This is a genomic window from Achromobacter sp. RT286_PF (assembly GCF_059760425.1).
The window spans coordinates 1-48,212 of sequence record NZ_JCBAMR010000039.1 but is presented as its reverse complement, the minus strand read 5'-3'; the positions used below and the strand labels follow the sequence as shown (position 1 = coordinate 48,212).

Here is a 48,212-nt window from a genome sequence, read left to right as displayed (position 1 = left end):
TCGCAGCACACAGGCTGCGATGGGGTTTTTGTTTACAGCATCGCCATCCGGCTGTTGACCAGATCGGTCACCAGCATGTGCCCCGGCGCGTGCGTGATGCAGAACTCCGGACGCACCGACGACACCACCGATTGCGGCGTGACGCCGCAGGCCCAGAACACGGGCATTTCGCCCGGCCGGATTTCGACCGCGTCGCCGTAGTCGGGCTGGTTGATGTCGGCAATGCCGATCAGCGCCGGGTCGCCAATATGCACGGGTGCGCCGTGCACCGACGGAAAGCGCGACGTGACCTGAATGGCGCGGATGGCATCCGCCGCCTTCAAGGGGCGCATGGACACCACCAGAGGCCCGCTGAAGGCGCCAGCCGGATGCGTCGGGATGTTGGTGCGGTACATCGGCACGTTGCAGCCTTGCTCGATATGACGCACCGGCAAGCCGTTATCCAGCATGGCCTCTTCGAACGAAAACGAGCATCCAATCAGGAACGACACCAGATCGTCACGCCAGATATCGCGCACGTCGGTGGGTTCGGCCACCAGCTCGCCGTTCTTCCAGACGCGGTAGCGCGGGATGTCGGTGCGGATATCGATGTCTGCACCCAGTTCCGGCAGCGCCGGGTTACCGGGTTCGGACATGGCCAGCAACGGGCAAGGCTTGGGGTTGCGTTGGCAGAAATGCAGGAAGTCCGCTGCCAGCGCGCGCGGCAGGATGGCCAGGTTGGCCTGGACGTGGCCCGGCGCCAGATTGGCCGTGGGGCCGGTCAGGCGCCCGCTGCGCGCGTCCAGACGCGCCTGGCGGGCCAGTTGGACACTATTGCGTACGACGTCGACGGGCGACATGAAAAATCCTCTTGATGCAGTTGTGAAGCACCGGGCGATCAGTGCCCGGCAAGCAGCGCCTCGATGGCCAGGCCGACGGCCAGGATGCGGCGGTCGGCACCGTTGCTGCCGGCGATCATCAAGCCCACGGGGGCCGTATCCGGCCCATGGCAAGGCAGCGACAGCGCGCAGCCATCCAGGAAGTTGATCAGCGTGGGGTTGCGCAGAATCAGGCCATTGGCCGCGTAATAGGCTTCGTCGGAAGCGACCAGGTCGGCCACCGCCGGCGCCACGATAGGCGTGGTCGGCATGATGAGCGCGTCGTAGCCGGCAATGCGGTGATCCACCGCCGCCACCCACGCTTCGCGCGCATCCAGCAAATCGATGTAATCCGCGGCGCTCATGTCCTGGCCACGCATGATGCGCGAGACCACGCGCGGGTCGTAGCGCTTGCCGGCGCGCGCGATCAGGTCGCGGTGCCAGGCCCAGGCTTCGGCCGCCGTGAAGCCGCCCTTGCTGTTGATGCCGCCAACTTCGGCGAACTCGGGAATGGCGATTTCGTCGACCAGCGCGCCGGCTTCCTTCAGCCGGGCCACGGCCGCGGCGAAACTGTCCGCCACGTGCTTGTCCATGGCGTCCAGCGCCAGCGTGGTGGGCACGGCCAGGCGCAGGCCGCGCAGCGCCATGGCCTCGGGCACGGGGCCGCCGTCGCCTGACAGAATGGCGTCCAGCTCGGCGCAGCAACGCACGCTGGCGGCGATGGGGCCGATGGAATCCAGGTTGGCCGACAAGGGCAGCACGCCCTGCATCGACACGCGCCAGGCGCTGGGCTTGAAGCCCGTCAGGCCGCACAGCGCGGCCGGAATGCGCACCGAGCCGCCGGTGTCGGAACCAATGCCGGCCACGGCCATGCCGTCGGCCACGGACACCGCCGCGCCCGAGGACGAGCCGCCCGGAATGCGGCCGGTGGCGCGGTCGTACGGGTTCAGCGGCGTGCCGTAGTGCGGGTTGATGCCCAGGCCCGAATACGCGAATTCGGTCATGTTGGTGCGGCCGATGATGACGGCGCCGGCCGCGATCAGGCGCTGCACGACGTCGGCGTTGGCGTCAGCCGCCGGCTCGCCTTCGCGCGCGACCGAGCCGGCCATGGTGGTTTCGCCTTCGATGTCGAACAGGTCCTTGATGCTGATCGGCAGCCCTTCCACCGCCGAACGAACGATGCCCGCCGCCCGCAGGGTGTCAGAGGCGCGCGCCTGCGCCAATGCCGACTCGGCATACAGCTTGGTGAAAACACGGGCGCCCTCGCCCGCCGCATCCTGCGCGCGCGCCAGCGCCAGTTCGGTCAGCGCGACCGAGCTGGTACGGCCCTCGTTCAGGGCCAAGGTCAGATCATTCAAGGTCGAAACCATCATTGTCCTCGTGCCGCCTAGCGGCGTAAAAGTGCCGACAGGCGCAACCTGGATAGGCGCGCCCGGCGTTCAATGCCATGCAGAAACGGAATCAGGCCACCACGGGCAGCGATTCGACATGATAGCGATGGCTGATCGTGCGTTGGCGGCGCGGATCGAACAATTCCATGGTGAAGTCGGCCGCGGCGCGGATGCCGCCGATGGCGCCCACGGTGCCGCAGGTCATGCCCGCGCCTTGCGGCAGCACGGCAGCGCCGCCGGTGTAGCCGGCAATCAGGTCCTGCGGGGTGCGCAGCGTGGACAGCGGGCCTTCCTGGTACAGCACCTTTTCACCGTTTTCGACGATGTACGAGCGGATGACCAATTCGTCCCAGTAGTCGGCCACGTCGGCCAGGCGCCAGGCTTCGCTTGCCACCGGCTTCACGCAGACCTGCTTGGACATGGCGACGCTGACGGTTTCCAGCTTGCGGTCGGTATGGTCCGACGCGATGCTGACGTACATCTCGCCGTCCACGGCGAACACGAACGTTTCGACTTCGCCCGACGAATCCTCGCCCACGGCCTGCACTTGCGTGGCCTGGGTCAGCTGGTTGTCGGCAATGCGGTAGTACAGCGGCACGCTGGTCGGGCGCGGCACGCCGATGGCGGCGAGCTCTTCGATGTGGTGCTCGATGGCGGCCATGTCGCGTCCGGCCCAGCCGGCCACGATCAGGGTGTTGAAGTCCACTTCCACCTGGCGGGGATTGGCGTCGTCGATCTTGAATACGGCTTTCATATCAGTCCTGCGGAAATAACGGGTGGGAAACGGTGCGGCCGCGGTGGGCCGCACCCGGTTCAAACAAAAAGTCTTTTCAGTCGATCAATCAATCGATCAATCAATCAATCAATCAATTGATCAATCCATCAACCGAACGCGCGCGGCAACCACAGCGCGATGTCGGGCCAGAACGCCAGCAACCCCAGCATCACGAACATGGCGGCCACGAACGGCAGGCTGCCGATGATGACGGCGCTCATCGAGCCGTTCTTGCGCAGGCTTTGCACCACGAACAGGTTCAGGCCCACCGGCGGCGTGATCAACGCGGCTTCAACCAGGATGATGATGACGATGCCCAGCCAGATCGGGTCGTAGCCCAGCGCGATCATGATGGGCGCCACGATGGGAATCGTCGTGATCATCATGGACAGCGTTTCCATGAAGCAGCCCAGCACCAGGTAGAAGATCACCACGATCAGCAGCATCCACCCCGGCGACAAGCCCAGGCCGGTGATCGACTTGGTCAGCGCATCCGTCAGGCCCGTGGCCGACATGATGAAGTTCAGAAAGCTGGCCGCGATGACGATCAGCATGATCATCGCCGTGGACCGCATCGTGCCTTCCATCACTTCGCGCAGCATCTTCCAGGACAGCCGGCGGAACCAGGCGGCCAGGATGAAGGCGCCCAGCACGCCCAGCGCGGCGGCTTCCGTCGGCGTGGCAAGGCCCGCGTAGATGGAACCGACCACCAGGAAGAAGATGCCCATGGGCGGCGCCAGGTGCACCAGGCTGGCAAGACGCTGGCCCCAGGTTGCATGGATCTTCTTGCCGCCCCAGGACGGCTTGGCCACGCAAGCCACGACCACCGTCAGCATGAACAACGCGGCCATCGCGAAGCCGGGGATGATGCCGGCCAGGTACAGCTTGGGCACGGACGAATTCGTCAGCACGCCATAGATGACCAGGTTGATGGACGGCGGAATCAGGATGCCCAACGTACCGCCCGCGGCCAGGCTGCCCAGGAACAGCGGCTCGTTGTAGCCATACTTGCGGATCTGCGGAATGGCCACGGTGCCGACGGTGGCGGCGGTTGCCACGCTGGAACCCGAGGTTGCCGAGAACAAGGTGGACGCGCCGATGTTGGCGTGCATCAAGCCGCCCGGCAACCACGACAGCCACAGGCTCATCGCGCTGTACATGCGTTCGGCAAAGCCCGCGCGCAGCAGCACCTCGCCCAGCATGATGAACAGCGGAATCGCCACCAGCAGGAACTCGTTGTTCGAGCTCCAGGAAATTTCACCGATGGCGCGCGTCAGCGGCAACATCGAAAAGAGCGGGTCCAGGATCAGACCCAACACGCCAAGCGCCGCGCCCACGGGAATGGACAGCCCGATCAGCACCAGCAACAACGTCAATGCGGTGGAAATCATGCTGCGTCTCCCTTGACCATGCGCTCGCCGGCAGCGGCTTCTTCTTCAGCTTCTTCTTGCGCGGAACGCACGCCGCAGATCTGCTTGACCAGTTCGATGTCGCCCGTGACCAGCGCGGCGGAGGCGCGCGCCAGCATCAAGGCCACCGTGATGCACATCCAGGCCAGGCCCAACAGCCACAAACCTTGGGGCACCCACAGCGGCGTGGCCAGCGGGGTGTTGGCGGCGGACTTCTGGGCCCATGAGGTCTGCACCACGTCGTAGGCGTAGTACGTCAGGAACACCATGAAGACGGCCAGCGACACCATGGAAATCCAGTCGAGCACGGCCGACAGGCGCACCGGCAGGTATTGATAAAGCACGTCGACACGCACGTTGGCGCGTTGCAACGTGGCGAACGCCAGCGCCCAGGACGTGCTGATGGCAAACGCGTAGCTGGACAACTCGTCGGCGCCACCGGTGGTGAAACCCAGGAATTTGCGGGCCAGCACGTCGAACGAGATCAGCAGCACGCTGGCCACCGTCAACGCGCCGCCGGCCCATACGGCCACGCGCGAAAAACTCTCGGCGCGCCGCAACAGGCCGCCCAGCAGGCGGAAGTGTTCGGTTTGGGTCATGGATAGAACCTCTGCGGGCAAGCGCCCGGTATGACTTGCGGAAAAGCGCGCCGCCGCGCGATGCGGCGGCGCTGTCCAGCGCTTACTTGCTGGCGGTCAGGCCCAGCGTCTTGCCGATAGTGGCGTTGAAGTCCTTCACGCACTGTGCCGAGCAACGGGCGGCCCACTTGGGCAACACGGCTTCTTGCGCAACCTTCTTGAGCAGCGCGCGGTCGGCATCCGACGGTTGCACCAGAACCATCTTGCCCTTGACCGGGAACGGGCAAGCGGCGGCGCCGGTGTTGCAGTCATAGCCTTCCTGCGTCTGGCGGGCAGCGGCTTCCCAGATGTTGTCCACCAGCGTCTTCACATTGGCTTGCAGGAACGTGCGCACGGCGGGGTCCAGCTTGTCCCAGGCCTTTTGGTTGACGGCGTGGATCTGCTGGTTCCAGTTGATCGGCAGCGCAACCAGGTGGGTGGACACTTCGTACCACTTGGCCGAGTAGCCCGACAACGAACCGGTGATGGCGCAATCGACCACCTTGTTTTGCAGCGCCGGCACCACTTCACCGAAGGCCATCGTCACGCTGGAACCGCCCAGCGCTTCAACGAATTCGGCCGTGGTGCGGCTGCTGGTGCGAACCTTCTTGCCCTTGATGTCGGCCAGGCCCTTGATGTCCGCGTTGCAGAACAGCACCTGGGCGGGATAGGTCGAGATGCCCAGCAGCTTGACGTTGTTGCCTTCGCCGTAGAGCTTGGCGTAGACGGGCTCGAACGCGTCAGTCACGGCGCGCGCGGTCTTGACGTCGGGCGCCAGGCCGGCCAGGTCGATGGCTTCGTTGATGGGGTTGTCGCTGGCGAAGTACGACAGCGTGGCGGTGCCGAATTCAATCACGCCTTGCGACATCAGGCGCAGCAACTCGGGGCCCTTCAGGCCCATTTCGTTGAAGCCCTTGATTTCCGCCGTGACCTGGCCCTTGGACAGTTCGGGAATGGTCTTCGTCCAGAACGGCTTTTCGTAGTCGTTATAGGCGGTCAGGTTGGACAGGCCTCCCACGACCTTCAACTGGGTTTTGGGCAGGTCCTGTGCGTGGACGGCGCCGGCAAGCATGCTGGCGGCGACGGCTGCAAAAACAAGAGACTTCTTCATGGACAAAACTCCTGGCTGGCGGGATGGTCTGTCGCGCGCGGGATCCCGTTACCCGTGTCGCGCGCGGTTTGGTTCAGGTAATCAGGCGCGAAGATCGCGTGCGAGGCGCGGCCGAGGGCTGGGCGCCAAGGTCCGGAATAGGCTCGAAAGATGGTTCATGCTTTTCCCCCGCACTGTGTATCCAGGCGTTGCATTTTTGCTGTTTCGCCATTGCATCGTCCGGGGCGGCAAGCGTCCAATCGTATGTTGCGATGTGGGGGTATAAATATTTCTTGGGTCTCGCCGGATCGTTGTCGGGCCGTTTACGCAAACGACGGGCTGGCGCGGCTTTTCAGGCGGTTGGGCAGGCAAGGATGGGTGTCCGACTGCCCGGAACGCGGGATGGCTCCGCGCCCGCTCTGGGGGAAAACACCTAGGCGGGAATGCCGTCTCCGGCCTGCGCCGCGACCTTTTGCGCCATCTGTGCAATCACCCTGACCGCGTGGCTATCCGGCCCTTGCACCCAGGTTGCGGTAAAGCTCAGTTCAGGCAAAGGGTCGGCCTGCACACGCAGGATGCGCAGTTCGCCCCGCGCCAGTTCCTTGCCCAGGAACACCGGCGCGATCACGCTGGTGCCGATGCCGTCCTGCGTCATTCGGACCACCATGGACATGGACGCGCTGCCATACATACGCGGCGAGACCACGCCCGCGCGCGTCAGCATGTCGCGCACGACGCGGTACGGCGAGCTGTTGGATGGATACGTGATGATGGGCAGCTTGCCGATGCGTTCCAGCGTCAGCGGCTCGGGGCCGAGGTCCAGCGTGGGGCTGGCCACCCAGGCCAGCGGGTAGCTGCACAGCGGCAGGTTTTCGACACGGGCCTCAAGCACCGGCCCCATCAGGAACGCCAGGTCGATCTGGCGCGACATCAGGTGCGGGCGCAACACGTGGGTGGTATCCACCTCGATCTCGAGCACCAGCGCGGGATAGGTGGAATGGATCAGTTCAATCAGCGTGGGCAGCCACGTCTGCACGATGGTTTCCGCCACGCCGATGCGCACCGTGCCGGTCATGACGTTCTGCTCGCGCGCCGCCTCGAACATATCTCGCCGCACCTGCAGCATGCGTTCGGCGTGCGACAGCAGTTCGTGGCCCTTGGCGGTCAGCTTGACGCCGCGCGCGTCGCGCTCGAACAGCCGCACACCCAGGTCTGCTTCCAGCGAGGCGATGCGCTGCGACACGGCAGGTTGCGTGGTGTTGAGCTTGTCGGACGCGGCGCGAAAGCTGCCCAGCGTGGCGACCCAAAAAAAAGTTTCGACGTTACGTAGTTCGATCATTGGCCTGTTCCCCCGGCGCGATGAGCGTATCATGGCAGCCGCCCATTTCCCCATCAGGAGCCCGTCCATGCCCCCGGCCGATCCAGGTCGCCCGCAAGCCCCCGCGCCCGCCTCGCGCGGCCCGCTCGTCGGGATCTTGCTGCTGGTGCTATCGATGTGGACGCTGTCCTGTCTGGACGCCAGCGGAAAGTGGGTCATGAACGCGGGCGTGCCGCTGCTGGTGCTGTCATGGTTCCGCTACGTGGTGCACCTGATCCTGGTGCTGGCGCTGGTGTTGCCGGCGCGCGGGCTGCGTGTGCTGCGCAGCAACAAGCCGCGCGAACAACTGATACGCGGCGGCTCCATGTTCCTGGCCACGCTGATGTTCTTCACGACGCTCAGCTACATTCCGCAGGCCGAGGCCACGGCCATCAACTTCCTGGCGCCCCTGCTGGTGCTGTCCCTGGCACCCTGGATCCTGAAAGAGCCCGCCCGCCTGTCGCGCTTCGTGGCGGCGGGCATCGCGTTTATCGGCGTCATCATCGTGATCCGCCCCGGCGGCGGGCTGCATCCCATCGGCACCATTTTTGGCCTGCTGACCGCGTGCTGCTTTGCCGCGCAGTTCATCGCCACGCGGCGCGTGGCGGGCGATGACCCGTTCACGTCCTTGATCTGGAGCGGCGCGGTGGGCACCGCCTGCCTCACGCTGACCCTGCCTTTCGTGTTGCCGGCTGCCCTGCCCGTTCTGCAATCACTATCCACATTCGATTGGTTCTTGCTGATCTCGACCGGCCTGACGGGCGGGGTTGGACATCTATTCCAGATTGCCGCCTACCGCCGCGCCCCGGCATCCACGCTTGCGCCCTTCATCTACCTGCAAATCATCAGCGCCACGTCGGTGGGTTGGCTGGTCTGGGGACACTTTCCCGACCCGCTTACGTGGTTGGGTATCGCGATCATCTGCGCCAGCGGCATCGGCATCGGCCTGATCGAATGGCGGCGCGGCATGGCGATCAGCGCCGCGGCGGCCCGCGCGGGCGCCCGCTAAGCGCGGGCCTTTCCTGCCCACCCGCCCCGCCCGCCAGCGCGCGCGAAGCCGCTCCCGTACAATGCTCGACGCTTTTTGCGCTTTGGCGCATCGGCTTTCCCGGCATCCGGCATTTCCCCGAACGAGGTCTTCATGATCATCAAGCCCCGCGTGCGCGGCTTTATCTGCGTTACCACCCACCCCGTTGGCTGCGAGGCCAACGTCAACAAGCAGATCGACTACGTCCGGGCGCAAGGACCCATCGCCGGGGGCCCCAAGCGCGTGCTGGTGCTGGGCGCGTCCACCGGCTATGGACTGGCGGCGCGCATCAGCGCGGCCTTCGGCTGTGGCGCGGAAACGCTGGGCGTTTTTTTCGAACGCCCGGCAGACGCCGCCAAGGCCGGCACGCCGGGCTGGTACAACACCGCCGCTTTCCACAAGGCGGCCCAGGCGCACGGCCTGGCGGCGCAAAGCATCAATGGCGACGCGTTCTCGGACGAGATCAAGCAAAAGACCATTGCCGCCATCAAGGCAGGCATGGGCCAGGTTGACCAGGTGATCTACAGCCTGGCCGCCCCGCGCCGCACCCACCCCAAGACGGGCCAGGTGTTCAACTCCACGCTCAAACCCATCGGCCACGCCGTGAACCTGCGCGGCCTGGACACCGACCGCGAAGTGGTCAAGGAGTCCGTGCTGGAGCCGGCCACGCAGGCCGAGATCGACGCCACCGTGGCCGTGATGGGCGGTGAAGACTGGCAGATGTGGATCGACGCACTGCTTGAAGCGGGCGTGCTGGCCGAAGGGGCCACGACCACCGCGTTCACCTACCTGGGCGAAAAGATCACCCACGACATCTATTGGAACGGCTCGATCGGCGCCGCCAAGAAAGACCTGGACGACAAGGTGCTGGATATCCGCGCCAAGCTGGCCGCGCGCGGCGGCGACGCCCGGGTGTCGGTGCTGAAAGCGGTGGTCACGCAGGCCAGCTCTGCCATCCCGATGATGCCGCTGTACCTATCGCTGTTGTTCAAGACCATGAAAGAGCAAGGCACGCACGAAGGCTGCATCGAACAGGTGTATGGCCTGTACCGCGACAGCCTGTGCAGCGACACGCCGATCCTGGACGCCCAGGGCCGCCTGCGCGCCGACTACAAGGAACTTGATCCGAAGGTTCAAGAAGCCGTGCAGGCGCTTTGGCACCAGGTCACCAGCGACAACATCTATCAGCTGACCGACTTTGCCGGCTACAAGCAGGAATTCCTGCGCCTGTTCGGTTTTGAGATCGATGGCGTGGACTACGAGGCCGACGTTGACCCCGCCGTGGAAATACGCGGCCTGATCTGATCAGGGGCGTTCAGTGCGCGCGCCGGCCGTGCAACGGCCGCGCGCATCGCATCATAGATACTCCAGCGTGACCAGCCGGTGCGGCACATCGCGCGCACCGCCCCTGCCAGGCAAGGGCTGCAATGCCTTCGTGCTGACCTTGACGACGCTGTCGGTCGCGGTGGCCGGGCGGCCGGCGGCAGGCGCACAGATGATGCGCGGCGTGGTCCGCGCAACCTCGCGCGACGGGCTGGCCTGGCAACGGGTGGGTTCGACAATCATGCCGGAGAACCGGATGATGCCCCCCGCGGCGCTGACCGCCATGGGGGCAAGCATGGCGGCGACAAACACAACAAACGCTGAACAACGAATCATCATGGCGGCTCCAGGGCGTTGGCAACGTCTGGCAAGCGCGTTTGCCCGCCAGAGGGCACTCCCCAGACATCACCTTGGTATCCCCTTGGCATCGCGGCGCGTATCGCAATGCGCCGTTTTCAATTCCATGTCTCGGTTGTCAATCAGACTACTCTGAAGATTTTTTCGTATCAATTTGGATTAAGTCTAAAAACGCCGCTTACTTCGCCTTTTTCGTCAGGATCTCTAATAAGCGGTCCAATCCGCCCTCGTCGATGGCCACATTGACGACCTGGCGCACGGCGGGCTTGGCCCGATAACCGACGGACAGCCCGGCGGCGCGCATCATCGGCAGGTCATTCGCGCCGTCTCCCACCGCGATCGCGCGATCCAGCCCTACCCCGCGCTGCCCGCGCGCACGTCGTCCAACCCCAGCCGGGCGCGCAGCCGGTCGGTGAAACAGGTGAAGTCGCCGGTGACCGGGACCGCTGGGGCGCGTCAGTCGCCCTGCACCATCCGGCCCGCCGCCAACACCAGCTGGCGTGCGCAGCGCGCGGCCAATTGCGGGTCGTGCGTGACGAGCACCAGCGTGGTGCCGTGTTCGCGGTGCAGGTCAAACATCAAATCGATGACGGTGACGCCCGTGGCGGCGTCCAGGCTGCCGGTGGGCTCGTCGGCAAACAGCAGGTCGGGCTCGACCACGAAGGCGCGCGCCAGCGACACGCGCTGTTGCTCGCCGCCCGACAGCGTGCGCGGGTAATGGTGCAAGCGCGCACCCAGGCCCACGCGTTCCAGCATGGCCTGGGCCGGTTCGCGCGCGGGTTGGCCGGCCAACTCCAGCGGCAGCATCACGTTTTCCAGCGCCGTCAGGTTGGGCAACAGCTGGAATGACTGAAAGACAAAGCCCACATGGTTCGCCCGCAAGCGCGCGCGGCCGTCTTCGTCTAGCGCGAACAGGTCCTGGCCGGCCAGATGGACGCTGCCCACGCTGGGAACATCCAGCCCGGCCAACAGTCCCAGCAACGTAGACTTGCCCGAGCCGGAACTTCCGGTGATCGCCACGGCGCTGCCCGCCTGGACCGTAAAATCAATGCCTTCCAGGATAGAAAGCGTCCCGCCGGCATCGGCGACCCGCTTGCCCAGCCCTTTCACCTCGATCGAATTCTTGCTATCCATGCGCCTATTTTCCCTTCTGCGTCTTACGTCCGCCCTGAGTCTCGCCGTCATGGCGCTTCCCGCCCACGCTCAGACCGCCGTGTCGGCCCCGGGTTCCGCGCCTCGCACGGTACTGGTGGTGGGCGACAGCCTGGCTGCCGAATACGGTATCAAGCGCGGCACGGGCTGGGTGCCGCTGCTGGCGGCGCGGGTTTCCGAACAATACCCTAAGTACCAGGTCGTCAATGCCAGCATCAGCGGCGACACCACCAGCGGTGGCGTGGCGCGCTTGCCGGCACTGCTGCGCCAGCATGCGCCGGCCGTCGTGGTGCTGGAACTGGGGTCGAACGATGCGCTGCGTGGTTTGTCGCTGACGATGACTGAACAAAACCTGCGCACCATGGCGCAGGCTGCCAAGCAAGCCGAGGCCAAGGTCGTGATCGTGGGCATGCAGATCCCGCCGAACTACGGCCGGGACTACTCGCAACGCTTTGCGCAGTTGTTTTCCACGGTTGCCAAAAATGAAAACGCCCGGCTGGTGCCATTCCTGATGGAGGGAATGGCAACAAACCGGGCGATGTTCCAGGCTGACGGCATCCACCCTAACGAGGATGCCCAGGCCCAATTGCTGGACAACGTGTGGCCGACGTTACAGCCACTCTTGAACTAAAAACCTAAGGGCCGGGGCCTTACCGACAAGGCCCCGGGTGCTGACGGATCAGCCCGCCGCCTGCGGCTGATCGCCGCGAATGACGTCGGCGGCGCTGGGCAGCACCTGCACCTTGTACTGTTCGCGCAGCATCTTGAGCAGCGCTTCGATTTCGGCCTGACCCAGGCCGCCCGACAACTGCTGCGCCAGACGGTCCTTGGCGGTAGCGTCGACCGAACCGGCTTCAACCTTTTCCAGGCGAACCACCGTGTAGTCAGCGCCCGATTGCACACCGGTGTAACCCGGCAGCGGCGTGGACGGCAGACGCATCGCGGCATCCACCACCGGCTGCGGCAAGTCCTTGGGGTCCTGACGCGAAATTGTCACGGCGGGCGAGAAGCCTTCCGGCGCGGCGGCCGGGTTGGCCTTGTCGGCCGCCAGCGCGGCTTCGCCGGCTTTCTTGGCGGCTTCGGCCGAACGCTCTTGCAGCAGGCGGGCGCGGATGGAATCGCTGACCTTGTCCAACACAGGCACGTGGGCCGGTTCGATGTTGGCCACGCGCACCGCCATCATGACGGCGGGCGACAGTTCGATCACACCCGAGTTCTGCTTTTCACGCAGCACTTCGGCCGAGAACAGCGCTTGGCGAACGCGCGGGTTGTCCAGCAGCTCGGCATCCGGGCTGTCCGCGGCGGAACCGGGGCCGGCCTTGTCGGCGGGCAGCAGGCCTTCGCGGGTGACGCCCGAGGCGGTGCGCAGCTTCAGGCCCACCGCGTCGGCGGCCGGTTGCAGGCTGTCGCGCTGGTCGTAGACCTGCTTGTTCAGCTGGCTGGCCATTTCCGAAAAGTGCACGGCGGCCAGTTGCTTGCGCACTTCGCCGGTGATCTGGTCCTTGACCTCGGCCAGCGGCTTGATGGCGGCGGGCTGGATCTCGGTGACCTTGACGATGTGCAGGCCGGCCGGGCTTTCAACCACGCCGGACACCTGGTCCTTGGTTTGGCTGAAAATGGCCTTTTCCAGCGGGCCGGACAACATGCCCGGCGCCAACCAGCCCAGGTCGCCGCCCTTGGCGGCAGAGCCCGCATCCTGCGAATTCTTGGTGGCCAGTTCGGCGAACTTGGCCGGATCGGCGGCGGCTTGCTTGGCCAGATCTTCGGCCTTGGCGCGCGCAGCCTTGCGAGCATCTTCCGAGGCGCCAGGAGCCAGCTCGATCATGATGTGGCTGGCGCGACGGCGTTCCGGCTGGCCGAAGCGGTTCTTGTTTTGCTCGTAATAGGCCGTCAGGTCTTCGTCCTTGACCTGGATGCCCTGCGTGGCGGCGGCTTCGTCCAGCACCAGATATTGCACCTGGACCTGTTCCGGAATTTGCAGCTGCTGCTTGTTGGCGTCGTACCAGGCCTGGATATCGGCCGGCGTCACGGTCACTTGCGAGCGATAGTCTTCGGCGGCGAAGCGGCGCAATTGCACGGTGCGCTGTTGCGTCAACGCCGATTCCAACGAGGCGACCACTTCGGCGGGAGCGCGGGCCGATTGGCCCACCGGGTCCAGCACGCGGCCCACGGCCAGATCGCGGCGCAGACCGGCTTCGAACGAGGTCGGCGACATGCCCTGCGCGGCCAGCACCTGACGATAACGCTCGGGCGAGAAGCGGCCGTTGTCCTGGACTTCGGGAATCGCGGCGATGGTGTTGCGCAGCGTTTCGTCCGACACGTTAAAGCGGTTGTCCACGGCAACGTTGGCCAGCAAACGCTGATTGATCAGCTGGTTCAGCAGGCCTTCGCGCAAAGCGGGCGTGTCGGAGACGGCCGGGTCAAAGCGGGCGCCCTGACGCTGACGCATCTGCTCAAGCTGGTTGCGGTGCGCCTGATCAAACTCGGCGCGAGAAATCGGCTGGCCAGCGACCGTGGCAAGCTCCGGCTCTTTGCGCATGAAGCTGTCATAGCCTTGAATTCCGACCAGGAAGAAGGACGGCACAATCAGAAGCAGCAGGATGAGCTGCATCCAGCGCCGATGGCTGCGAATAAATTCGAACATGGAATCCCTGTTGCCGCGCTTCGGGGGTGTCCACCCAAAGCCGCACGAAAACGCAAAAGAAAACGCAAAAAAAAGGGCGAACTTGATTCGCCCTATTCCCATACCGGTTATTACCGGATCAGCGGGCGGATTTTAGCATTTCTCACTTACATCGGGCCTTTAGATTCTCTTCAGGTTTATCCCGGCAGGGCGTGGACCGGCCGCTTCCCACCGAAGCGCCGCACCGTCAACCCGGGAAATTCCCGTTTCCGCCCCCCGTGGCCACCCGTATCTTGCCCCGTGGGGCCGGCCGATCACCGTGACGCGCCCCGACGCCGGCCGTTCGCCGACGCCCTTTCCTGTGCAACTTTATAAAGGGTTCCATCAATGCCGCTTACCTCTTTCCGCCAGCACGTCCTGCCCGCCTGCCTGGCTCTCGCCTTCCTGGGCGGGGCGCACGGGGCGCTGGCCGCGCCGGTGGCCGCCGTGCACGACGCTGCCAAAGCCCAGCAACAAGCCATGCTGGACACCATGCGCGACCTGGTCAACATTGAATCGGGCAGCAAGGACGTGGAAGGCGTCGAACGCATCGCCGAATTGATCCGCGACCGCCTGAAGGCGCTGGGCGGCACGGTAGAGATCATTCCCGCCACCGATGTGTTCCGCCTGGACGACACGCCGGAAAAGGTCGGCCCGATGGTGCATGCCGAGTTCAAGGGCAGCGGCACCAAGAAGATCATGCTGATCGCCCACATGGACACCGTCTACCGAAACGGCATGCTGAAAGACCAGCCGTTCCGCGTTGACGGCGACAAGGCCTACGGGCTGGGCATTGCCGACGACAAGCACGGCGTGGCGACGATCATCCACACGCTGACGATGCTGCAAAAGCTGGGATTTAAAGATTTCGGCACGCTGACCGTGCTGATCAACGGCGACGAAGAGATCAGCTCGCCGGGCGCGCGCAGCACCATCACGCGGCTGGGCGCCGACCAGGACGCAGTGTTTTCGTTTGAAGGCGGGGGCACCGAACCCCGCCTGACCCTGGCCACCAGTGGTATCGGCGCGGCATACCTGACGGTGCAAGGCAAGACCTCGCACGCGGGCGCGCGGCCCGAGGGCGGCGTCAACGCGCTCTATGAACTGGCGCACCAACTGCTGCAACTGGACAAGCTGTCCAAACCCGAAGAAGGCTTGAAGCTGAATTGGACGGTGGCGCAGGCCGGCACCAATCGCAATGTGATCCCGGGCCAGGCCACCGCGCAGGCCGATGCGCGCGCCTTGCGCGTGTCCGACTTTGACGCCCTGGCGAAAACGCTGGAAGAACGCGTACAGAAAAAACTGCTGCCCGAATCGAAGGTCAGCGTGAAGTTCGAAGTACGCCGCCCGCCGCTGGAAGCCACCGACGCATCGCGCGCTTTGGCTCAGCATGGCGTCAAGGTCTATCAGGAACTGGACCTGCCTTTGAAGGTGGTGGACCGGGCCAGCGGCGGCGGCACGGACGCGGCGTTCGCGGCGTTGAAGGCGCGCGGCCCCGTCGTTGAAGGCATGGGCTTGAGCGGCTTCGGTGCGCACTCGAATGACGCGGAATACATTCAGATCAACAGCATCGTGCCGCGCCTGTACCTGGCCAGCCGGATGATCATGGATGTGTCCCAGGGCAAAGTGGCGCCCAAGTAAAAAGGGGCCGCCCCGCCGCAGCGCCTGGCTGGCGCCCAGCGGCGGGGCCCAGCGCCGAATCACCCCCCAAGAAGGAGTATCCTTGCAACCCTGTCCCCAAGAACCCCAAGCATCACCAACATGACCGCAAATCTACCCTCCTGGCCCTATTCCCGTTACATCGCGCATCGCGGCGGCGGTCGTCTGGCGCCGGAGAACACCTTGGCCGCCATGCGCGTGGGCGCCGAGCACGGTTTCACGATGTTCGAATACGACGTCAAACTGAGCCGCGACAACGTGCTGGTGCTGATGCACGACGACGACGTCGACCGCACCTCGAACGGCACCGGCCCGGCCGCCGCCAAGACCTACAGCGAACTGGCGCAACTGGATTTCGGCAGCTGGCACTCGGCCGCTTACGCGGGCGAGCCCCTGCCCACCTTCGCCGCCGTGGCCCGCTACACCGTGGCCAACGGCATTGCCAGCAACGTTGAAATCAAACCCTGCCCGGGTCGCGAAGCCGAAACAGGCGCCGCCGTGGCACGGGCCTGCAAGCAGCTGTGGCAAGGCGCAAGCGTGCCCCCGCTGCTGTCTTCGTTTGCCGAAGAAGCCTTGCAAGCGGCGCTGGAAGCCGCCCCCGAACTGCCGCGCGCCCTGCTGGTGGAAAAGGTGCCCGCCGACTGGCGCGAACGCCTTGCCAAATACAAGTGCGTTGCGCTGAACATCAACCAAAAAGACGCAACCCGCGAATTGATCGACGCCGTGCACGCCGCCGGCTATCGAATCGCGGCCTGGACCGTCAATGACCCCGAACGCGCCCGCTTGCTGCTGGACTGGGGCATCGACGGCATTTTCACCGACGAGCTGGCCGCGATCCGGCCGGCCGACTGAGGCAGAACGCCCCGTGTTCAGTTATCGCCACGCCTTTCACGCCGGCAACCACGCCGACGTGCTCAAGCACGCCATCCTGGTCCACACCCTGGACTACTTCAACAAAAAAGACGCGCCCTACTGGGTCGTGGACACCCACGCCGGCGCCGGCCTGTACAACCTGGAAAGCGACTGGGCAAACAAGACCTCGGAATTCGAGGAAGGCATTGGCCGCCTGTGGGAAGCCAAGGACCTGCCGCCGCTGCTGGCCGACTACGTCGCCCGCATTCGCGACTACAACACCAATGGCCGCTTGAAGCGCTATCCCGGCTCGCCGTGGCTGGCGCTGGATGTGATGCGCCCGTCCGACCGCCTGCGCCTGTTTGAAATGCACCCGACCGAAATCGACACGCTGGTCGTCAACCTGGAACACCAGGGCCGCACGGCGCAACGCCAGACCACGATTTATGGCGATGACGGCTTCGAAGGCGTGAAGGCCTTGCTGCCCCCGCCCACGCGGCGCGGCATGGTGCTGATCGACCCGTCGTACGAAGACAAGCACGACTATCGCCGCACCCTGATCACCGTGAAGGAATGCATCAAGCGCTTCGCCACCGGCACCATCGCTGTCTGGTACCCGCTGGTGCAGCGTCGCGAAGCCAGCGAAATGGCGCGTCACTTTGAAAACCTGAAGGTCAAGAGCTGGCTGCATGCCACGTTGACGGTCAAGAAGGCCACCATCGACGGCTATGGCCTGCATGGCAGCGGCATGTTCCTGATCAACCCGCCGTGGACGCTGCACGAAGGTCTGAAGCAAGCCATGCCCTACCTTGCCCGCGAACTGGGCCAGGACGAACGCGCGGGCTTCACCTTGCAGTACCGCGAAAACCCGTTCCCGGTGCCGAAGAAGCAATCGGACGACTAAGTCGACCAAGGCGACCAAGACCTAGTCGGCTACGTCGACCCGGTCTTTGGCGACCTGAAAAAAAAGGCCCGATCCTGATGGATCGGGCCTTTCTCATTCAGGGGCCGCCGCCCCTGCTTCGCACAGTCAAACCGTTTCTTGTTCCTGCGTTTCGCTGCACACGGACTCACGGGCGGCAGCCAGCTTGGCGGCCGCGTCGCGCAGCGCAGTGCGCAGGCCCTCTTCAATGACGGGGTGGTAGAACGGCATTTCCAGCATGCGCGCCACCGTCAATTCCTGCTGCACCGCCCAGGCAAGCAGGTGGCCAATGTGCTCGGCGCTGGGGCCGACCATTTCAGCGCCCAGGAAACGGCCCGTGGCGATGTCGGCGTACACGTGCAGCAGGCCCCTGTTCTTGAGCATGACGCGCGAACGGCCCTGGTCGCTGAAGTCCACCTCGCCGACCACGAACGTGCCGGGGATAAGACGGCCATAACCCTGCCCCGCCAACGCGATCTGCGGGTCCGAGAACACCACCGCCAGCGGCGCGCGGCGCAGCCCGTTTTGCAGATCGGGGAAGCGCGCGGCGTTTTCGCCGGCAATGCGGCCTTCGTCCGCGGCTTCGTGCAGCAACGGCGCGTCGGCGTTGGCGTCGCCCGCGATGAAGATGGCGGAATCACCTGCCTGCATCGTTTCGCGGTTGAACACCGGCACGCCGTGCACGTTCAGTTCCAGCGACGTGTTCTCCAGGCCCAGACCGTCCACGTTGGCGCGGCGGCCGGTAGCGACAAGCGCGTAGTCAAAGCGTTCGATGCGTTCGGCGTTATCCAGCGTGACGTAGCGCACTTCCACTTCGTCGCCCACCCGCGTGGTCTCCAGCACCCGGGCATCCGGGTCCAGATAGAACTCGCGTTGGAAGATCTTGCGGGCGCTTTGGCGGACCTGCGGATCGCTGATGCCACCCAGGCTGCCGCTGACACCGAACACGCGTACATCGACACCCAGCCGCGCCAGCGCCTGGCCCAGTTCCAGCCCGATCACGCCGGGGCCAAACACCGCCACGCGGCGCGGCAGGTCGTCCCACGCAAAGACGTCGTCGTTCACCACCAGGCGGTCGCCCAGCGCGCGGAAAGGCGGCGGAACCGACGGCCGCGAACCCGTGGCGATCACCACGCGGGATGCATGCACCTCGGTGTGATCGTCGATCCGCAGCACGGTATCCGAGACAAAGCGGGCATAGCCACGCAGCTTGTCTTCAGCAGGAATGTTCTCGACGCCATCCAGCACAAAGCCCACGAAGCGGCCCCGTTCGCGTTTGACGCGATCCATGACTTCCGCGCCGTCCACCGTGATTTCACCGCCCACGTGCACGCCAAAGGCGTCGGTGTGCGCGGCGTCGTGCGCCGCTTCCGCGGCGGCGATCAACAGCTTGGAAGGCATGCAGCCCACGCGGGCGCAAGTCGTGCCGTAGGGGCCGCCTTCGATAAGCAGGGCGCGCTTGCCCGCCGCCTTTGCGGCGCGATAAGCGGCCAGACCAGCCGTGCCGGCCCCAATGATGGCGATATCGGTATGCAGAGTTTTCATGACTGTGGTTCCCCTGTTGCGGGTAGCAAGGTTTCTAAAGGCGAGTTCCGCCTTGTTGCGCATCCTTGGGACGAACACCGTCCGGCGACGCCGCTTCGGGGTCGCAAAAGGAATGCAGTAAGGGTGCGTAAAAAGGGAAGCTCGGGCCGGTGCGGGCCAGGCGGTCTTTCGGCTACCGCCTGCCCTCACCGGCCGGGCACGGGGCGCTGCCCCTGCCCGGCTGCTTTGGGCGGTTGCCCGAAGCCCTTAGGCGAAGTGCGCCTTCAGGTCTTCCAGGCCGCCGATCAGCGTGCCGTTGATGAACACCTGGGGCGCGGTGCCCTTGCCCGACACGGCGCCGATCACACGACCGCGCACCTTGTTTTCCAGCGGGATTTCGATCGGGGCGTAGCCCTTTTCGTCCAGCAGTGCCTTGGCTTCCACGCAGAACGGGCAGCCCGGCTTGGAGAACACGACCACCTGGTCAGGCTTCTTGGCAGTCGGTGCAACGTGCGCCAGCATGGTGTCGGCGTCCGACACTTCAAACGGGTCGCCTTCCTTTTCCGGTTCGATGAACATCTTTTGCACGACGCCGTCCTTGACCAGCATCGAATAGCGCCAGCTGCGCTTGCCGAAGCCCAGGTCGCTCTTGTCGACCAGCATGCCCATGCCTTCGGTGAAAGCGCCGTTGCCGTCAGGCAGCAAGGTGATGTTGGCCGATTCCTGGTCCTTGGCCCATTCGTTCATCACGAAGGTGTCGTTGACCGACACGCACACAATGCTGTCGACGCCGGCGTTGAAGAACGCGGGGGCCAGTTCGTTGTAGCGCGGCAAGTGGGTGGACGAGCAGGTCGGCGTGAAAGCGCCGGGAAGCGAGAAGACGACAACCGTCTTGTTCTTGAACAGATCGTCGGTCGTGACCTTCTTCCACGTGTTGTCCTCGCGGACGGGGAACGTTACGTTCGGGACACGTTGGCCTTCGCGGTTTTGCAGCATTCAAAACTCTCCTTGGGTAGCGGTAGCGGGGTTTGTTTAACCACCATGGAAAGAATGATAAATGCCGGCTATCAATTAATCAAATTTAATAAACTTAATTGATCGATAGTTTTCTGCAATCAAGAATTTAGAATTGAAAAGCGGTTCCTATCATAACCGCCCTTCGTTGGCTCAGTGGCTTAGACCCGGGCAGGCTCGTAGCCGGCGTCGCGGATGGCGGCTTCTACCTTGTCGGCCTCGTCCGTGCCGGACACCGTGACGCGGTGCGTCGGCAGGTCGACGGTAACGGTGGCCCCAGGTGCCGCTTGCGTCACCGCGCCGGTGATCGTCTTGACGCAGTGGCCGCAGGTCATATCCGGGACTTGGAATTCGATGCTCATGGTGGTTCTCCGTAAAGTCAGGGGCGGCGCGCAACAGATTTCGCACGCCATGCTTCGCAGCTTAAACATTCCCATCATGGCAAGGTCAAGCGTAAAATCCGCCTTGACCTTCCCACCATGGGAAGGATGAAACTGCAAGCTCCCCTCCCATCAGAGAACAGCCATGAGCGTTGCCAGCCCCTCCTCCACTCAGTTGGAACTTGCCATTGAAGGCATGACCTGCGCGTCGTGCGTCAAACGCGTGGAAAAGGCCCTGACCCAGGTGCCCGGCGTGGCCCAGGCGCAGGTCAACCTGGCCACCGAGCGCGCGCTGGTGTCGTTTGATGCCAATGCCGCGCAGCCGCAGGCGTTGGTGGATGCCGTTGTGAAGATGGGCTACGAAGCCCGGCCCATCGCCGCGCAGGACGACCATACCGAACGCCAATCGCAAGCGCGCGATGCCGAAGCCCAGCGTCTGCAACGGGCATTCACCGTGGCGCTGGTGCTGACGTTGCCCGTCTTCCTGCTGGAAATGGGATCGCACCTGATTCCGGCCATGCACCATTGGGTGCTGGGCACGATCGGCCAGCAAAATAGCTGGCTGTTGCAGTTTGCGTTGACGACCGCCGTGCTGGTCTGGCCCGGCCGTCACTTCTTCACCAAGGGCTTTACGGCGCTGTGGCGGCGGGCGCCCGAGATGAATTCGCTGGTGGCGTTGGGCGCCGGCGCCGCGTGGGGCTATTCCGTGGTGGCAACGTTCGCGCCCGGCTGGCTGCCCGAGGCGGCACGCAACGTCTATTTCGAAGCGGCGGCGGTCATCGTCACGCTGATTCTGCTGGGCCGCATGCTGGAAGCGCGCGCCAAGGGCAAGACCGGCGCGGCCATCAAGCGCTTGATCGGCTTGCAGCCGCGCACGGCGCGGGTCATGCGTGACGGGCAGGCCTTTGATGTCGAGATCGAAAAGGTCAAGACGGGCGACGTCGTCATTGTGCGCCCCGGCGAAAAGATCCCGCTGGACGGCGACATCATCGAAGGCAATTCGTATGTGGATGAATCGATGCTGACGGGTGAGCCCGTCCCGGTCGAAAAGCAGCCAGGCATGCAAGCCACCGGCGGCACGTTGAACACGTCGGGCAGCTTCACGCTGCGCGTGACGCATACCGGCGCCGACACGATGCTGGCCCGCATCATCCGCATGGTTGAAGCCGCCCAGGGCGCGCGTCTGCCCATCCAGGCGTTGGTTGACCAGGTCACCGCGTGGTTCGTGCCGGCCGTGATGGCGGCCGCCCTGCTCACCTTCCTGACCTGGTTCTTCCTTGGCCCCACGCCCGCGCTGTCGCACGCGCTGGTCAACGCGGTGGCGGTGCTGATCATCGCCTGCCCCTGCGCGATGGGGCTGGCCACGCCCACGTCCATCATGGTGGGCACCGGGCGCGCGGCCGACATGGGCGTGCTGTTCCGCCAGGGCGACGCCTTGCAGACCCTGCGCGACGTCAACGTGGTGGCGTTTGACAAGACCGGCACGCTGACGCTGGGCAAGCCGACGATGACCGAATTGACGCCGGCCGCCGGATACGCCGAACACGACGTCCTGCAATGGGTGGCGTCGGTGCAGGCGCGTTCCGAGCATCCCATCGCGCTGGCCATTGTGGCGGCCGCCAAGGATCGCAAGATGGCGCTGCTGCCCGCCGATGGCTTTGCCGCCATTACCGGAGCAGGCGTGGAAGCTGCCGTGGCGGGCCACAAGATTTTGGCGGGCGCGGCGCGGCTGATGGCCGAACGCGGCGTGGATGTCAGCGTATTTGGCGCGCAGGCCGCCGATTGGGGTAACGAAGGCAAGACCCCGATCTACGTGGCGGTCGACGGCAAGGCCGCAGCCATGATGGCCGTGACCGACCCGATCAAGCCGTCCGCCGTGTCAGCCATTGCCGCGCTGCATGCGCAGGGCTTGAAGACCGCAATGATCACCGGCGACAACCGCTACACCGCGGCCGCCGTTGCGCGTCAACTGGGCATTGATGAGGTGCGCGCCGAAGTGCTGCCGGACGGCAAGGTGCAGGCCATTGAAACGCTGCGCGAAGGCGGCCGCAAGGTAGCCTTCGTGGGCGACGGCATCAACGACGCACCGGCCCTTGCCGCCGCAGATACCGGCATTGCCATCGGCACGGGCACGGACGTGGCCATCGAGGCGGCCTCGGTCGTGTTGATGGCCGACGACCTGCACGGCGTGCCCAACGCCATCGCGCTCAGCCGCGCCACGCTGGCCAATATCCGGCAGAACCTGTTCTGGGCGTTTGCGTACAACGCCGCGCTGATTCCGCTGGCTGCCGGCGCCTTGTACCCCGCCTTCGGCCTGTCGCTGTCGCCCATCTTTGCCGCCGGTGCCATGGCCCTGTCCAGCGTCTTCGTGCTGGGCAACGCGTTGCGCTTGAAAGCGTTCCGGCCGCGCACCGCTCACGTTTGATACCAGGAGCCTGACCATGAATATCGGCGAAGCCGCAAAAAGCTCGGGCATCTCGGCCAAGATGATCCGGTACTACGAAAGCATCGGGTTGATCGGGCCGGCGGTGCGCACGGATTCCGGCTACCGGGTCTACAGCGACCACGACCTGCACACGCTGCGCTTTGTGCGCCGCGCGCGTGACCTTGGCTTCTCTGTTGAGCAAATGAACGAGTTGCTGGCGCTATGGAAGGACCGCAGCCGCGCCAGCGCGGACGTCAAGCGCATTGCGCTGGAGCATGTGCAGGAACTTGAGCGCAAGGCCGAAGCCCTGCACGACATGGCCGCCACGCTCAAGCATCTGGCGCAGAACTGCCACGGAGACGACCGGCCCGATTGCCCCATTCTGGAAACGCTGGGGCGCTCGCACTAGCAGCGCCGCCCCTGCCCGCACTGGCGCCTATCAGTCTTTTACTGGCGCGACGGGTTCCGCGACGGTGTCGGCGTCGGCTTGCGCAACGTCGGCTTCGGAGGCTTGGCCGACAACGCCCGCTTCGGCAGCCTCGGCGGCAACGCGCGCGTGGTAGGCATCGGTTGCCGCTTGCTTGGCGGCCGCTTTTTCAGCGGCGGCAAGCGCCTTGGCCTCTTCTGCCGCGATGGCGTCGGCTTCGGCCTGGATGGCGCGCTGGCGTGCGCGTTCCTTGACTTCGGCCACGCCCTCGGCGTCCAACGATTCGAACACCGCAATCGATTCCACATGGCCCGTGTGCGGGAACATGTTGATGACGCCGGCGCTCTTCAATTCATAGCCCCCTTCGTGCACCAGAATGGCCGCGTCGCGCGCCAACGTGGCCGGGTTACAGGACACGTAGACGATGCGGCGCGGGCGCTCTTGTACGGACAATTCCGCCAGCGCCTGCGACACCGCGTGCGCGCCTTCGCGCGGCGGGTCGATCAGCATGCGGTCGAAATAGCCCAGGCTGCGCAGCCAGTGGGCGTCGACCTCGAACAGGTTCAAGGTGGCAAAGCTGGTGCGTTCGGCCAGGCCATGGCGCGCCGCCGCGTCAAATGCGCGGTCAGTCAGCGCCTTGCTGCCTTCCACGCCCACGGCTTCGCGGCCCTGGGTTGCCAGCGGCAAGGTGAAATTGCCCAGGCCACAGAACAGGTCGGCGACGCGGTCGGTGGGCTGCACGTCCAGCAGCTTGAGCGCACGCGAGACCATCGCGCGATTGATGGCGTGGTTGACCTGCGTGAAATCGGTGGGCCGATACGGCATGCGCAGCCCGAATTCGGGCATGGTGTACGACAGCGTGTCGGCATGCTCGCGCTCTAGCGGGTGCACCGTTTCCGGGCCCTTGGCCTGCAACCACCACTGCACGTCGTGTTTGGCGGCAAACGCGCGCAGGATGGCGATATCGCCGTCGGTCAGGGGCAGCAGATGGCGCAGCACCAGCGCCGTCACGCCTTCACCCAACGACACCTCGATTTGCGGCATGCGGTCAGGCGCCGACATTGAGCCGATCATCTCGCGCAGCGGCAACAGCAGGTCGCTGACGTGGCGCGGCAGCACATGGCATTCGCGCATGTCGGCCACATAGCTGCTTTTACGTTCGTGAAAGCCCACCAGCACCCCGCCCTTCTTGGGCACGACGCGCACCGACAGGCGCGCACGGTAGCGATAGCCCCAGGTGGGGCCTTGCAGCGGCGGCAGGATAAGCGCGGGGCGCAGCTTGCCGACGTGCCAGAAGGTATCTTCCAGCGACCGTTGCTTGATGGCCACTTGCGTGCTGGGTTCCAGATGCTGCATCGCGCAGCCGCCACAGACCCCGAAGTGCGGGCAGCGCGGCTGGACGCGTTGCGACGACGGGCGCATGACCTCGTCCACGCGGGCGATTTCGTAGGATGGCTTGCGGCGCAGCGTCACGGTGGTGACCCGTTCACCCGGCAGCGCGCCTTCCACGAACACGACTTTGCCGTCGCGGCGGGCGATTCCCCTGGCTTCCAGATCCAGGGACTCAATACTCAAAACGTCTGACATCTCACGCAGTCCAGAATTACACGCAACCCATGATTGTAGAAGGACTGCGCCCATTCCCGGAAATGGTCTTTGACGGGGCCGGAAGGCCGGGGCGGACGGCCCAGTGCACCAAGGTGCGCCGTCAAGCCGTCCGCGTGATGTCGGCGCAAGTCGATTGCCACCACAACGCCGTCATGGCGGCCAATGCTGCCGCGGCTCCCGCCAGCGGCAACACGGGCAGTCCTGCCCAGGCGATGGTCAGGCTGCCCAGCCCGCCGCCCACAGCGGTGCCCAGGTTGAAAGAGGCGATGTTCAAGCCCGCCGCCACCGCCGTGAACGCCGGCACGTAATGCTGGGCCTGTTTGAGCAGTCGCAGCGTCAGCACGGTCACGATGCAAAAGAACACCAAGCCCAGCCCCCCCGCCAGCGCCAGCACGGCCCAAGACGAGGCGCGGAACTGGAACAGGGCCAGCATGGTTGCCACCAGGGCCGCCAACGCCAGCATGGCGGCGCGGTCGGGGTCCATGCGGTCCGCGAGATACCCGCCCAGCAGATTGCCGCCGATGGAAAACAGGCCGAACAGCAGCATGGCCGTGCTAAGTTGCCGCACGCCGGCCCCGGTGACCTGCAACAGGTAGGGCGACACGTAGGTGAAAAAGCAGAACGTCGCCACGCTGACCAGCGCACCGACGCCGGCCGTCATCAACATGCGCGGGTGGGCAATGGCGCGCAAGCCTGCGGCCATGCCGGAGCCGGCTTGGGGTCGCGGCGGGACGCTGCCCCGTCGGCTTGGCCCCTGGCCTGCCAATTGCCCCGGCTGTGAGCCCGACTTTGAGCCCGACTTTGAGCCCGACTGTGAGCCCGACTGTGCATCCGGCTGCGGCGCAGTCGACCGACCCGGCATGCAACACAGCAGCCCGCCCAGCCCAACCAAGGCCAACACACCAATCGCCAGGAACACCAGGCGCCAGGACCACAGGCTGCCCAGGAACGTGCCCAACGGCACGCCAAGCGCCAGCGCCACGGTCAGGCCGATCCACACGACGGCGACGGCGCGGCCCGCGCGTGCCGGCTCCACCAGCCGCGTCGCCGCATCGGACGCCACGGCCATGAAGACGCCATGCGCCAAGCCGACGGCGAAACGCACGCCCAGCAAGACGGGCAGCGTCGCTGACACGCTCATCAAGCCGCTGCCCACTGCCAATATCGCCATCGCGCAGGCCAAAATGCGGCGGTCTCGCCAGTGCGCCACCCACGCAGTCAGGAGCGGTGCGCCGATAGCAGCGCCAAAAGCGTAGGCCGCGATCGCCGTGCCCACCGCTTCAATGCGGGCGTGCAGGCTATCGGCCATCGCAGACACCAAGCCCGCGACAACAAACTCCGACAGGCCAAAAGCGAAGGTGCAACCAGAGAAGAGATAGACGGCGATGGGCATGAGGCTTCCGGGCTCGACAATGACAGTTGCCGAGCTTAGGGCGCCGCCCACTATTCGTAAAATATCTTATTCATGCACGAATAAGACTGTGTACGTCTTACCGATTTACTCGCGCTGCGCGTCTTGCGTCACTGAGCGGACAACGTCCAGCAGGCGATCCCGCACCGGAGAATCCCGCGCGGGATTCCACGCCATCAACAGTTCTACCTCCAACAAGGCAGCCGGCGCATCGGTCGCCAGTGGCCGGAACACCACGTCGGCGCGCCCCGCCTGAGCCACCGATGTGGGCAGCAACGCCACCCCGAAACCCGCCGCGACCAGCGCCGCCACGGTCTGCAACTGGCGCGCTTCCTGCGCCACCCGGGGAACAAAGCCGGCCGTCTGGCAAAGCTGGATCAACTGATCGTGAAATCCTTGGCCCAGCCGTCGGGGCGACGCCACAAAGTCCTCGTCTTTCAATGCAGCCAGCTCGACCACCGCGCGCGCTTGCAGGGGATGCCCGGCGGGCAAGGCCACTTGGATGGGTTCTTGCAGCAGCGATTCAAATCGCAGGCTGGGCGTCGTGGTACCGGGCGGCCGCATAAAGCCGATATCGGCGTGGCCGGCCTCAAGCGCCAGCACCTGCTCTTGCGTGGTGGCCTCTTGCAGCGTGAAGGCCACGGCGGGATGCGCGCCACGGAAGTCCCGCAACGCGCGCAATAACGCGGGATACGGCGCAATGTTGATGAACGTCAGCGTCAGGTGGCCGTCCATGCCTTGGGCGACGCGCCGCGTGTGGGCGACGCCGCCGTCCAGCGCGTCCAGAATGCTGCGTGCCGATTGCAGGAACGCCGCGCCGGCCGGGGTCAGCGCCACGCTGCGATTGGTACGTACAAACAGCGCCGCGCCGATCTCCGCTTCCAACCTGCGGATAGCCTGACTGAGCGGCGGCTGCGCCATGTGCAGGCGCTGCGCCGCGCGATTGAAGTGCAGGGTTTCCGCCACGGCGACAAATTGCCGCAACAAACGGGTTTCGATCATCAAGACGCCCAGGATATTGTTCTGACGCCGTGAGTATATTTTTATCCTGGGCGCGGATCAGTCCAGCTCGGCGCGAGAAAACAGATCTTGAATCAGCTTTTTGTCTTCGCACGCAGCCTTGAACGCCAGGGCGAAGGCCTTAAGCGCTTCGCTATCGGACGAATAAGCGCAGAACGTATCGGCTTCCGGATCGAAATCGATCGACTCATCCAGGTCCGGCTGTTTCTCGGTCAGAAAAACGACCGCCAGCGAGGTCCAGTCGTAGCCCGTCCCCAGGAAACCCTCTACCCGTCTGCGGCGGAAAACTTCTTCCTTGTATTCCCCGACATTCAGGCTTACCGAGAAGTTGCCTTCGTATTCCATCCAGGAAAAAGGCTTGATTGCTTCTTCGAAATCGATAGTCACTGCGCTCAAAGCTCCTTGAATCGCCGGCCGCCAACAATAGCGGCCGGGCTGATGCGCGGAACGTGCCCGCCGCATCTTGTGCGCGCCCATTAGAGGCAATTATTGCGATGTGTGCAACGCGCCCGATTTTTGCCCCGACCTGGGGCGCGCGTGCCGGCCCGCCTGACAGCCCCGCTGCAACCGCTCAAAAGCGCGCAGGCCAATGATAAAAAAAGGGGGAATTGAAGGGGACTGCCCCATCAGGCAGTCTCCATCAATCCCCCCAAACGCCGGCGCCCATCAAAGCGCCGCCACGGATTACCGCTCAGAACGTACGTGCCACCGAGAACACCGCACCCAGTCGGCCGGACGGGTGGCCGTACTTGGTAGGCAGCCAGTTGTCCTTGGTGGCGCCCACGGCCGCCAGCCCCAGCACCCAACCCTTGATGTCCTTGGTGACGCCCAGCTTGTAGTCCACGTAGTGGCCGATGGAATCGCCGTCCATGTTTGTTTGGTTCTTCAGCTTTTGATAGCCCAGGTGTCCCAGCAGGCCCCAGCCATCGCCCAGGTCGAACGTGGCGGTGCCGTCCAGGTACCACGTACCCTTGCTGTCGGGCGTGCTGAAAAAGTCGCTGGGCGTGTAGGAATACTTCAGCGAGTAGTTGCCGTAGGACGCGCCCAGGTAGAGGTCGGTGTTGTTGTAGTTACCGCCCTTGGGCGAGCTGGAACCGGGGTAGTAGTAATGCAGCACGCCGGCGTCCAGCGTGAAGCCGCCGCCCACGTCGCCCTTCCAGCCGCCGTAGAAATCCATTTCCAGGTTGCCGTCGGTAAACACGAAGTCGGAGACGTTGGAGTTCCAGTTGCCCAGATAAAAGCCCGAACTATGGGTCAGGTCGATGCCAACTTGCACGGCGGGCCGAAAGTCGGTCTGGGAATAGCCGCGGAAGCGATAGTCGCTGGCGATGGTGGCGTTACCGCTAAGAGAAAAACCGCCTCCAAGATCGGTGGGTTCGGCCTGGGCCGTCGAGGCGAAACAAGCGGCAAGCGCAAAAGGCAAGGCTAGCAACGTCTTCTTCATGGTGCGGAGTCCTGATCGGATTTAACGAGGAGGAGGACGGCCGTTGGCGCATCCGTCTGGCCGGCTTTGCTGCGGTAGGTGCCGGCTCTATTCCCTTCAAGCAATGTCCATGCCAGGTTTCATTCGGGTGACAAACCGCTGGCTGCAAGCTGATAGACAGGCTGGTGCGCCCGCCCGGGGCGTCCTGCACCGGCCGTCATGGTTCAAGATGGCGCGCTGCGTGCACTACAAGCGGGCAAGCGCCGACATGCCAACGGCGCGCATGCATCAAGTTGGGGCGCGGGACGTAGCGTCGAAGTCAAGCAGCGTCGAAATCAAGCAGCGTCGAAATCAAGCAGAGTCGAATCAAGCAGAGCCGAAATCAGCAGGGTTGAATCCTGGCAGAGTCGAATCCAAGCCCAATAAAAAACCCCGGCGCGCCGCGTGGCGTGTCGGGGTTGGTCTTGCCCGCGTCCACCCCACAAAGGCGGCGGACGGGACTGGCTTAGTTAGCCGAGGGCGCGGGCGGCGGAGGTGCATCCGCACCGGCCGCAGGAGGCGGCGGCATACCCGGCTTGCCCTTGCCGTGGCGCCCTTCCATCTTGGCGTGACGTTCCTGCATCTTGGCTTCGCGGTCCTTGACCATCTTAGTCACCTGGCCGCGCTGCGTGTCGTTCAGGCTGTCCCACACCGCCAGCCATTGGTCACGCACCTGCTTGGCTTGCGGGCCGAACGCGTCGTGCGACTGCTCGGACTGCGCCGCCAGCGCGCGCGGGTCCAGCTTGCCGCTGTCCAATTGAGACTTCAGCAGATCGTGGCGCTTGGCGCCGGCGGCGCGCATCGCCTCGTGCAGGCTGCGCTGGCCGTCCTGCGCGGTCTTGAACAGCGCTTGTTGCTTGTCATCCAACTTCAGCTGGTCGACCTGCGCCTTGGAAACCGGACCCAGGCCCGGAATGAACAATCCGTCGCGCATGCCCTTGTGAAACTCGCCACCACGCGGGCCTTGGTGATGCATGGCGGCCGGGCCACCGTCGGCCGGAGCCGGGGGTGCAGCCATGGCGGAGCCAGCCACCAAACCGCCCGTCGCGGCGACAAAAGCAAGAGCGGCCAAATTGGAGCGAATAGCGAATCGGGACATGTGTGTCTCCTGAAAGTGAAGAAAGCGAGGCCATTGTGCTGTCGGCCCGGTTTCAACCGGGTTTCGCGGTCGCGTTCCATGTTTCAGTCGATTGCGTGCGTGCCAGACGTGAAAACGGAGCCTTGGAAGGCCCCGTTCTGATCCTGATCCACCACGCCGAAGCTCGCCTCGGGGCGGCGCCGGGTGGCGTCAGGTAGCGTCCCACGCCGCCATGTATTCCTTCCAGTGCGGCGCGTCGCTGGCGGACAGCGTATCGCGCACCAGGGCGATCTCGGCGTCATACGCCGTGCGGTCCAGCTCGCCACGCAGGAAGCGAAAGCGGCAGTACACCAGCCAGGTATTGACGACGTCGGTTTCGCAATAGGCGCGGACCTCGTCGGCGCGGCCGGTGTGCCATGCTTCCCAGACCTTGCTGCCGTCCATGCCCAGCTTGCCGGGAAAGCCGCACAGCTTGGCCAGGTCGTCCAGCGGCGCGTTGGCACGGCCGTTGTATTTGGCCAGCACGTCCATCAAATCCAGATGCCGCGTGTGATAACGGGCAATGTAGTTGTTGAACTTGAAATCGCGGTCTTCTTCGCCCATGTCCCAATAGCGGGGCGCGGGCACGCCCAGGATCAGGCTGCGGTAGTGCAGCACGGGCAGGTCGAAACCAGAGCCATTCCAGCTGATGAGCTTGGGCGTATAGCGTTCGATCGTCTTGAAGAAACCGGCCAGCAAGGCGGCTTCAGGGTCGTCCGCCTGGCCCAGCGTCTTGACGCGAAAGCCTTGGTCGTCGCGGAACACACAGCCCACCACCGCAACCTTGTGCAGATGCAGCGGCAGGAAATCGTGCCCGACGGCTTCGCGCCGCGCGGCCAGCGCGCGTTCCACCACTTCCAGGTCCGAGACCTCTTGGCCCCAGCCGTTGAGCTTGCGCAGCCCATCGGCATCGGGGATGGTTTCAAGGTCGAATACCAGGGTGGGCGTCATCGCGTGGGCAGGTACTGCATCGGGTCGACCGGCGTGCCTTGGCGACGGATTTCAAAGTGCAGGCGCGGCGACGTGGTGTCGCTTTGGCCAAGTTCGGCGATCTTGGCGCCGCGCTTGACGTTCTGGCCCGTCTTCACGAGCAGCGCGCGGTTGTGGGCGTAAGCGGTAATGAAGCCGTTCTGGTGTTCAACGATGATCAGGTTGCCCAAGCCGCGCACGCCGTTGCCGCTGTACTTGACCAGGCCATCCGCCGCGGCGGTGATCGGGTCGCCCAGCGCGCCGGAAATGTCGATGCCCTTGCTGCTGGCGTTGAAGGTCTGCACGATGGCGCCGCTGGCCGGCCATGCCCAGTTGATGACGCTGGCGTCCGCCGCGCGCGGGGCGGGCTTGACGTCGACCGGCGCGGGCGCGGGCGTTGCATCGGGCGGCGGCGTGGTCGTCGTGGCAGCGGGGGTTTCCGGCTGGTCAAGCGGACGCGGTTGCGGCTTGACGCTGGCGATCGGTGCGGGCTGCGCGCCCGTGCTGGAGCCGCCGGACATCTTCAGCACCTGGCCGACCGAGATCTGGTTGGGGTCGCTGAGGTTATTCCAGCGCTTGACGCTTTCGATATCCACGTTGTTGGCGCGGGCGATCTTGTAAAGCGTGTCGCCCGGCTTGACCACATAGCTGCCACCGGGCTGAGCCGTTGACGCTGGCTGTCCAGCGGTCATGTCGACCACCGGAGCGCGAGTTCCTTTTGATGCGCAGCCGGCCAAAATAGCCAGGCTGAGTGCCCCCACGATAAAGAGCGGGCGGCGCAGGCGCGTCATGGACGCGCCCATAGTCATATCGGTCAGTTGCGACTGCCCGTTGAGCATACGTTTCTCCTGTTTGCTCAAGATTGTATTCCGGCGCGTAGCGGCACAAAGCGCACGGCCTCTAATTCAGTGCGTTTCCAGCTGGCCGCGCCGGTGCGTTCGATCAGCACCAAGCGCTGGTTCGTGCCCCCTTCGGGGGCGATCAGGCGTCCGCCCGGCGCCAGCTGCGTAAGCAGCGCTTGCGGAATGGCCAGGCCAGCGGCAGCCACAACGATAGCATCGAACGGCGCCACGCCGGGCAGGCCCAGCGTGCCGTCGCCGTAGATCAAGCGGATGCGCGTCGTCAGCCGCAAGGCGCGTAAATGCTCGCGCGCAAGCTCGTAAAGACCACGGATGCGTTCAATGGAATGGACCTCGCGCACGAACTGCGCGAGCACTGCCGCTTGATAGCCGCAACCCGCGCCCACTTCCAACACGCGGGTCGGCGCGCGGTCTTCGCAAGCCGCCGCGATCATGCGCGCAACCACCCACGGTTGCGAGATGGTTTGTGAATGGCCGATGGGCAACGCGGCGTCTTCGTATGCGCGGCTGGCCAGTGCTTCGTCGACAAACAGATGACGCGGCACGGCGGCCATGGCGTTCAAGACGCGCTCGTCGGTGATGCCCTGGCCCCGCAAGCGCTGCACCATCGCCTGGCGCAGTCGGTCCGAATTCAAGCCAAGATTGTTTCCCGCCGCTGGCGCCGGCGCCTGGGTCTGGCGGGGCAGCGTGGCGGCTGAAATACGGGTGTTGCTGTTGGTGGCCGTGACGCCGGGGCTGAGGCGACCCGAGTCGTAGCGGGCCGGGCTGGGCCGGCCGGGCACGGCCTGCGAGACATCGGGTTGGCTTACGCGTTTGCGCATAACGGCTCCGCCCAGGTTCTGATTTCGTCCAGCTGGCTGTGCTGGGTCAGGTCCAGCCGCAAGGGCGTGACCGATACCGTGCCCTGCTCCACCGCATGGAAATCGGTGCCGGGCGTGGCGTCGGCCGCCAAGCCGACCGGGCCGATCCAGTACACCGTGTCGCCATAAGGCGTGGTGGTGCGAACGACGGGCTGCGAGGGATGCCGCTTGCCCAAACGCGTAACCGCGAAGCCGTGCAGGTCTTCAAAGCGGCGGTTCGGGATATTCACATTTAGCAGCACGGGCGCGGCCAGCGGTTGGGCCAGATGGCGTTCCACCACCTGGCGGGCCGCGCGCGCGGCTGACTCGATGTGTTCCCAGCCCTTTTCCGCCAACGAAAACGCAATGGCGGGAATGCCGAACAGATAGCCTTCGCTGGCGGCGGCCACCGTGCCGGAATACAGGGTGTCGTCGCCCATGTTGGCGCCGTTATTGATGCCGGACACGACCAAGTCGGGCCGGGTATCCATCAAGCCGGTCAGCGCCACGTGCACGCAATCGGACGGCGTGCCATTGACGGCGATGAAGCCGTTCGAGGCCGTGCGTACGGACAAGGGGCGGTTTAACGTCAGGGAATTGGAAGCGCCGCTGTGGTTGGTCTCGGGCGCAACGACGGTGAGATCGCCCAGGCCTTGCAGCGCCGCTACCAGCGCTTCGAGCCCAGGGGCCGAATAACCATCATCGTTCGAAACCAGAATTCGCATTGTGCATCCGAAAGAAAATAAAACGCGGAAGGACGTGTCGGATTGTACCGTCCGCCGTCCCGCCCTGTATGACTGCGTGCAACCACGGGGCTTGGACGCCACGCTCGATAACCCGTAGCCAGGGGTGGCGCGCGGCGCGGTAGAATCCGCGCCATTGCGACAACAACGGACTCCCTTTCCATGGCGATTACCGAACCCTCCCTGGCGTTCACCGCCGCGCTCATCCTGCTGGCCTACCTGATCGGCTCCGTGCCGTTCGCCGTGGTCGTCAGCAAGCTGATGGGGCTGCAGGACCCTCGCAGCTACGGGTCCAAGAACCCGGGCGCGACCAATGTGCTGCGTACCGGCAACAAGACGGCCGCCGCGCTGACCTTGCTGGGCGACGCGGCCAAGGGTTGGTTCGCCATCTGGCTGGCCGAAAGACTGGCCCCCGGCATCGCGCCGGCCGGTCTGGCGCTGGTGGCGCTGGCCGCTTTCGTGGGCCACCTGTACCCGGTTTTTCTCGGTTTCAAGGGCGGCAAGGGCGTGGCAACGGCGCTGGGTGTGCTGGTCGCGATCCAGCCCTGGCTGGCGGTGGCCACCGCCGCCACCTGGCTGATCGTTGCCGTGTTCTTCCGGTATTCGTCGCTGGCTTCGCTGGTGGCGGCATTCTTCGCGCCGGTCTACTACGTGTTCGGGTCGGGCCTGGCCTGGCATGCGCAGCCGGCCATGGGCGTGGCGCTGGCGGTGATCGGCGTGCTTCTGTTCTATCGTCACCGCGCCAACATCACGCGCCTGGTCCAGGGCACCGAAAGCAAGATCGGCGGCAAGAAAAAGCCCGGTTGATCAGGCAATATCGGCAAGATCCCAGCGGGGTTTGACCGTGAAGCTGTGCGCATCGGCGTCCAGTTTCACCAGCCCCGCCTTGACCCTTTCAGCCGCCGCAAAGGCGATCATTGCGCCGTTATCGGTGCACAGCTCCAAGGGCGGAAAATACGCCTGTGCCCGCAAGGGCTTGAGCGCCGCAGCCAATTTGGCCCGCAACAACTGGTTGGCCCCCACGCCGCCGGCCACCACCAGACGGCGCAATCCCGTCTGCTTCAACGCCTTGATTGCCTTGGCGGCCAATACGTCCACGATCGCGCCTTGGGTAGCCGCCGCCAGGTCGGCCCGCGTCTGCTCGTCCAGCCCGCCCGCCTTTTCCGCCGCCTTCACGCGGGTCAGCACGGCGGTTTTCAAGCCGCTGAAACTGAAGTCCAGGTCACCGCTGTGCAACATGGGGCGCGGCAGGTCGAAACGGCTGGCATCGCCCTGCCCCGCCAGCTTTGCCAGCGCCGGGCCGCCGGGATAGCCCAGGCCCATCAGCTTGGCCGATTTGTCGAAGGCTTCGCCCGCGGCGTCGTCCAGCGTTTCGCCCAGCAGTTCGTAGCGTCCCACACCGTCCACCCGCATCAGCTGCGTATGGCCGCCGGACACCAGCAACGCCACAAAAGGAAAGTCGGGGCGCGGATCGGCCAACATGGGCGACAGCAGGTGGCCTTCCAGGTGATGGATGCCGATGGCCGGCAAATGCCGTGACCACGCGAAGGACTGCGCCACGCTGGCGCCTACCAGCAAGGCGCCGGCCAAGCCCGGCCCGGCCGTATAGGCCACCGCACCGATATCCGACATTTGCAGGCCCGCGTCTTGCAGCACCTGACGAGTCAAGGGAACCACGCGCCGGATATGGTCGCGCGAGGCAAGTTCGGGCACCACGCCACCGTATTCCTGGTGCATGGCGATCTGGGTATGCAGCGCGTGCGCCAGCAGACCGCGTTCCGTACAGACGGCTGCGACACCGGTTTCGTCGCAGGAGCTTTCAAAGCCGAGGATAATCATGGCGGCAGAGTTTACAACTGATGCGAAAATACGCGAGTTTTGAAATGGTGCGGCACCTGTGGGGCGCCGCCTACAACAACCGACAAGCCTGCAAACACACTGGGGACTGGAATGCTGGAGAAGTTATTCAAGCTGCGTGAACACGGCACGAACGCGCGCACCGAGATCGTGGCCGGTCTGACGACGTTCCTGACGATGTCCTACATCATCTTCGTCAATCCGGACATCCTGTCGTCCACCGGCATGGACCGCGATGCTGTCTTCGTGGCCACCTGCCTGGCGGCCGCGCTGGGTTCGCTGGTGATGGCATTGATCGCCAACTGGCCAATCGGCATGGCGCCCGGCATGGGCCTGAACGCCTTCTTCGCGTTCACCGTCGTCAAGACCATGGGCTACACCTGGGAACAAGCGCTGGGCGCCGTGTTCATTTCGGGCGTGATCTTCTTGATCCTGACGATATCGGGCATCCGCGTCTGGCTGGTCAAAGGCATTCCGCATTCCCTGCGCAGCGCGATTGCGGCGGGCATCGGGCTGTTTTTGGCAATTATCGCGCTGTCCAGCGCCGGCATCGTGGTTGCCCACCCGGCCACCAAGGTTTCCCTGGGTAACTTGACCACCCACGGCCCGCTGTTCGCCATCCTGGGCTTTTTCATCATTGCGTCGCTGGATGCGTTGCGCGTGCGCGGCGCCATCCTGATCGGCATCATCGTAGTCACCGTGCTGTCGATGGCGCTGGGCTACAACGAATTCAAAGGCATCTTTTCGGCCCCGCCCAGCCTGGCACCCACCTTCCTGAAACTGGACGTCATGGGCGCGCTGCACAGCGGTTTCGTGCACGTGATCCTGGTGTTCGTGCTGGTTGAAGTGTTCGACGCCACCGGCACGCTGGTGGGCGTGGCCAAGCGCGCCGGCCTGGTCCCCGAAGGCCGGCCCAACCGCCTGGGCCGCGCTCTGTTCGCGGACAGCACCGCCATCGTCGCCGGCTCGGCCCTGGGCACCAGCAGCACCACGGCTTTCGTGGAAAGCGCATCGGGCGTGCAGGCCGGCGGCCGTACCGGCATGACCGCACTGGTCGTGGCGCTGCTGTTCCTGGCCGCCCTGTTCATCTCGCCGCTGGCCGGCGCCGTCCCCGCCTACGCCACCGCGCCCGCCCTGCTCTACGTGGCCGGCCTGATGATGCGCGAACTGATCGATATCGACTGGAACGAAGTCACCGAAGCCACCCCGGCCGCGCTGACCGCACTGGTCATGCCGTTCACGTACTCGATCGCCAACGGCATCGCCTTCGGCTTCATCAGCTATGTGGTCCTCAAAACCGCCACGGGCAAGGTCCGCGACGTGCACCCGGCCACGTGGCTGGTGGCCGTGCTGTTCGTGATCCGGTACGCGTTCTTTCCGGAATAGCGTGGTGCAATGGCGGGCATAGCGCCCGCCAATACAACCCGCCCGGCCGCAAGGTTGCTGCCTGCTTCGGTTGAATTCGTCGATACACTCCCCATGTATCTCGTATGGAGTTCACCTTGCGCCCTACCCGCTTTGTCCCCGTGTTGCCGTCCTGTCGTGCCGTTGCCTTGAACCAGGAGACGTCCGCATGAGCGCCCTTGCCCGCATCCCGTTTTCGGTCCTGGATTTGGCCCCGATAGTTCAGGGCCGCGATGCCGCGGACGCGTTTCGCAACACCGTGGCGGTGGCCCAGCACGTTGAGAAGCTGGGATACAACCGCTTCTGGCTGGCCGAGCACCACAACATCAACGGCATCGCTTCCAGCGCGACGGCCGTGCTGATCGGCCATGTGGCCGGACACACGAGCACGCTGCGCGTTGGCTCCGGCGGCATCATGTTGCCCAACCACGCGCCGTTGATCATTGCCGAGCAGTTCGGCACCCTTGAAACGCTTTACCCCGGCCGCATTGACCTGGGCCTGGGCCGCGCGCCCGGTAGCGATGGCGCCACGCAGCACGCGCTGCGCCGTGGCCCCCGCAGCGGCCTGGAATTTCCGGCGCTGGTGGAAGAATTGCGCGGCTTCCTGGCGGCTTCCCGCCCTGGGCAGCCCGTGCGCGCCATTCCCGGCGAAGGGCTGGACATTCCGATCTGGCTGCTGGGTTCCAGCGATTTCAGTGCCCGCCTGGCTGCCGAGCTGGGCCTGCCGTTTTCGTTTGCGGGGCATTTCTCGCCCGAAGGCATGGCGGCCATGCGCCTGTACCGGCACCTGTTCAAGCCGTCGGCCACGCTGTCGCGTCCTTACGCGATGATCGGCGTGCCGGTCGTGGCGGCTGAAACCGATGAAGCCGCCCGGCGCCAGGCGACCACGCAGCAGCTTAAATTCCTGTCTTTGGTACGCGGCCACCGCCTGCAATTGCAGCCGCCGGTCGACAACATGGATGGTTTGTGGAACGAATGGGAGCGTGAGGCGGTCAATCAAAGATTGGGCGCTTCCATCGTGGGCGGGCCGGACACCGTCAAGCGGCGGCTGGAGGCCCTGGTGGCCGAAACCGAGGCCGACGAAGTCATGATCGTGTCCGACTTCTTCGATATCGCGGATCGCCTGCGCTCTTTCGAGATCGTCGCGTCGTTGAAGAACGATGCCGGCGTCTCTACAAAAACCGCGGTCTAAGCACCGCTGACTGCGCTCTCCACAGCGCCAACCATTGCGACGCTGCCATCGCCGGCTCTACTATTACGCCAGAGCGCGTAGCACATAAAGCGTCGCCGAATCAGGCCGGGGCGGGCACACCCCGGATCTCGACACCGACTTTTTGCGCCGCGCTCCGCGGCAAGGATCCAAAATGAGTATTGTTGAACTCACCAAAGAAAGCTTCCAGGACGCCATCACGCCGGACGGTACCCTGATCGTCGACTTCTGGGCTCCGTGGTGCGGCCCGTGCCGTGGCTTTGCTCCTGTTTTTGAGCAGGCCGCGACCGAGCACACCGATGTCACGTTCGCCAAGGTGAACACCGACGTCGAGCAGGAACTGGCTGGCGCCCTGGGAATCCGCTCGATTCCCACGCTGATGGTCTTCCGTGAGAAAGTCCTGCTGTTCTCGCAACCCGGCGCCTTGTCGGGCGGGCAGCTCAACGAGCTGCTGGGCAAGATCAAGGAGGTGGACATGGAAAAGGTCCACCAGGAAATCGCCGCGGCGCAAGACAGCCAGAACGCGTAAATGACAAAGGGGCCCCACAGCGGGCCCCTTTCCATTGTGGTGCGCGGTCTATTCGGCGGCTCAGGACACGAGCTCCCACGCCGAGCGTCCGCGCGTGATGTTGGCGACAGTGACTTCCAGGTCACCCAGCGTGCTGCGCGGCACGACGAAGCACAGCGACACGCCGTCCTGGTTGAAGTCTTCCTGTTGCACCAGCGCCCCGGCTTGCGCCAGGCGCGACTTCAACAACGCCAATTCCGCGAAACCGCAGGTGCATGTCACCGTGGCCAGGTCCACGATTTCGGTACGCTGCCCCAGGCGCAGGCAATTGGAGGCGCAACCGCCATAGGCCCGCACCAGCCCGCCCGCGCCCAGCTTGATGCCGCCATACCAGCGCACCACCAGCACCGCCACGCGGTCCATGTCCTGCCCTTCAATGGCTTGCAGGATGGGGCGGCCGGCCGTGCCGCCGGGCTCGCCATCGTCGTTGAACCGATATTCCTGCCCAATGCGATAGGCCCAGCAATTGTGGGTGGCCTCGGGATCACTGTGTTCGGCAAAGAAGCGCATCGCCTCGTCCACGGTGGCAACCGGGGCGGCGTAGGCGACAAAGCGGCTTTTCTTGATGTCTTCCTGATACGAGCAGGAAGCGGTCAACGTGTGCGTCATGCCCGGCATTGTAAGTGCTGGGCCAGGGCCCGCCGCTAGCCGTGGCAGTCGGGCACTTCCTGGTCCAGATAGACGTCGAAGGCCACATCGCGCGCCCATTTCGCGGTCATCGCCTTCCAGGCGCCAGCTTCGCTCCAGGCGCGCATTTCGTTCGCCATCCAGGCCCGCCCGGCCGTGTCCGAGGCGGGCAGCAGCCACACCCTTTCACGGGTCTCGCCGTCGGCGGCCAGCGTTGACGAGAACTTCTTCCACTCTGGAAAGCGCACCAGCGGTTCCCAGACGGCGTCATCCACCAGGCCGACATCGCAAGCGCCTTCGCGCACCGCTACCAGCGCGTCGGACGGCACGCGGTACGTGCGCACCGCCGCGCCCCAGCTTGCCGCCAGGGATCGCGCGTGGGTGTCCGCTTCGGCCATGCAGACGGTGTGCCCCTTTGCGTCGGCCGGCTTGCGCAGGCGGGTGTCGCTGCGTATCACCGCCTTGGGGCGCGCGCGGTAGCCCGTGGGTTGCACGGCGACGGTAGCCGGCGCGGGCTGGGCGTCGGCATCATCGGCCAGCACCACGTCCACTTTCCCGGCCGCCAGTGCCGCGTCGGCCTCATCCGCCGTCACCTGTTGCAAACGGACGGGCAGCTTCAGGCTGGCGCCCAGGCGTTCGGCCATGTTCGCGTCCAGCCCGTCGGGCGTACGGATCTTGGCGCCGGCCACGGGCGGCGGCGCCAGATACGGCACGCCCACCACCAGTTCCCCGCGCGCATGGGCTGCGGTAAAGGGGGCCGGCTGGGCATGCGCCGCGCTTGTGCCGACCAGCAGCATGCATGCTGTGGTCAGGGCAAGGCGGCGCAAGAGTCGCGTGGGCTGGAACATGGGCTGGAACTTGAACTAAGGCTGGGACTTCGGCTTTGGACTTGGGTTTGGACTTGGGTTTGGACTGCCATGCTGGCCGGTCGGCAACCTTGAATTCAGGCGCCAATACTCAGCCAATACTCAGCCAATACTCAGGGTCAAACGTACTGATACCGAAGCAGACGGTGCTTCAGGTTTTCAAGCACAAACTGGTCGATCAGCGCGGCCAGGACGGCAATGACCAGGATGTTCGTCATCACGCCCGTCATGTCGGCGATTTCGCCCGAATACGCCAGCGAACGTCCCAGGCCCTTGCCGAAACCGATCAGCATTTCAGCCGAGATCAGCGCGCGCCAGGCGTTGCCGAAGGCCAGCTGCGCGCCGGTGATCAGTTCGGGCATGACGGCGGGCAGGTACACCCGCTTGACCAGGCCCCACCGCGTCGCGCCCATCACGCGCGCGGCCGACACGTGCACACGCTGCACGGATTCGGTGGCGTTCATGACACTGAGCGCGGCGGGGAAAAACGCCGACAGCGCGACCACAACGATGATGGGCGTGTTGCCAAAGCCCATCACGATCAGGAACAGCGGCACCCAGGCGATAGAAGGAATCGATTGCAGGATGACGATGGCGCTGCGCAGCACTTCGCGAAAGAAGAACAGCACGGCGGCCACCAGGCCGAAACCGATTCCTGCCACCAGCGCCAGTCCGTAGCCCGCGCCCAGCCGGCCCAGCGTGCCCATCAGGCTCTGATGGAACGACTGCTTGCCCAGGTCCTCGAACAGGCGCTGGACCACGGCCGGCACGCCCGGCATCAGGAAATCAGGCAAGGCGAACGCCGCCAGCTGCCACAACAACAGAATGAACAGGACGCCCAAAACGCCCGCAAGATGCTTGCGGGCGCCGGTCACTCGAGTAGACGAGCTCAAAGTTTGCGCGCCTCTTGCCAGGACAGATCAACAATGCTGGACACGTCGTACGGCTTGCCGTCACGCGTTTTCAGCGACCCCTGCGCTTGCAGGATATCGGCGATTTCCTGCATGCGCGCCGTGTCCTTCTGCGTGAGCTTGGGCGTGAAGACCTGGGTGCTGATGGCCTCGGCGATCACCGTTTCGCGCGGCAGCTCGCCCCGCGACAGCGTCTTGAGCGTAGGCTCGGCAATGAAGTACGACGCGATCAGCTTGGACGCCTGTGCCGGCTCTTTTTGCAGCAGCGTAATGGCCTGGTTCTGCGCGTCCAACGCCTTCCAGACATCGTCCTTGCGCTTGGCCAGCGTCTCGCCGGAGGTGATCACTACCATGCACGGGAACGGCCAGGCCTGGCCCACTTCGTAGATCTGCTTGACCGGCGCCACCAGTTGCGCGATGCGGTCATAGGGCTCGAACAGGAAGGCCGCGTCCACGCGTTTGCCCACCAGCGACTGCACGGCAACAGCCGGGCTGACGCCCATGATGTTGACGTCGTCAGCGCTAAGGTTGCCCTGCTTGAGCACCACGCCCTTCAGCACCACGTCGGCCGTGCTGCCTTCGGCTTGCGAGGCCAGCGTCTTGCCCTTCAGGCCGGCGATGTCCTTGATGCCGGAATCGTCGCGCACGATCAGCGAGTGATAGCCCTGCTGCGCGCCGCCCACCACTTTCAGGTCGGCGCCCTTGGAGGCCCACGCGACAGCGTTGGTGAAGCCCAGGACGCCGATATCCAGCTGACCGCCGACGATGGCCTTGATCAGATCGGTGCCGGACTTGAATTCGATCAGCTCGGAATCCAGCCCCGCGTTCTTATAAAAACCGCCCTCTTGCGCGACGATGGCTTGCGCATCGTCCATGACGCGCAGATAGCCCACGCGGAATTTCTCGGCGGCCATGGCGGGGGCTGCGACCAGCAGCGCGGCCGCTAGCGGCAGGGACAGCCATTGCTTCAATTTCATGGGTAAAGCTCCAGGGAATTCAAAGGTGGCGGCGCGAGAACGCCGCGACGGATAAGGATGGGGTCAGGCCAGGATGGCGTCAGGCCAGGATGGGTCAGGCAGCCAGCGCCATGTCGGCATGGGCTTGCGAGCCGTCCACGGCGATGCCAAGCAGGCGCAGGATCTCGCGCTTTTCAGCGGCCAGGTCAGACAGGTCGTGCGTCTTGGCACGATGCGCCAGGTTGAATTCGCGCAACACACGCGCCGGACGCGGGCTGAAGACCACGATGCGGTCGGCCAGGAACAACGCTTCGTCGACATCGTGCGTAACCAGCAGGACGGTAGGCTTTTCCTGAGCGATCAGCTGGCGCAGCACGTCTTGCAGGCTAAGGCGGGTCAGCGCGTCAAGCGCGCCGAACGGCTCGTCCATCAGCATGGTCTGGGGCTGGGCGATGAAGGCGCGCGCCAGTGCAGCGCGTTGCCGCATGCCGCCGGACACCTGATGCGGATAGTAGTGTTCGAAGCCGGCAAGGCTGACGCGCGCCAGCCATTGGCGAGCGCCTTCGCGGGCGCGCTTCTTGGGGATGTTTTGAAATTCCAGCGCCAACGCCACGTTGTCTTCCAGCGTCAGCCACGGGTACAGCGCGTGTTCCTGAAATACCAGCGTGCGGCTGGGGTGCGGGCCGGACACGGGCTCGCCGTCGGCCAGGACGCGACCCTGCGTGGGCTGTTCCAGGCCCGCCGCCAGGTGCAGCAGCGTGGACTTGCCGCAGCCGGAGGGGCCGACCAGGGCGACGAGTTCACCGGGCTTGATGTCGCTGGTGAAGTCGTCCACCACGGGCAGGTCGCCGAAGTGCTTGTGGACGTGATCGAAGGTCAGGTTCATGGAACGAATCGTGGGCGCGCGTGAAGACGAGGCCTAAATCTAACAATTCGTTATATGAATTCAAACGATCAATATTGAATGTCTTTAAAGCTTCCCGTTATATGAATAAAGACCGGAAGGTCTAGCGGGTTGCGGTCTGGGCGACGGCTTGCCGGCTGGCGTGGCGTTGCAGCCCGTACGCAATCACAAACCCGATCACCACCGCCAGGGCGGCGGACAGGAAGATGGGCGGGTAGCCATAGCCGCTGGAGATATAGCCGGCGATGGGGCCGGTGACGCCCAGCGCCAGGTCCAGAAATGCCGAATAGGCGCCCAGCGCCGCGCCTCGGCTGCCCGCCGGCACGCGCGCCACGGCCTCGACGCCGATGGCAGGGAAAATCAACGCGAACCCGCATCCCGTCAACGCGGCGCCCAGCAGCGCGGCGGTGGGATTGGGCGCGAGCCACAGCAACAGCAGGCCCGCCGCTTCCACCAGGAAGGAAACCTGCGCCACACGAAAACCGCCATAGCGCGTAATGGTGCCGGCAAACAGCAGCCGCACCCCGATGAACGCGCACCCGAAGGCGCTGAGCGCGTGGGCCGCGCCTTCCCAGGACATGCTGGTGTAGTAAAGCGCCACGAAGGCAGCCAGGGTGCCGAAACCGACCGACCCCAGCCCCAGCGCCATGCCGTGCGGGAAGACTCGCAGCACCACGCTCTTGAAGGCCATCCGGTGGCCGCCGACGATAGACACCGCCGCGCGGCTGACGGCCAGCCCCAAGCCCCCCAGACCCAGCAGCAACACCGCCCCGCCCAGCGCGCCCATGCTCCATTCCCGCTCAAGCGTCACGCCCAGCGGTGCGCCCAGCGCCAAGCCGCCATACGTGCAGATGCCGTTCCACGAGATGACGCGCGCCGTGTGCAGCGGCCCGACCCGCGCGATGGCCCACGTGGCCGACCCCGTGCCCACCCAGCTTTCCCCGAACCCCAACGCCAGCCGGCTGACGATGATTGCCGTCATGCTCAACCACGCGCTGCGTTCGAAGGCATAGGCCAGCAGCAGGAAAACGCCGCTTGCCGCGCAGGCAATCATGCCGATCACGACGGTTTGCTTTGGGCCCACCGTGTCCGCCATGCGCCCGGCGTGCGAGCGGCTGAGCAAGGTGGCCACGTACTGCACGCTGATCGCCAGCCCGGCCAGCACCGTGCCATAGCCCAGTTTGTCGTGCACATAACCGGGCAACACCGCCAGCGGCAAGCCGATGGCCAGGTAGCAGATGAAGGTAAAGAAGGCGATAGCGACGATGCGAAACGTCAGCGCGTACGTGCTGATCGGCGCGCCGTCCGGCGTGCTGTGCGGTGTGGGGGACATTGGTCTGGGAAAAAAAATGCCTGGCCGAGCGGCTCAGGGTAAACCCGATGATAGCGCAATCAATATTGCAGCTTGCTGAACAGCGGCACGGCTGAAAACAACGCGGCGCGCCCCGAGAGGCGCGCCGTGATGGACGGGATGGGTGGCCGACACGTCGGCCAACGTCAGGCCGACATACCTCCCAGCAGGCTCAGGCTTCGATGCCGCGCGATTCCAGATAGTCTTCGTAGCCGCCGCGGTAATCGATGATCTCGCCCGAGGGCAGGATTTCGATCACGCGGGTAGCCAGGCCGGACACGAATTCGCGGTCATGCGACACGAACACCAGCGTGCCCTCGTACTTTTCCAACGCGAACTGAAGCGATTCGATCGATTCCATGTCCAGGTGGTTGGTGGGCTCGTCCAGCAGCATGACGTTGTGCCGGCCCAGCATCAGGCGGCCGAAGGTCATGCGGTTCTTTTCGCCGCCGGACAGCACCTTGGGCGCCTTGGGCAGGTCGTCCGCCGAGAACAGCAGGCGGCCCAGCACCGAACGGATCGACTGGTCGTCGTCGCCCGGCTGGCGATGGTCGCCCATCCAGTCCAGCAAGTTGATGTCGGTTTGCAGGAATTGGTCGGAAACGTCCTGCGCCATGTAGCCCAGGTCGGCGTTATCGGACCATTTCACCGAGCCCGAATCCGGTTGCAGTTCCGTGGCCAGCAAGCGCAGCAAGGTGGTCTTGCCCACGCCGTTGGCGCCGATGATGGCGATTTTTTCGCCCGCGTCCACCATTGCCGAGAACTTGGTGATGACCGGCGCGTCGTAGGCCTTGGTCAGGTTTTCGACCGTGACCGCCAGGCGGTGCATGACCTTGTTCTGTTCAAAGCGAATGTACGGGTTCTGGCGCGACGACGGCTTGACCACGACCTGGTCCGCCTTGATGCGGTCGATCTGCTTCAAGCGCGAGGTGGCCTGGCGCGACTTGGACTTGTTGGCGGCAAAGCGGCGAACGAAGTCTTGCAATTCGGCAACGCGTTCCTTGGCCTTGGCGTTGTTGGACACCAGGCGCTCGCGGGCCTGCGTCGAAGCCAGCATGTAATCGTCGTAGTTGCCCGCGTAGATGCGGATTTCGCCATAGTCCACGTCGGCCATGTGCGTGCACACCTGGTTCAGGAAGTGGCGGTCGTGGCTGATGATGATCATCGTGCTCTGGTAGCTGTTGAGCACGTTTTCCAACCAGCGGATGGTGTTGATATCCAGGTTGTTGGTGGGCTCGTCCAGCAGCAGGACGTCGGGGTTCGAGAACAGCGCCTGCGCCAGCAGCACGCGCAGCTTCCAGCCCGGGGCCACTTCGCGCATGGGCAGATTGTGCTGGTCCACGGCGATTTCCAGGCCCAGCAGCAGTTCACCGGCGCGCGCTTCGGCGGTGTAGCCGTCGTACTCGGCGAACTTGGCTTCCAGGTCGGCCGCGCGCATGTAGTCGTCTTCGGTGGCTTCCGGGTTCGCGTAGATAGCGTCGCGCTCGGACATGGCGGCCCACATTTCGGTGTGGCCCATCATGACGACGTCCAGCACGCGCAGGTCTTCGAACGCGAACTGGTCCTGGCGCAGCTTGCCCAGGCGCACGCCCGGCTCCAGCGACACGTTGCCACCGGACGCTTCGAGGTCGCCGCCGATGATCTTCATGAACGTCGACTTACCGGACCCATTGGCCCCGATCAGCCCGTACCGGTTGCCTTCCCCGAACTTGACGCTGACGTTCTCGAAAAGGGGCTTGGGACCGAACTGGATGGTGAGATTGGCTGTGGATATCACGGTATTTTGAGTCTGTAGGCGTCCGAAGACGCATGCGAGGAAACCCGATAGTGTAGCAAACGGGCGCTCGCCTGCCCGGATCAGTGGTGGTGTTCGTCCAGCACCAGATGGGCCAGGCCCTTCTCGGTGGCGATGCCGACCTTCTGGCCGATGGGCAGCGTGGCCTTGGTGGCCACATGGCCGTACGGCAGGCCCGTAATCACCGGCACCTTGACCGTCTTGCGCAGCCACGCCACCACTTCGTGCAGGTCGTAACCCTTGTCGTGCGGGGCCAGCTTGTAGTCGGTGAAACGGCCCAGCACGATGGCCTTTTGCTTGGCCAGCACACCGGCCTGCGCCAGCTGGATCAGCATGCGTTCAACGCGATACGGGTGTTCGGCCACGTCTTCCAGAAACAGGATGCCGCCGCGCACCTTCGGGAAATACGGGGTGCCGACCAAGGACGCCACCATGGCCAGGTTGCCGCCCCACAGGATGCCGCGGGCGTCCACCGGGTCGGCGTCCTGGGTTTCGAAGCTAAGGATTTCAAGCTCGCCTCGCATGACTTCGCCGAACAGGGCTTCGGTCAGGTCGTCGACCTTTTTGCCGCCAAAGTCCGCCACGGCGGTGGCGCCGCTGTAGCTGACGGCGCCCGTCTTGGCCAGCAGCGCCAAGTTGAAAGCCGTGAAGTCGCTCATCCCGACAAAGCGCTTGCCGCTGTCGGCCATGGCCGTCCAGTCGATCTGGTCCAGCAGGCGGCCCATGCCGTAGCCGCCGCGCGTGACCATGACGATGGGCAGCTTTTGCTTGGTGGCGCGCACCAGGCTGGCGGCGCGCTGCGCGTCGGTGCCCGCGAAACGCTGGTGCACGGCGTAGGCGCTGCGGTCCACCGCCGTCCTGAAGCCTTGCTGCTGCAAGCGTTCACGCGCCAATTCAACCGTGGCGGGGTCGCGCACGGCGGAGGACGGCGAGATCAGGTAGATGCCGCGGGCGTCCGGCATGACTTGCCCGTCGGCATGATCGTGGCTGTGATCGTGACCGCAGTCCTCGCCGCAGGCGAGCCCATGGTCATGATCGTGGGCGGCGGCCGCCGAGGTAGCCGCCTTTTTGGAGGCGGATTTGGCGGGTTTGCGGGTGCTCATGCGATGGATTCCTTGGCGCGGCGTTCACGGAAGAACCGGCGCAGCAAATCGCCGCAAGGTTCCGCCAGCACGCCGCCGGTGACTGAAGTGTGATGGTTGAGTTTCGGCACGGAGCCCACGTCCAGCACGCTGCCGCAGGCGCCGGTCTTGGGGTCGTAGGCGCCGAAGACGACGCGGGCCAGTCGCGCGTGCAGCATGGCGCCGATGCACATGACGCACGGTTCCAGCGTGACGTAGACGGTGATGCCGGGCAAACGGTAATTTTCCAAGCGCCGCGCCGCGTTACGCAGCGCCACGATTTCGGCGTGCGCGGTGGGGTCGTGGTCAATGATGGTGCGGTTATAGCCGCGCCCCAGGATCTCGCCTTGCGCGGAAACCACCAGCGCGCCCACGGGTACTTCGCCGATGTCATAAGCGGCCTGGGCTTCTTGCAGCGCCAGTTCGATGTAACGCGCGTCTTCGGCCGTCCAGGCGGGCACTGCCGCCAGCGGGCCGGCCTCAACCACGGTACACCCGTGACTTCAGGGCGATGCGGCCGGCCAGGCTGGTCACGGCTTCTTCAAGCCATTGATACAGCTCGGCTTCTTCGTCGTAGCGGGCCTGGTTCAGGTTGGACACGCGGCCTTCTTCGATAAAGCCCCAGGCGCGGCTGCGTTTGTCGCGGTGCTTGGGGTCCCAGACGCCAAAGGCGAAGCCGCCCGCGCGGCGGATCAGCGAAAAGCAAGGGATGTCGGTGTAGCCATCGCCCACGAACACCATCTGGTCGAACGGCACGCGCAGCCGGTCTTCGGGCACCTTGCGGTTGACCTCGAAGGGCTTGTTGCGAAAGTCGCGGCCGATGATGCCTTTCTGAATGTGGAACAGATAACGCGTCTTGTCGGTGAAGCTGACGATGCGGCGCGGGAAAGTGATGCCGCCATCGTCGCCGTAGACGAATTCGGAAGCCCAGATTTCGGTGAACTCGTGCGCGATGGGCGTCGAGCGGACCACGTCGCCGATGCCGCTTGAGATCAGGTAGAACTCCAGCTGGACCTGCGGCTGCTCGGCGCGCACCGCCGCGCGCAGTCTGGAAAACAAGGTGGGCACGCCATCATGCAGATCCAGCCTGGCGCCCCACTCTTTCAGGCGCTGCTGCGTGATCAGGCCGTGCTTGCCGGCCTGCGACAGCTGGATCATCTTGTAGAGATAGGCGGGCACCGGGTCCCAGTCTTGCTTGGACAGCAAGGGGTCGACCTCGTCCTTCCAGAACGAGGCCGTGTCCACGCCGATGCTTTCCAGGAAACCGGACGTGCTGTCCGAGGCCAGCGTGTCGTCGAAGTCGAAAATCAGGGCAATGACGTCGGACATGGGTGCGTGATGGGGGCAAGCGTAAAAGCGCGCAAGGCGCAACAGCCGCCATTTTGCCTGAATG

General features: G+C 64.8%; 46 protein-coding genes and 1 pseudogene. 12 read left to right on the top strand and 35 right to left on the bottom strand.

Annotated features, from left to right (window positions below; all coding sequences use genetic code 11):
* Positions 1-32 precede the first annotated feature (32 nt).
* The 7 genes from AC6LJY_RS23450 to AC6LJY_RS23420 form a co-directional block, all read right to left on the bottom strand.
* On the bottom strand, positions 33-839 hold the full coding sequence (locus AC6LJY_RS23450; RefSeq protein ID WP_104143903.1) for a putative hydro-lyase: 807 nt from the start codon (positions 837-839) through the stop codon (positions 33-35).
* A 38-nt stretch (positions 840-877) separates the two neighbouring features.
* Positions 878-2,227, bottom strand: a complete 1,350-nt coding sequence (locus tag AC6LJY_RS23445) for an amidase (protein WP_046805035.1) — start codon at positions 2,225-2,227, stop codon at positions 878-880.
* A 91-nt stretch (positions 2,228-2,318) separates the two neighbouring features.
* Positions 2,319-3,002 carry a DUF2848 domain-containing protein gene (locus AC6LJY_RS23440; RefSeq protein ID WP_046804964.1) on the bottom strand — a complete coding sequence of 228 codons (684 nt, stop codon included), beginning with the start codon at positions 3,000-3,002 and terminating at the stop codon, positions 2,319-2,321.
* Between the two features lie 128 nt (positions 3,003-3,130).
* Complete coding sequence (locus tag AC6LJY_RS23435) at positions 3,131-4,414, bottom strand: TRAP transporter large permease (protein WP_314355632.1); 1,284 nt, start codon at positions 4,412-4,414, stop codon at positions 3,131-3,133.
* Positions 4,411-5,031: a TRAP transporter small permease subunit gene (locus AC6LJY_RS23430; protein WP_046804966.1), complete on the bottom strand. Its 621-nt coding sequence runs from the start codon at positions 5,029-5,031 to the stop codon at positions 4,411-4,413. Before AC6LJY_RS23430 ends, AC6LJY_RS23435 begins: the two co-directional genes overlap by 4 nt.
* An 82-nt stretch (positions 5,032-5,113) precedes the next feature.
* Positions 5,114-6,160 (bottom strand): TRAP transporter substrate-binding protein, encoded by a 1,047-nt coding sequence (locus AC6LJY_RS23425; RefSeq protein WP_046804967.1) that lies wholly within the window; start codon positions 6,158-6,160, stop codon positions 5,114-5,116.
* Positions 6,161-6,572: 412 nt separating this feature from the next.
* Complete coding sequence (locus tag AC6LJY_RS23420) at positions 6,573-7,478, bottom strand: LysR family transcriptional regulator (RefSeq protein WP_314355631.1); 906 nt, start codon at positions 7,476-7,478, stop codon at positions 6,573-6,575.
* A gap of 67 nt (positions 7,479-7,545) precedes the next feature.
* Here AC6LJY_RS23420 and AC6LJY_RS23415 point away from each other — a divergent pair, with 67 nt between their 5' ends.
* A complete protein-coding gene (locus AC6LJY_RS23415; protein ID WP_319300462.1) occupies positions 7,546-8,505 on the top strand; it encodes a DMT family transporter in 960 nt (319 codons plus the stop codon).
* A gap of 132 nt (positions 8,506-8,637) precedes the next feature.
* Entirely contained in the window at positions 8,638-9,828 is a 1,191-nt protein-coding gene (fabV, locus tag AC6LJY_RS23410) for an enoyl-ACP reductase FabV (RefSeq protein ID WP_219992439.1), read from the top strand.
* Between the two features lie 51 nt (positions 9,829-9,879).
* Here the strand turns inward: fabV and AC6LJY_RS23405 are convergent, their stop codons facing one another.
* The 3 genes and pseudogenes from AC6LJY_RS23405 to AC6LJY_RS23395 all read right to left on the bottom strand — a co-directional run bounded on the left by AC6LJY_RS23405 (position 9,880) and on the right by AC6LJY_RS23395 (position 11,337).
* Entirely contained in the window at positions 9,880-10,185 is a 306-nt protein-coding gene (locus AC6LJY_RS23405) for a hypothetical protein (protein ID WP_314355629.1), read from the bottom strand.
* A gap of 196 nt (positions 10,186-10,381) precedes the next feature.
* Positions 10,382-10,549: pseudogene (locus tag AC6LJY_RS23400) on the bottom strand (HAD hydrolase family protein); the annotation flags it as partial.
* A 110-nt stretch (positions 10,550-10,659) separates the two neighbouring features.
* Positions 10,660-11,337, bottom strand: a complete 678-nt coding sequence (locus AC6LJY_RS23395; protein WP_046804971.1) for an ABC transporter ATP-binding protein — start codon at positions 11,335-11,337, stop codon at positions 10,660-10,662.
* Here AC6LJY_RS23395 and AC6LJY_RS23390 point away from each other — a divergent pair.
* Positions 11,336-11,986, top strand: a complete 651-nt coding sequence (locus AC6LJY_RS23390; RefSeq protein WP_046804972.1) for an arylesterase — start codon at positions 11,336-11,338, stop codon at positions 11,984-11,986. The two genes, AC6LJY_RS23395 and AC6LJY_RS23390, sit on opposite strands and share 2 nt — an antisense overlap.
* Positions 11,987-12,034: 48 nt before the next feature.
* Here the strand turns inward: AC6LJY_RS23390 and AC6LJY_RS23385 are convergent, their stop codons facing one another.
* Positions 12,035-13,999 carry a SurA N-terminal domain-containing protein gene (locus AC6LJY_RS23385; RefSeq protein ID WP_498136871.1) on the bottom strand — a complete coding sequence of 655 codons (1,965 nt, stop codon included), beginning with the start codon at positions 13,997-13,999 and terminating at the stop codon, positions 12,035-12,037.
* A 366-nt stretch (positions 14,000-14,365) separates the two neighbouring features.
* On the opposite strand from AC6LJY_RS23385, the gene AC6LJY_RS23380 reads away from it, so the two are divergent.
* From AC6LJY_RS23380 to AC6LJY_RS23370, 3 genes are all read left to right on the top strand, one after another.
* Complete coding sequence (locus AC6LJY_RS23380; protein WP_120155406.1) at positions 14,366-15,658, top strand: M20/M25/M40 family metallo-hydrolase; 1,293 nt, start codon at positions 14,366-14,368, stop codon at positions 15,656-15,658.
* Positions 15,659-15,778: 120 nt separating this feature from the next.
* Complete coding sequence (gene ugpQ / locus AC6LJY_RS23375; RefSeq protein WP_314355626.1) at positions 15,779-16,528, top strand: glycerophosphodiester phosphodiesterase; 750 nt, start codon at positions 15,779-15,781, stop codon at positions 16,526-16,528.
* Positions 16,529-16,541: 13 nt separating this feature from the next.
* Complete coding sequence (locus tag AC6LJY_RS23370) at positions 16,542-17,432, top strand: 23S rRNA (adenine(2030)-N(6))-methyltransferase RlmJ (protein ID WP_046804976.1); 891 nt, start codon at positions 16,542-16,544, stop codon at positions 17,430-17,432.
* A gap of 126 nt (positions 17,433-17,558) precedes the next feature.
* Here AC6LJY_RS23370 and AC6LJY_RS23365 read toward each other — a convergent pair whose 3' ends face one another.
* From AC6LJY_RS23365 to AC6LJY_RS23355, 3 genes are all read right to left on the bottom strand, one after another.
* Entirely contained in the window at positions 17,559-18,995 is a 1,437-nt protein-coding gene (locus AC6LJY_RS23365; protein WP_498136870.1) for a dihydrolipoyl dehydrogenase, read from the bottom strand.
* 246 nt (positions 18,996-19,241) lie between these two features.
* Positions 19,242-19,970: a glutathione peroxidase gene (locus AC6LJY_RS23360; protein ID WP_046804978.1), complete on the bottom strand. Its 729-nt coding sequence runs from the start codon at positions 19,968-19,970 to the stop codon at positions 19,242-19,244.
* A gap of 179 nt (positions 19,971-20,149) precedes the next feature.
* The gene (locus AC6LJY_RS23355) at positions 20,150-20,350 is read right to left on the bottom strand and encodes a heavy-metal-associated domain-containing protein (RefSeq protein WP_104143889.1); all 201 of its coding nucleotides are present in this window, start codon (positions 20,348-20,350) and stop codon (positions 20,150-20,152) included.
* Between the two features lie 163 nt (positions 20,351-20,513).
* Between AC6LJY_RS23355 and AC6LJY_RS23350 the strand changes: the two genes are divergently transcribed.
* Together AC6LJY_RS23350 and cueR are read left to right on the top strand one after the other, a co-directional pair.
* A complete protein-coding gene (locus AC6LJY_RS23350; protein ID WP_498136869.1) occupies positions 20,514-22,793 on the top strand; it encodes a heavy metal translocating P-type ATPase in 2,280 nt (759 codons plus the stop codon).
* A gap of 16 nt (positions 22,794-22,809) precedes the next feature.
* Positions 22,810-23,202 carry a Cu(I)-responsive transcriptional regulator gene (gene cueR, locus AC6LJY_RS23345; RefSeq protein ID WP_046804981.1) on the top strand — a complete coding sequence of 131 codons (393 nt, stop codon included), beginning with the start codon at positions 22,810-22,812 and terminating at the stop codon, positions 23,200-23,202.
* Positions 23,203-23,232: 30 nt separating this feature from the next.
* On the opposite strand, the gene rlmD is transcribed toward cueR, so the two are convergent.
* From rlmD to surE, 10 genes are all read right to left on the bottom strand, one after another.
* Positions 23,233-24,807 (bottom strand): 23S rRNA (uracil(1939)-C(5))-methyltransferase RlmD, encoded by a 1,575-nt coding sequence (gene rlmD / locus AC6LJY_RS23340; protein WP_046804982.1) that lies wholly within the window; start codon positions 24,805-24,807, stop codon positions 23,233-23,235.
* 121 nt (positions 24,808-24,928) lie between these two features.
* Positions 24,929-26,221 (bottom strand): MFS transporter, encoded by a 1,293-nt coding sequence (locus AC6LJY_RS23335; protein ID WP_498136868.1) that lies wholly within the window; start codon positions 26,219-26,221, stop codon positions 24,929-24,931.
* Between the two features lie 105 nt (positions 26,222-26,326).
* Positions 26,327-27,241, bottom strand: a complete 915-nt coding sequence (locus AC6LJY_RS23330; RefSeq protein ID WP_498136867.1) for a LysR substrate-binding domain-containing protein — start codon at positions 27,239-27,241, stop codon at positions 26,327-26,329.
* Between the two features lie 57 nt (positions 27,242-27,298).
* A complete protein-coding gene (locus AC6LJY_RS23325) occupies positions 27,299-27,736 on the bottom strand; it encodes an Imm51 family immunity protein (RefSeq protein WP_223264833.1) in 438 nt (145 codons plus the stop codon).
* A gap of 214 nt (positions 27,737-27,950) precedes the next feature.
* Positions 27,951-28,703, bottom strand: coding sequence for a TorF family putative porin (locus AC6LJY_RS23320; protein ID WP_104143884.1), 753 nt, complete (start codon positions 28,701-28,703; stop codon positions 27,951-27,953).
* A gap of 484 nt (positions 28,704-29,187) precedes the next feature.
* Entirely contained in the window at positions 29,188-29,820 is a 633-nt protein-coding gene (locus tag AC6LJY_RS23315; protein WP_046804986.1) for a hypothetical protein, read from the bottom strand.
* A gap of 189 nt (positions 29,821-30,009) precedes the next feature.
* Positions 30,010-30,789, bottom strand: coding sequence for a 3'-5' exonuclease (locus tag AC6LJY_RS23310; RefSeq protein WP_046804987.1), 780 nt, complete (start codon positions 30,787-30,789; stop codon positions 30,010-30,012).
* Positions 30,786-31,646 carry a peptidoglycan DD-metalloendopeptidase family protein gene (locus AC6LJY_RS23305; protein WP_046804988.1) on the bottom strand — a complete coding sequence of 287 codons (861 nt, stop codon included), beginning with the start codon at positions 31,644-31,646 and terminating at the stop codon, positions 30,786-30,788. Before AC6LJY_RS23305 ends, AC6LJY_RS23310 begins: the two co-directional genes overlap by 4 nt.
* Before the next feature lie 17 nt (positions 31,647-31,663).
* Positions 31,664-32,488 carry a protein-L-isoaspartate(D-aspartate) O-methyltransferase gene (locus AC6LJY_RS23300; protein WP_046804989.1) on the bottom strand — a complete coding sequence of 275 codons (825 nt, stop codon included), beginning with the start codon at positions 32,486-32,488 and terminating at the stop codon, positions 31,664-31,666.
* Entirely contained in the window at positions 32,473-33,231 is a 759-nt protein-coding gene (gene surE / locus AC6LJY_RS23295; protein ID WP_046804990.1) for a 5'/3'-nucleotidase SurE, read from the bottom strand. The genes AC6LJY_RS23300 and surE overlap by 16 nt, the downstream gene beginning before the upstream one ends.
* Positions 33,232-33,411: 180 nt before the next feature.
* On the opposite strand from surE, the gene plsY reads away from it, so the two are divergent.
* Entirely contained in the window at positions 33,412-34,056 is a 645-nt protein-coding gene (plsY, locus tag AC6LJY_RS23290; protein ID WP_104143883.1) for a glycerol-3-phosphate 1-O-acyltransferase PlsY, read from the top strand.
* On the opposite strand, the gene tsaD is transcribed toward plsY, so the two are convergent.
* Complete coding sequence (gene tsaD, locus AC6LJY_RS23285; protein ID WP_046804992.1) at positions 34,057-35,088, bottom strand: tRNA (adenosine(37)-N6)-threonylcarbamoyltransferase complex transferase subunit TsaD; 1,032 nt, start codon at positions 35,086-35,088, stop codon at positions 34,057-34,059. It abuts the gene before it with no gap.
* A gap of 111 nt (positions 35,089-35,199) precedes the next feature.
* Here tsaD and AC6LJY_RS23280 point away from each other — a divergent pair, with 111 nt between their 5' ends.
* From AC6LJY_RS23280 to AC6LJY_RS23270, 3 genes are all read left to right on the top strand, one after another.
* The gene (locus AC6LJY_RS23280; RefSeq protein WP_046804993.1) at positions 35,200-36,492 is read left to right on the top strand and encodes an NCS2 family permease; all 1,293 of its coding nucleotides are present in this window, start codon (positions 35,200-35,202) and stop codon (positions 36,490-36,492) included.
* A 187-nt stretch (positions 36,493-36,679) separates the two neighbouring features.
* Positions 36,680-37,702 (top strand): LLM class flavin-dependent oxidoreductase, encoded by a 1,023-nt coding sequence (locus AC6LJY_RS23275; RefSeq protein ID WP_046804994.1) that lies wholly within the window; start codon positions 36,680-36,682, stop codon positions 37,700-37,702.
* A gap of 172 nt (positions 37,703-37,874) precedes the next feature.
* The gene (locus AC6LJY_RS23270) at positions 37,875-38,249 is read left to right on the top strand and encodes a thioredoxin family protein (RefSeq protein ID WP_498136866.1); all 375 of its coding nucleotides are present in this window, start codon (positions 37,875-37,877) and stop codon (positions 38,247-38,249) included.
* A gap of 60 nt (positions 38,250-38,309) precedes the next feature.
* Here the strand turns inward: AC6LJY_RS23270 and AC6LJY_RS23265 are convergent, their stop codons facing one another.
* From AC6LJY_RS23265 to AC6LJY_RS23220, 10 genes are all read right to left on the bottom strand, one after another.
* On the bottom strand, positions 38,310-38,897 hold the full coding sequence (locus tag AC6LJY_RS23265) for an IMPACT family protein (protein ID WP_498136865.1): 588 nt from the start codon (positions 38,895-38,897) through the stop codon (positions 38,310-38,312).
* A gap of 35 nt (positions 38,898-38,932) precedes the next feature.
* On the bottom strand, positions 38,933-39,763 hold the full coding sequence (locus tag AC6LJY_RS23260) for a transporter substrate-binding domain-containing protein (RefSeq protein WP_485859278.1): 831 nt from the start codon (positions 39,761-39,763) through the stop codon (positions 38,933-38,935).
* 137 nt (positions 39,764-39,900) lie between these two features.
* Entirely contained in the window at positions 39,901-40,674 is a 774-nt protein-coding gene (locus AC6LJY_RS23255; protein WP_046804996.1) for an ABC transporter permease, read from the bottom strand.
* The gene (locus AC6LJY_RS23250; protein WP_314355616.1) at positions 40,671-41,669 is read right to left on the bottom strand and encodes an ABC transporter substrate-binding protein; all 999 of its coding nucleotides are present in this window, start codon (positions 41,667-41,669) and stop codon (positions 40,671-40,673) included. The genes AC6LJY_RS23255 and AC6LJY_RS23250 overlap by 4 nt, the downstream gene beginning before the upstream one ends.
* Positions 41,670-41,763: 94 nt before the next feature.
* Positions 41,764-42,534, bottom strand: a complete 771-nt coding sequence (locus tag AC6LJY_RS23245; RefSeq protein WP_498136864.1) for an ABC transporter ATP-binding protein — start codon at positions 42,532-42,534, stop codon at positions 41,764-41,766.
* Positions 42,535-42,655: 121 nt separating this feature from the next.
* Positions 42,656-43,885: an MFS transporter gene (locus AC6LJY_RS23240; protein ID WP_498136863.1), complete on the bottom strand. Its 1,230-nt coding sequence runs from the start codon at positions 43,883-43,885 to the stop codon at positions 42,656-42,658.
* 190 nt (positions 43,886-44,075) lie between these two features.
* Positions 44,076-45,680, bottom strand: coding sequence for an ABC-F family ATPase (locus tag AC6LJY_RS23235; protein WP_046805000.1), 1,605 nt, complete (start codon positions 45,678-45,680; stop codon positions 44,076-44,078).
* 80 nt (positions 45,681-45,760) lie between these two features.
* Positions 45,761-46,801 carry an LD-carboxypeptidase gene (locus tag AC6LJY_RS23230; protein ID WP_498136862.1) on the bottom strand — a complete coding sequence of 347 codons (1,041 nt, stop codon included), beginning with the start codon at positions 46,799-46,801 and terminating at the stop codon, positions 45,761-45,763.
* Positions 46,798-47,289 (bottom strand): tRNA adenosine(34) deaminase TadA, encoded by a 492-nt coding sequence (tadA, locus tag AC6LJY_RS23225; protein ID WP_314355684.1) that lies wholly within the window; start codon positions 47,287-47,289, stop codon positions 46,798-46,800. Before tadA ends, AC6LJY_RS23230 begins: the two co-directional genes overlap by 4 nt.
* A gap of 10 nt (positions 47,290-47,299) precedes the next feature.
* Positions 47,300-48,148, bottom strand: a complete 849-nt coding sequence (locus AC6LJY_RS23220) for an HAD family hydrolase (protein ID WP_046805002.1) — start codon at positions 48,146-48,148, stop codon at positions 47,300-47,302.
* Between the last annotated feature and the right edge of the window lie 64 nt (positions 48,149-48,212).

Excerpts from the sequence above, each read along its gene's own strand:
- AC6LJY_RS23270 (WP_498136866.1), top strand. The coding sequence starts at position 37,875 with ATGAGTATTGTTGAACTCACCAAAGAAAGCTTCCAGGACGCCATCACG.
- tsaD (WP_046804992.1), bottom strand. The coding sequence starts at position 35,088 with ATGATTATCCTCGGCTTTGAAAGCTCCTGCGACGAAACCGGTGTCGCA.
- AC6LJY_RS23315 (WP_046804986.1), bottom strand. The coding sequence starts at position 29,820 with ATGTCCCGATTCGCTATTCGCTCCAATTTGGCCGCTCTTGCTTTTGTC.
- AC6LJY_RS23390 (WP_046804972.1), top strand. The coding sequence starts at position 11,336 with ATGCGCCTATTTTCCCTTCTGCGTCTTACGTCCGCCCTGAGTCTCGCC.
- AC6LJY_RS23280 (WP_046804993.1), top strand. The coding sequence starts at position 35,200 with ATGCTGGAGAAGTTATTCAAGCTGCGTGAACACGGCACGAACGCGCGC.
- AC6LJY_RS23250 (WP_314355616.1), bottom strand. The coding sequence starts at position 41,669 with ATGAAATTGAAGCAATGGCTGTCCCTGCCGCTAGCGGCCGCGCTGCTG.
- AC6LJY_RS23305 (WP_046804988.1), bottom strand. The coding sequence starts at position 31,646 with ATGCTCAACGGGCAGTCGCAACTGACCGATATGACTATGGGCGCGTCC.
- AC6LJY_RS23430 (WP_046804966.1), bottom strand. The coding sequence starts at position 5,031 with ATGACCCAAACCGAACACTTCCGCCTGCTGGGCGGCCTGTTGCGGCGC.
- AC6LJY_RS23260 (WP_485859278.1), bottom strand. The coding sequence starts at position 39,763 with ATGTTCCAGCCCACGCGACTCTTGCGCCGCCTTGCCCTGACCACAGCA.
- cueR (WP_046804981.1), top strand. The coding sequence starts at position 22,810 with ATGAATATCGGCGAAGCCGCAAAAAGCTCGGGCATCTCGGCCAAGATG.
- AC6LJY_RS23360 (WP_046804978.1), bottom strand. The coding sequence starts at position 19,970 with ATGCTGCAAAACCGCGAAGGCCAACGTGTCCCGAACGTAACGTTCCCC.
- AC6LJY_RS23380 (WP_120155406.1), top strand. The coding sequence starts at position 14,366 with ATGCCGCTTACCTCTTTCCGCCAGCACGTCCTGCCCGCCTGCCTGGCT.
- AC6LJY_RS23420 (WP_314355631.1), bottom strand. The coding sequence starts at position 7,478 with ATGATCGAACTACGTAACGTCGAAACTTTTTTTTGGGTCGCCACGCTG.
- AC6LJY_RS23320 (WP_104143884.1), bottom strand. The coding sequence starts at position 28,703 with ATGAAGAAGACGTTGCTAGCCTTGCCTTTTGCGCTTGCCGCTTGTTTC.
- AC6LJY_RS23350 (WP_498136869.1), top strand. The coding sequence starts at position 20,514 with ATGAGCGTTGCCAGCCCCTCCTCCACTCAGTTGGAACTTGCCATTGAA.
- AC6LJY_RS23275 (WP_046804994.1), top strand. The coding sequence starts at position 36,680 with ATGAGCGCCCTTGCCCGCATCCCGTTTTCGGTCCTGGATTTGGCCCCG.
- AC6LJY_RS23435 (WP_314355632.1), bottom strand. The coding sequence starts at position 4,414 with ATGATTTCCACCGCATTGACGTTGTTGCTGGTGCTGATCGGGCTGTCC.
- AC6LJY_RS23385 (WP_498136871.1), bottom strand. The coding sequence starts at position 13,999 with ATGTTCGAATTTATTCGCAGCCATCGGCGCTGGATGCAGCTCATCCTG.
- AC6LJY_RS23405 (WP_314355629.1), bottom strand. The coding sequence starts at position 10,185 with ATGATGATTCGTTGTTCAGCGTTTGTTGTGTTTGTCGCCGCCATGCTT.
- plsY (WP_104143883.1), top strand. The coding sequence starts at position 33,412 with ATGGCGATTACCGAACCCTCCCTGGCGTTCACCGCCGCGCTCATCCTG.
- fabV (WP_219992439.1), top strand. The coding sequence starts at position 8,638 with ATGATCATCAAGCCCCGCGTGCGCGGCTTTATCTGCGTTACCACCCAC.
- AC6LJY_RS23240 (WP_498136863.1), bottom strand. The coding sequence starts at position 43,885 with ATGTCCCCCACACCGCACAGCACGCCGGACGGCGCGCCGATCAGCACG.
- surE (WP_046804990.1), bottom strand. The coding sequence starts at position 33,231 with ATGCGAATTCTGGTTTCGAACGATGATGGTTATTCGGCCCCTGGGCTC.
- AC6LJY_RS23450 (WP_104143903.1), bottom strand. The coding sequence starts at position 839 with ATGTCGCCCGTCGACGTCGTACGCAATAGTGTCCAACTGGCCCGCCAG.
- AC6LJY_RS23445 (WP_046805035.1), bottom strand. The coding sequence starts at position 2,227 with ATGGTTTCGACCTTGAATGATCTGACCTTGGCCCTGAACGAGGGCCGT.
- AC6LJY_RS23325 (WP_223264833.1), bottom strand. The coding sequence starts at position 27,736 with ATGGGCGCGCACAAGATGCGGCGGGCACGTTCCGCGCATCAGCCCGGC.
- AC6LJY_RS23440 (WP_046804964.1), bottom strand. The coding sequence starts at position 3,002 with ATGAAAGCCGTATTCAAGATCGACGACGCCAATCCCCGCCAGGTGGAA.
- AC6LJY_RS23220 (WP_046805002.1), bottom strand. The coding sequence starts at position 48,148 with ATGTCCGACGTCATTGCCCTGATTTTCGACTTCGACGACACGCTGGCC.
- AC6LJY_RS23415 (WP_319300462.1), top strand. The coding sequence starts at position 7,546 with ATGCCCCCGGCCGATCCAGGTCGCCCGCAAGCCCCCGCGCCCGCCTCG.
- AC6LJY_RS23310 (WP_046804987.1), bottom strand. The coding sequence starts at position 30,789 with ATGACGCCCACCCTGGTATTCGACCTTGAAACCATCCCCGATGCCGAT.
- AC6LJY_RS23245 (WP_498136864.1), bottom strand. The coding sequence starts at position 42,534 with ATGAACCTGACCTTCGATCACGTCCACAAGCACTTCGGCGACCTGCCC.
- ugpQ (WP_314355626.1), top strand. The coding sequence starts at position 15,779 with ATGACCGCAAATCTACCCTCCTGGCCCTATTCCCGTTACATCGCGCAT.
- AC6LJY_RS23355 (WP_104143889.1), bottom strand. The coding sequence starts at position 20,350 with ATGAGCATCGAATTCCAAGTCCCGGATATGACCTGCGGCCACTGCGTC.
- AC6LJY_RS23395 (WP_046804971.1), bottom strand. The coding sequence starts at position 11,337 with ATGGATAGCAAGAATTCGATCGAGGTGAAAGGGCTGGGCAAGCGGGTC.
- AC6LJY_RS23365 (WP_498136870.1), bottom strand. The coding sequence starts at position 18,995 with ATGAAAACTCTGCATACCGATATCGCCATCATTGGGGCCGGCACGGCT.
- AC6LJY_RS23330 (WP_498136867.1), bottom strand. The coding sequence starts at position 27,241 with ATGATCGAAACCCGTTTGTTGCGGCAATTTGTCGCCGTGGCGGAAACC.
- AC6LJY_RS23265 (WP_498136865.1), bottom strand. The coding sequence starts at position 38,897 with ATGACGCACACGTTGACCGCTTCCTGCTCGTATCAGGAAGACATCAAG.
- rlmD (WP_046804982.1), bottom strand. The coding sequence starts at position 24,807 with ATGTCAGACGTTTTGAGTATTGAGTCCCTGGATCTGGAAGCCAGGGGA.
- AC6LJY_RS23425 (WP_046804967.1), bottom strand. The coding sequence starts at position 6,160 with ATGAAGAAGTCTCTTGTTTTTGCAGCCGTCGCCGCCAGCATGCTTGCC.
- AC6LJY_RS23230 (WP_498136862.1), bottom strand. The coding sequence starts at position 46,801 with ATGAGCACCCGCAAACCCGCCAAATCCGCCTCCAAAAAGGCGGCTACC.
- AC6LJY_RS23335 (WP_498136868.1), bottom strand. The coding sequence starts at position 26,221 with ATGCCCATCGCCGTCTATCTCTTCTCTGGTTGCACCTTCGCTTTTGGC.
- AC6LJY_RS23300 (WP_046804989.1), bottom strand. The coding sequence starts at position 32,488 with ATGCGCAAACGCGTAAGCCAACCCGATGTCTCGCAGGCCGTGCCCGGC.